The organism is Actinoplanes couchii (assembly GCF_016862075.1).
Lineage (GTDB): Bacteria > Actinomycetota > Actinomycetes > Mycobacteriales > Micromonosporaceae > Actinoplanes > Actinoplanes couchii.
In genome coordinates, this window is the sequence record NZ_BOMG01000084.1 from 1 (window position 1) to 56,541 (window position 56,541).

Consider the following 56,541-nt stretch of genomic DNA (forward strand, 5'->3'; position numbering starts at 1 on the left):
CCAAGCGTGCCGAGCCCCGCGACAAGAGCCAGAGCCGCCGAGGCCCCCCGACGAACGAGCGACTGACGCATGAGTCCCCTATCCCCCACATCTATCCAGATCTCTCCGCGAAGCCCTCCGCGACTCCTCGCGAAGCTCTCCACGAACGAACGGGTACGTTTCGTCGTCCCGGCTTAGAAGTGTGTCCCAGCCCGCCGGTCGTTTCCAGCCACAGTGCGAAGTTCCGCCCGCCCAGCCGCCCACCCCCACCCGAACGGCCACCGGGAAAGACCCGAACCGCTTTCACCACTTACACCGCATCCTCATGACCACCGCCACCACGCCGCGCCAGCCGACAGATCTCACCCAGATCTGGCCGAGCGCCACGGCGTGGCCCGCGAGACCATCAAGTTGCAGGTCAGAGATCCTGCGCGAGCACCGTCCTGGCAGCGTGGGGTCTACTTGGCAGTCGCCGCACGAACGCTTGGGGTCGCCGAATCGCTCTGTTCTGGATCAAGGCGACCCGCAGGCGGGCCGCGCCGGCATGGATCCGTCCTGCCGGCATCGGCCGGCCCAGCCGACTTCGCTTGTCCAGTAACGAAGGAGGAGTGGCTCCGCTCGCGACCACCGAACAGCCACGACGGCTCTCCGGAAGCATCGTCAACACCCTCAGCACGGGTGACGAGCGGATACAGCATCGTCGTCCGCGTAACCCCTCCGCCGCTTGTTCTCTGCCAAGCCTGATTGGCGTGGTCGATGAAACAGACGGCAACCGGAGCCTTCTCGGCGCGAAACTTCCAAGGGGGTGCAACACGCACGGCCGCCTTGAGTTTCTTCTGGACTTGCTGTTCTTCGCCTGGACCCATGACTTCGTAAGCTTGGATCACATAGTTCCCACTCGTGGGCAGGCTGACGACAGCGACCACGTTCCGGAGCGGGCTGGACCCATAGTTATGGATATCGTTGATGTGAGGTTCCTCGTCGCCTCCGTACCCGCCGAACCTGGCATCAGTCACGACCCCAGCGCGTGCGACGTTCAGCGCTGCTTCAGCACGCTCGTCCGCCAACTGACGCCCGGCTGTATCGGCTCGGTTGCGTTCAAACATAAGGAGAAGAGCGGCAGCGCTAGCTGCAGCTAGGCCGGCAAACACCCCACCCACGCCGCCCCAGGCCTGAATCCAATCAGTAACCTTAGGCAGCTCAGGGGCCGTGCCGACATTGTGGGTACCGCCCAGGCAACGATGGCCAGGATGATCGCGACAAGTGCGCACACCACGCAGCTAGATCAACGGTCGCTGTTGGTCTCGTAGTACGTAGGTCGACGGTTCGATTCCGTCAGGCGGCTCCAATCCAAAAGGGCTGGTCAGACCCGGCTTCCCGGTCGCTGAACAGCCCTTTTGCCGTTTCCGGAATCCTTCAGGGTGTACGACAGGGTGTAGACCCGATCTCGAACCGCGCCTTACCTGTACGTGCTGTAGCCGACCTTGCCATCTCGCTCGTCACGTGGGCATACCCGCGGGTGATCCGGGCATCCGAATGGCCGAGGATCTCCTGCACCACCTCGATCGACACATCCATCATGATCAGCGAGGGTGCAGGAGGTAGGCCGGCCGATGTGCACGCCATGCCGCGAGAGCCGCTCCTGCTTCACCTTCGCCAGGTCGAGCAGTGTCCGCCATTAGTGGTAATCGTGCTTCGGGCCGATCGGACGGTGTTTTGACGTGCTCCGAACGGCGCTCGGTTCAGGCCGCCTAGTCGCCATCGTCAGCAACAGCTCGAGTGCCGCGGTAGGCGCTCACCTCCGACGCCACGACTCGCTCCTCTACATCAACGGGGTAGTCGGTCGGTTCGACTGGATGGACCTCCACCTGCCTCGAATAGGTGACGGGCGATCTCTCCCTGGTAGCGGTGCTGGCAATCTTCACCGGGCGAGTCGTCCCCGACGATCCCGCGGTGCGCCGACTGCCTGCCGAGGCATCCTGTCCCTCGTGTGATCGACTGACACTGAGTGGAAAGTGGGTGCCAGTGGTTGAGGGGCGGCTTCTGGAGGCGGTTGATCGGCTCGGTGCTACGGGTCGGATCACTGCGGTGGCCGGGGGCGAGACGTTCGGCCTTGCCGTCGGTGACGACCTTCTGGTTGCGCTGACCGAGATACGGTCCGGATGGAAGTCTCTGAGCTGCGGCTGTGCTGCCAAGGGGCGCGGATGAACGTGGCAACTGAGGCAGTTCCCGGACGGTCGGCAGGGATACGTACTCACCGAGGGCCGCCGGACCGGAACCGGGGAATCTTTCGAGGTCGTCGATCTGCTCGATGCCGCCCCGGCGGATCAGGTCGTCTCGATGGACGAGCAGCAGCGGTTCGTCAGGGCGTATCTCGGTTTTCCGCCGCGACAGCCCGCGGAGCGCACACCGGCAGACCATTGACGGAACCGGGTCAGGCATCAGGGTTTTAATGGACGGCCAGAGTCTCGCGGAAGTCGGCTGCTACTGACATCAGGCGGTCCAGGGCGTCTCGAGTTCGCTGCAGTTCGGCGATGTGCTCGGTCAAGCGGTCTCGTTCGAGGCGCATGCGTTCCATTGCCGCGTCGGAGTTCTCCTCGCTCGGGGACTCCACGCACGGGAGCAGCTCGGCGATCGTCCGGCTGGAGATTCCCGCGGTGTACAGGCGCTGGATGAACGCGATCCTCTCCACCTGGTCGTCCGTGTAGTGGCGTTGGCCGCTGGGGCTTCGGACGCTCGTCAGCAGGCCCTGCTCCTCGTAGTAGCGGATGGCCCGGACACTGACGCCGGTCTTTGCGGCTAGATCTCCGATGCGCACGTGTGCCTCCCCTGTGTGACCCGGCCCTCAAGCCTTGCCTCTGACGTCGACGTCAGGTTTTAGCGTAGCCGCACCTGACCCGACGGATCGTGGAGGATCCTGATATGTCGCAGCTTTTCAGTGGCTTCCGGCTCGGCGAACTGGCGCTTCCCAACCGGATCGTGATGGCCCCGATGACCCGGGTCCGGGCCGGCGCCGGCGGAGTCGCGACCGCTTCGATGGCCGCCTACTACGCGCAGCGGGCCACCGCCGGCCTGATCGTCTCGGAGGGTGTTCAGCCGAGCCTTCTCGGACAGTCCAACCCGGGAACCCCGGGGCTGCACACCGATGAGCAGACCGCCTCGTGGCGGCAGGTGACCGATGCCGTTCACGTCAACGGCGGCCGGATCTTCGCCCAGCTGATGCACGGCGGCCGGGTCTCGCATCCGGAGACCACGGGGCTGGTCCCGGTCGGGCCGTCGGCGGTCGCCGCTACCGGGGACGTCTTCACCCCGTCCGGGCCGCAGCCGGCGCCGGTGCCCCGGGCGCTGGACACGGCCGAGATTCCGGAGCAGGCCCGGTCGTACGGTGACGCGGCCCGTCGTGCGGTCGACGCCGGGTTCGACGGGGTGGAGCTGCACGGCGCCAACGGATACCTGATCTCGCAGTTCCTCTCCAGCAACGCCAACCTGCGCACCGACGGCTACGGCGGTTCGGTGGCGAATCGGATCCGGTTCGCGGTCGAGGCCGTGGAAGCGACTGTCGACGCGGTCGGCGCCGCCCGTACCGGCATCCGGTTGTCCCCCGGAGGGGTGTTCTGGGGTGTCGAGGAGAGCGAGGTCCCGGCTCTGTACGAGGCGTTGCTGACCGAGCTGGCCCGGCTCGACATCGCCTACGTGCATGTGGAGGCGACCGCCGACGAGGACGTGCTGCTGGGTCTGCGCAAGAACTGGCCGGGCGTACTCATCATGAACCCGGTCCTGCCCATGGGACCGAAACAGGCCGGCCGTGTGGAGGCGGACCACTGGCTCGGGCTGGGCGCGGAGCTGATCAGTTTCGGGCGGGCGTTCATCGCGAACCCGGACCTGGTGGAGCGTCTGCGGACCGGGGTGCCGCTGGCGCCGGTGGACGCGGCGACCTTCTACCAGGGCGGCGACCAGGGGTATCTGACCTACCCGGCGCACCGGTACGCGGCCTGACACACGGAACCCCGGGTCGCCGTTGACCCGGGGTTCCGTGTGTCGGTGCGCCCGCGGAACTAGGCCAGCTGCTCCAGCAGGGCCTTGCAGAACGCGGGCAGGTCGTCCGGCTTGCGACTGGTGATCAGGTGGTCGTCCACGAAGACCTCCTCGTCCACCCATGTCGCGCCGGCGTTCGCCAGGTCGGTGCGCAGGCTGGGCCAGCTGGTCACGGTCCGGCCGTCGAGGACACCGGCCTCGACAAGCGTCCACGGGGCGTGGCAGATGGCCGCCACCGGTTTCCCGGCGGCGACGAAGTCCCGGACGAACCGGACCGCGTCCGCGTCGGCGCGCAGGAAGTCGGGATTGGCCACTCCGCCGGGCAGGACGAGGGCGTCGTACTCGGTGGCTTTCGCGGTCCGCACGGTCTTGTCCACCTGGTAGGTGCCGGCCTTGTCCAGGTGGTTCAGCGCCTGGATCTCGCCGGTGTCCAGGGAGACCAGTTCGGCCGTGCCGCCGGCCGCCTCGACGGCCTTGCGGGGCTCGGTGTACTCGATCTCCTCGACACCGTCGGCCGCCAGGAAGGCGACTCGCTTTCCGGTCAGCGACGCGGTCATGGCCGTCTCCTTCGGGGCTTGTCGGGGAATGTCCGTCAGTAGTTCCGGTTCCCGGCGACGGCGCGGGCAAACGCCGGAGCCCGCCCGTTGGCGACCTCGCCACCGAACCAGGCACCGAATCCGGCGACGGCCAGGGCCAGCAGCTCGATGAAGAACAGCCCCCCACTGACGACCCGGTCCGGCGCCTGGACGCGGAGCATCGCGATGACGGCGAAGATCACCAGCACACCCACGTTCAAGAGACTGCGGAGTACGCCGAGACGACGGTCCCGTGAGCCACGCGCGAACATCACGTCCACCGCGATCGCGACGGTGACCAGGGCACCGCAGACCAGTCCGGCCACCACGTTCCAGTAGGCCAGAGCTCCGAGGATGTTAGGCCCGCCCAGCAAGTCCGCCATGTCGAACAGGACGGCCATGGCGAAGAGCCCGAGAGGGAACATCACCAGGATGGGCTGCACCGCCTGTCCGGCGACGTTCAATCGGCTTTCCATCAGGTTTCGCCTTCCCACCTGCGCAAACGCAGATTCGAATCAGCTTGGCGACGTTGGCCTACCCGGTCCGTTCCGGGGACAAACACCACGGCGATCGCCGATGGACCACCATGCCAACGTCGCACAGCTTGTACGCAATCTGCAACATGGCAGTTTGAGTGGTGGCGAGCTGCTGGGTGGCGTGCTTCACTGCTTGTAGGGCAACAAAGGGCGGAGTCGGAGGGAGAGACAAACAACGGCACCCGGCGGCAAACGGGTGCCGTTGTCCGCCTCTGCGTCTTCGTTCGTTGTGGCTCGAGCGAGGCGGGGATGGGTCTCTCGCGCCAATGGTGGTCCCATTCCGTCCCTCCTCGCAAGAAACAGCGAAGAGGAGTTCGCCATGCGCACACGGATCTACTATCGCGGGCCGGACGCTCTGGTGTCCGACGATCAGTTCGTCTGGCATCCCCGCACCGCACCCCTGGTCTTCGCCATCACGGATCTGCACAACGTCGGTCTCGTCCAGGCTCCGGCTCGCATCCGTCCCTACGCTCCCGCCTTCGCGGTGGTCGCCCTCGCGGCCGCGGCCGCCGGCTGGGCCCTGCTGCCCGATCCGTTGGTCTACATCCTCGTCTTTCTCGGTCTCGCTATACCCGGCGTAGTCATGGTGTGGCGCGAGCCGGGCCGCTGGGAGCTCCACGCGCAGTACCGGGGAGCCGCCGTGGTGCTCTACTCGTCACCCGACGCGCGGGTCTTCAATCAGGTGAGCCGAGCGTTGCGCAGGGCCATGGAGGACACCCGGCGAACACCGTGGGGGTACGGCCTGGCTGCCGCCTGAGCTGCGGTCCTTCGCGCTTCACCAGGGTGAGATCGCGGCTTGCGTCAAAACCCCACCTCCGGCCCGTCGTTCTGATAGGACAGTAGCTAGGATGTCCGCGACCTCGCTGACTGCCAGCTGTCAGTCAGCGAGGTGGCAGAATGATGTTGAGTGATTACTGTACGTCACCATTACTTCGACGATGAAGGACTCATGACCGAGGGTGACTCGCCGACCATCGCGCGCCGGCGCGTGCGACTCGCGCTTCGTGAAGCGCGTGAGTCGGCCGGTCTCACCCAAAATCAGGTCGCCGAAGAGATGGAGTGGTCGACCAGCAAGGTGATCCGGATCGAGAACGGGGATGTCTCCATCTCCGCCAACGATCTGCGGTCCGTGCTGATCCTGCTCGGCATCCGGGACAAGAGCGTGGTCGCCGGTCTCCTCGCGGCCACCCGCATTGCCCGCTCCCGATCCCGGAAACCGTGGTATCAGGCCGCCGATTTCCACACCGCGCTCACTGATGACCTGCGTAAACTAATTGAGTACGAAGCCGAGGCCACACAAATTCGCTCGTACTCCGTCTACTACATACCGGGCCAGGTGCAGACGCACGATTACGCGACCGCGCTGATGTCCCGGTACGAGGAAGACCTGTCCGAGGAACAACGCACCAAGCGAGTCGACACGCGAATGCGTCGCCGGGAGGCACTGCTGGCCCGGACCGGCGACGTGCAGATGCTGCACCTGGTCGACGAGTCCGTGTTGCGCCGGACCGTCGGCGGCCCCTCGGTCTTCGCCGACCAACTGCGTGACCTCAAGACTCATGTCTCCTCCGGGATCGTCCGGATTCGGATGGTGCCCTTCACGCTCGACGTCTCGGTGACCAACAACGCCAGTTTCGACCTGCTGAAGATGAGCGGCGGCGAGGCGTTGTACCGGGAGACCGGTGTGGGCGACGAGATGATCGAAGACCAGCTCGTGACCGCGAAACACCACGCGCGCTACGACCGGGTCTGGAATGACGCCGCTGATGAGGAGGACACAATTCAATTCATCGACGCACAGATCAAAGAGCTGGAGCGAACGGTTACGGACCGGGCGCGCCGGAAGCATTGAATCGCTAATTACCTAACAATTGTCGAGAGGTTCCCGATGGAACAGATGAACGTGCCCGCGTGGCGTAAGAGCAGCCGCTGCGGAACGTCGACCTGTGTCGAGGTCGCGAAGGTCGAAGACCAGTACCTGATCCGCGACTCGAAGAACCCCGAGGTCGCCGCGCTCTCCTTCACCAAGGACGAGTGGGACGCCTTCGTGCAGGGCGTGGCCGCGGGCGAGTTCCGCTTCTAAAGACGTGGGCCCGCCCGCTCTGCGAGATCGCGAACGACCAGAGCGGGCCGGTCAAGAATACTCGCAAAACAGTTTTATAGTATTAAATTAACGCCGCATAACTCACAATGAGTGGGTTAAGCGGCATTTTCTCTTTTTCATTCATGTTTGCACCCGGTCGGTTCCGGCTCACTCGCATACCGTGGATTCGAACCGTCACGGAGGTGCACAAATGATCAAACCGACGGAAGAGACGCACTGGCGCCGGAGCAGACGTTGCTCCACGGGTACCTGCGTCGAGGTGGCCCGTGTCGCGGAACGGGTTCTGGTCCGTGACTCCAAGGTATCCGACGGCGCCATCCTCGCCTTCACCAGGAAGGAGTGGGACAGCTTCCTGGCCGGAGTCAAGGACGGCGAATTCCGGTCCGTATGAGTCTTCCCCCGGAGCAGCGTGATGTCGCGGGCCGAGCGCGGCATACTGCAAAGGTGGACGGCACATCCGACACCACCGGAAACGACCGCTTCGGCCTTCTGAACGAGGCGGCCGACACCCTGCTGGACGATCTCGCCGAGCGCTACCAGGTGGAGCGCCGGGAGAACAAGGAACCGTTCGGGCTCGACGAAGCGCTCGCACGAACCGTCCGGCTCATCCCCCGCATGCCCACCGCCGCACCGCTGGCGGTGCAGTTCACCGACTCCGGACTCCGGCTGCGCCTCGGCCGGTGGTGGGCGGAGTCGCTGCCGGCCTGCCCCTGTGACACCTGCGACGAGGACCCGAAGATCGCGGCCGAGCGGCTGCGGATCCACACCGACGCCCTGATCGAAGGCGGACTGTGGGAACGCGTACGCCGCGGGTTGAGTGGGTCCTGGTTCGAGACCAGGCTGATCGGGGCCGGCGTGAAGGTCGATCAGGAGGGGCCGCTCTCCGCAGCCGGGGCCAGAGACGCCCGGCGGGAGGGGTTCGCGGCCCCCGTGCAGTGGGCCCCCTGGCAGTACCGCTGCCGCTGATCGGACTCAACGACCCGGTGCGGACAACAGCGTCACCGCGGCACGGACGGCGCGGTGGCGCAGCACCCGGGCCAGCGAGACCTCGCCCCGGCAGAACGCCGCGAAGACCCGCCACCCCGGCGGGCTCGCCATCAGGGCATGCACCAGTCCGGGATGGCGGCCGAAGAGCCCGAGCAGACGCCGGCCGGCCGCCATCTCCGGAGACAGCCCGGTGGCGATCAACCGGTCGTACTCAGCGAGATCGTCGTGTCGGGCGGCAACCGTGCCGGCCCACTTCCCGGACCGCAGCGCGTAGCTGATGCCCTCCCGGGTCCACGGTTCCAGCAGGCCGGCGGCATCCCCGGCGACCAGCACCCGGCCGCGGCGCACCGGGGCGCCGAGGCTGCGGCAGCGGGTCAGATGGCCGGAGTCCCGCAGCACCCGGCGACCGGACAGGCCCAGCCGGGCGACGAAGTCCCGCAGGTAGCGCTTCGTCTCCGCGGCGCGGCCCCGCTCCATGATCACACCGACGGTGAGCTGGTCCTCCTTCGGGAACAGCCAGCCGTACGAACCGGGCACCCGACCCCAGTCGACAAGCAGCCGGCCCCGCCAGCGGGCCTGATCGGCGCTCGTCGCGGCCAGTTCCACCTCCAGCCCCAGATCCTGCTGGTCGAAGGTGACACCCACGTGCCGGGCGGTCACTCCGGCCGAACCGTCCGCCCCGATCACCACGCTTGCGGTGACCGAACTTCCACAGGCGAGAACCACCGTCGCCGTACGATCGTCCTGGTTCACCGCGCGGACGAGCGTGTTCTCGCGTACCGCCGCGCCGGCTTGAACCGCGGCCCGGCACCAAGCCTGATCGAAATCGGACCGCCGGACCATCGTCACCACCGGCTCGTCCGGCGACAGCCGGGTGAACGGCCGGCGGCCGTCGTGGGTGAACGTCACCGCGTGGATCCGGTCCCGCGCGGGCACCTCCACGGTCGGCACGCTCAACCGCATCGAGGTGCCGAGCAGACCACCACCGCACGTCTTGTACCGGGGATGCTCGGCCCGCTCCAGCACGATCACCCGGGCCCCGGCGGTAGCCGCCGCATGTGCCGCGGACAGCCCCGCGGGGCCCGCTCCGACCACCGCTACGTCGCAATCCAGGCTCTGGCGCACCTCCACATTTTAGGTACGGTGAGCAGAGAAAACGCTCTCACGATCACACGGGGTCACCCTTTGAGCACCATCCAGCAGGCCGGCGTCCGGGCCTCCACCCGGGCCGTCTACGTCACCTTCATCTTCCTCGGCATCGCCATGGCCAGCTTCGCGGCCCGCATCCCGCAGATCCGCGACCAACTCGGGCTCACCCCGGCCGAACTCGGCCTGGTGCTGCTCGCCATCGCCGCCGGATCGGTCACGTCGCTGCCGCTCGCCGGGCACCTGGTCGGGCGGTTCGGCTCCCGGCTGGTGGTCGCCACCGGCGCCGTCGTGCTCACCGCGGCGCTGTCCGGCGTCGCGATCGGCTACAACTACGGCGTCCTCCCGGTGGTGATCGCGCTGTACGTCTACGGCTTCGCCACCGGCGCCTGGGACGTAGCCATGAACGTGCAGGCAGCGGTGGTGGAACGCCGTCTCGGCCGGTCGATCATGTCCCGTTTCCACGCCGGGTACAGCGTCGGCACGGTCGCCGGCGCCCTGGCCGGCGCGGGCGCCGTCAAGCTCGGCGTCCCGGTCACCGTGCACGTGGTGGCCGCCTGCATCCTGGTGGCGGTCGCGGTCGTGCCCGCCGTCCGGTGGTTCATCACCGACGAGGCCACCGACAACGCCGCAGAATCCGACAAACCGCGCGCCCTGGCCGCCTGGACCGAGCCGCGCACCCTGCTCATCGGCCTGTTCGTGCTCTCCTTCGCGCTCACCGAAGGCGCCGGCATCGACTGGATCAGCATCGCCCTGATCGACGACCACGGCACCACGGCGTCCACCGGCACCCTCGGCTTCGCCCTGTTCCTGGCCGCCATGACGGTCGGCCGGTGGTACGGGCCCAACCTGCTCGACCGGTACGGCCGGGTCATGGTGCTCCGGATCCTCGCCGTCACCGGCCTGGCCGGGCTGCTCGTCTTCGTCTTCGGGCCGTCCGCGCCGATCGCCTTCGCCGGGGCGCTGCTGTGGGGGCTCGGCGCCTCACTCGGCTTCCCGGTCGGCATGAGCGCCGCCGCCGACGACCCGGTCAAGGCACCCGCCCGGGTCGGGGTGGTCGCGTCGATCGGATACTGCGCCTTCCTGGGCGGCCCACCCCTGATCGGCTTCCTCGGCGACCACTTCACGGTCTCGAAAGGCCTGCTGGCGGTGGCGATGCTGCTGGTGCTGTCGATCGCCCTGACCCCGGCACTGCGCGAGCCCGACCGGCGCGCCGGTCACGTATAGGGAAGTTACAGCGGAAGTTAAGGCAGGCCCGGCAGAGTACGACCCATCGATCCGGTGGGGTTGATCCGCTGGTTCGTCGGCGTTGTGGAAGGTCCGGCTTTCGGGGGGAGCCGGGCCTCCAGCTTTCCCGGGGTCTGCGCTCTGCCGGTCTGCGCTTTCCGAGACGCTTTCTCCGGCCCGCCCTCTCAGGGCCGCGCTCTCCGCCTCACGCTCTCCGCCTCGCCCTCTCCAGGCTGCGTTCTTCGGGCCGCGCTTGACTCTCGACCTTGTTGAGGCTTGAGGCTTGCAGGGTGACCACCCCGCTTCGTTACCGGCTCTGGTTGACCGGCATGACGCTGTCCTGCTTGGTTCCCGGACGCTGTCCTTCGGCACGGGCCTCGCCCCGGCAACCGTCCGATACGCGCACCGGGTCTTCTCGATGATCCTGGGTCACGCTCTTCGGGACGGCCGGATCCCCCGGAACCCGGCCGACGGTGTGCGGCTACCTCGGGTGCTGCGGGAGGAACCGGTTCCTCGACCACGCCCAAGTGTCGGCGCTGGCGGACGCGTGCGAACCCTATGGACTGCTGGTGCGGTTCCTGGCGTGCACCGGCCTGCGGTGGGGTGAGATGTCGGCACTACGGGTGAGTCGGCTCAACCTTGTGCGGCGCCGGGTCACCGTGGCAGTGGCGTTCAGCGAAGTGCGCGGCCAACTGATCGAGGGCACACCGAAGAATCACCAGCGGCGATCGGTGCCGATTCCGCGGTTTCTCGTCGACGCTCTGACCGCCCAAGTAGCCGGCAAGTCCAAAGACGCGCTCCTGTTCACCGCGCCGAACGGCGGGCCGCTGCGGAACACGAACTTCCGGTTCCGGACCTTCACACCGGCGGCGGAATCGCTGGGCTTGACCGGACTGACTCCGCACTATCTGCGGCACACAGCGGCGTTCCTCGCCGTGGCAGCCGGGGCCAACGTCAAAGCGGTCCAGCGGATGCTCGGGCACGCCTCAGCGGCCATGATGCTCGACGTGTACGCGGACCTCTTCGAGGAAGACCTGGACCAGGTCGCCGACAGGCTCGACCGGGCCGCTACGGGCCATGCGGACTATTTGCGGACCGAGGCCGCCCCGAGCAACGTCGTCGACCTATTCAAAAGAAGAAGCCCAGGTCATTGACCTGGGCTTTCTCAACGAGCCGCCTGACGGAATCGAACCGTCGACCTACGCATTACGAGTGCGTCGCTCTAGCCGACTGAGCTAAGGCGGCAGTGTCGCTGCGTACGCGGCGACCTGTCCAGTCTACGGCATCGACGGGTGCTTCATCATCCGGGTAGGTCTGGTGTCGTACCCCGTGGCTAGTGTGACGGGTGTGACGGAGGATGTGTCGATGGCCATCGTTCCCCCGCAACGATCCACACCGTCGGATGCCGTGCCTGGCGCGCCTCCGGAGGCCTCTCCGGGCAAGCCTGCCGAGTCGGGAGCCGGTGGGCGTAGCCGACCGCGCAGCCTCGATCCGCAGGAGCTGGGGTTCGAGCGGAAAGGGCCGATCGGCTGGCTCGCGCCGCTGCTGCTGCTCAGTACCGGGCTGCGGACTCTGCTGCACATCCTCTTCGGGGCCTACCTGGACAAACGTGAGCTGCAGAACGCGCTCGACGACGACGTCTTCGATCACTCGGCCACCGCTACCGGGGACATCTGGGTGGACTATGTGGCCGACCTGGGGGACGGGTTCGACGCCACCTACTCGGTGGCCTATCTGCTGTCCCAGGAGTCGCTGGAGGTTGACGGGGAGCTGCTGCCCCGGGGGCGGCTGCTGCTGATGGGCGGCGATCAGGTCTATCCGGTGGCGAGCGGCGACGACTACGAGAACCGGATGAAGGGGCCCTACCGCGCGGCGTTGCCGGAAGCTCCGGCGGGCACGCCCCGGCCCACGCTCTACGCGCTGCCCGGCAACCATGACTGGTACGACGGGCTGACCGCGTTCCTGCGGCTGTTCGCCCGGCGCAAGGACGGCCACATCGGCGGGTGGCGGACCGGGCAGCGGCGGTCGTATTTCGCGATCAAGCTGCCCGGGAACTGGTGGGTGTTCGCGGTGGACGAGCAGTTCGGGGCGTACATCGACGACCCGCAGTTGCTGTATTTCGAGAAGGCCGCCGAGAAGGTCGGGCCGGACGACCGGGTGATCCTGATGACGCCGTCGCCGACGTGGGTGAAGGCGCGGGAGAATCCGCACGCGTACGACGCGGTGGACTACTTCATCCGGACGATCCTCGGGCCCACCCAGGCCCGGGTGCGGGTTCTCGTCTCCGGCGACCTGCACCACTACGCGCGTTTCTCCGGCGACGACCGGGAGCTGATCACCTGTGGTGGCGGCGGGGCGTACACGCTGGGCACCCAGAACCTGCCCGATCACCTGACGGTTCCGCCGGAGGCGTCGCTGAGTCGCAGTTCCAGCCGCAGTCGGCGGTACGACCGGAAGGCCACCTATCCGGACACCGCCGAGTCGAACCGGATGGGGTGGGGGGTCTTCCGCCGGGTGCCGCGCCGCAACGCCGGGTTCGCCACCCTGCTCGGCATCATCCACACGCTGACCATGCTGGCGATGGCCGGCGCGGCCAGTCAGGGCGGCACCGTCCAGCGGCTGTTCAGCATCCCGCTGGTCCTGATGCTGGTGCTGATCATGGCGGGGACGGTTCTGTTCGCGAAGCCGGAGGGCAACGCCAGGCATCTGGTGTTCGGGGTGTCACACGGGTTCACCCAGATCGGGCTGGCTGTGCTCGGTACGTGGGCGTGGCTGCACCTGCCGTTCCGGGACTGGCCGTGGCCGGGGCCGCTGGCCGTGGCGGCGATCCTCTACGGTCCGCTGATCGCGGTCCTCGCTACCCAGTTGCTCTCGCTGTATCTGCTGGTCGCGGCCCGGTTCGACGTCAATCTGAACGAGTTGTACGCCGGGCAGGGCATCGAGGAGGCAAAGAGTTTCCTGCGTTTGCACATCGCCGCCGACGGCACCCTGACGATCCATCCGATCGGGATCGGCACGGTCTGTCACGAGTGGGCCGCCGACCCGGACGGTGATCCGCACTCGTCCTGGGTGCGGCCGGAGAAACCACTCGTCGTGCACCGGGTGGAGCCGGCTTTCGAAGTGCGGTGACCACCGCGTCCGGCCCGGCGGCCGCGAGTCGGTCCCGGGCCGCGCATCGCTCGCGGGGACCGGACGGGACTGTGATCGGCTCGTACTAGATATCGGTCTGGTAGTGGGCGTCGTGGGCCTGGCGGGGCGCGCAGACCGAGGCCCGGCTGCAGGAACACCGGGAGCCGTCGGCGTCGAGCCGGACCACCACCGAGTCCTTGGGAACACTGTGCGCGACCACGCGGCCGTCACCTTCCGGAGTCGTGACCCGGGAGCCGACGGCCGGCGCTGACGCCTGGAACGCCTGGTAGAGGGGGTGTTCATACTTCAGGCAGCACATCAGGCGGCCGCACGCCCCGGAGATACGCAGCGGGTTGAGCGGGAGGTCCTGGTCCTTCGCCATGCGGATGGTGACCGGCTCGAAGTCGGTCAGGAACGTGGCGCAGCACAGGTCGCGGCCGCACGAGCCGATGCCGCCCTGGACGCGGGCCGAGTCGCGGGCGGAGAGCTGGCGCAGCTCGACCCGGCAGTGCAGGGTCGCACCGAGGTCGCGGACCAGGGAGCGGAAGTCGACCCGGTTCGGTGCGGTGAAGTAGATCGTGGTGCGGGCGCTGTTGCCGCCGGTCGGGTCGAGCACGTGATCGACGGCGACGACCTTCATCGGCAGGTTGTGCGCCTTGATCAGCTTCTTGGCGGCGACCTTGGCCTCGGCCTTGCGTTTGCGCAGCGTCTCGTCACGGCGCAGATCGGTGTCGTCGGCCAGCCCGACGACCTTGGGGAAGCCGGAGGTGTCCTCCTCGACCCACTGCGGTGCCCAGACGCACTCCGCCACCTCGGGACCGTCGTCGGTCGGGACCAGCACGCGGTCGCCGACGGCCGGGGTGAATCCGGCGGGATCGAGGTAGTAGAGGCGGCCGTACCGGTTGAAACTGACCGCGCACAGCATGCCCATGCGATCAACAGTACGACGGCAGGCAAGCCGTACCAAATGCCGGTTTTGACCTACCCGCGAGGGTTGTCGCATAGATGCCGCGAAACCGTCTCTATCGACCCTCGTTGGCCAGTCCCGTAAGCACCCCCGGCTTGAGAGGACCTGCCATGGCATCCGCCCGGTCAATGGCCGCCAGTGTCGTAGCGCTCGGGTTCGCGGGCCCGCTGGCCGCTCCCCTGCCCGCCGTCGCCGCACCCGGATGCGCACGGCCGGAACGCTACGCCGCCCAATCCGGGTCGGAACTGCTCCGCATCGACAAGCTCGACCTGGCACCGTCCGGCCGCATCGCCGATTCAAGAACCAAAATTCCCTCCGCCGGTACGGGGGACCAGGGCCGACCTGACGAGGAGTCCGCCGGTGCGGCGTCCCGGGAACCGGTCGGGGACGTCGGGCTGGGCAACACCCGCAGTGTGCTCATCGCCGGAGCGCCGATCAGCTCCGCCGGGGCCGCCCGGGTACTCCAGGGCAAGGTCGCCGGAACCACGGCGCGTAACGAACTGGCCGTGCAGCAGGCCCCGCCCACCCAGTCCAAGGCGAGTGGGCGGCAGACCGGGGCCAAGGAGTACGGGCCGGTCAGCGTCGGCACCGGGGCACTGCACGCCCGCGCGGTGTGGAACGCGGCGATGAACTGTGGTGCCGGGGAGCGTGAGGTGTCCAGCTCCGCCGCGGAGATCAGCCAGTTCACGCTCACCGGTGGGGGAAGCGGGGCGATGGTCCGGGTGCCCGAGAAGATCTCCAGCCGGAGCGCCACCGCGCTGCGGCAACGGGCCGGGATCTCGCAGACCGTGGCCACGGCGACCATGAACGCCGGGCGAATCAATCTGGTCGACAACGAGGTGCGGATCCGGGTTCTAAGGGCGCCACTGCTCACGGTCAGTGCGGGTGGCAAGAGCCGGGTCGACTACCAGCCAGCGGTCGTGGAGGTCACCACCGGTGGTGGCAAGAAGGCCCAGTTGGATACTGCGGGTGAGCATGTTGACATCACTTTGAGTGACGAAATGCGGCCGTTGGAATCGGCTCCGGCACCGCTTGTTCCGATCGGCGGACTGCCGGTGCCGAGCGTTCCGGGACTGCCCGTGTTGAGCCGAACCGAGAACACTCCGATCCCCGATGGGAACAGTGGATCTCTGATGCGGATCTCTCTGGGCTCGGTACGTCAGGCCACCGACGGTGAGGCGATCGCGGCGGCGGTCACCGCGATTCGGGTGACGGTCCTCCGCAACGACGACAACCCGGACAGCAAACCGTCCGCAGTGGTCGCCGACCTGGGGATCGGGATGCTGCAGGCGGCGGCTGTCGCTCCGGCCCGCACCGCCGGTGCCGGAGCGGGCCGCCCCGGCACCGGCACGGATCGTCCTGGTCCTGGCGCCGATGGTCCCGGTGCCGGCGTGGACCGGCCCGGTGTCGGGGTGGACCGGCCCGGCATGGATGGCGGCCGCCCCGGCGGTGGTGGGGATCAGCTCGGCGACGACCTTCCCGGTGGTGGCACGGAGCGGCCGGGCTTCGGTTTGGGTTCCGGGACGGGTGCCGGTGCTGGTCCCGGGGTCGGCGCTGGCCCCGGGGCCGGAACTGACCTCGGCGCCGGTCCCGACTTCGTGTCCGGTCCGGACACCGCCGTCGATCCTGCTACCGGTCTTCCGCTCACCGGTCCGCGCGCGATCTCCCTGGTGATCGCCGGAGCTGCCTTGATCCTCGGCGGTGTCGGCGCTGTTGTCGTCACCTCCCGCCGCCGTCGGCGCCAGCAGTCCTGACGCCGACGCCAGGAGCGGGACGCACACCGGCGGCCGGCGGCCGGTCGCCGGTCGCCGGTCGCCGGTCGCCGGTCGCCGGCCTTGGCCGGGCTGTGGTCTTCGGAATTCTTCGCAGATTCACTCGTCCGGTGCCATGGCAACGAATACGTCATGCACCACTTCGGACATACCGGTCTACCTGAATGCCGCAACCCGGTGTGAATAGTGGCCCGGCAGCCAAGGGATCGCGCTTTCCACGATCCCTTGGCGGACAGTTCTGCGGGTCAGACCGGTAACGGGTTCTGCAGGAACGTGTAGTCGCCGAGCAGGTCCTCGGCACGGTCGTAGCTGTCGGCGACCGTACGCAGCAGAATCGCGCCGATGGCCGCGGCGGCGGTGGCCTCCTGGTCAGGCGGGCGCGCGCTGACCCCCGGGGACGGCGCCTGATCAGGCGGATGGGCACTGCCGATGAGGGTCAGGGCCTCGGTGGTCAGGCAGACCTCGGCCAGGGATTCCGCCAGGTCGGCGCGGGCACCGAGCATCCAGTCGGTGAGGGCGTCGGCCAGATCGGCGGTCGCCTCCATCCGTTGGCCGAGGCTGTCCGGGCCGCCGTGCAGCCGGGCAGCCGCGTTACGTCTCGCCTGCTCGTAGGCATCGGCAGCTTCACCGGACCACTCCCCCGGTGGTGGCAGCGCACCGGCCAGGTCGGCGTAGGCCTGGGCATCGGCCCGCAACTCGGGAACCGACTCCAGAATGGCCGTCGGCCGTAGCCCGGCAACCGCACGAGCGGCGTCACCGGGCAGTAGTCGCACCCGTCGTAGTTCGGTCCAGACGTCGTGCCCACCGGGCGCACCGATCGTCGAGAGCACATCGTCAACCCGGCTGAGCAGCGGGTTCGTCACGGTCAACAGCTGATCGAGCCGATCCATCACATTCCTCGCAGAAGGCAGCCCATCACCGATCCGCCGACCCCGAGCGGAAAACGCCTCGACACCCATCCACCGACCACGGCAGACGGCAACCTGATCATCCACACCCCGGCGGCCGGCGCACGACGGCCGAGCCACCGCTCGCCGACAGCGCGGGGGTTGCGACCAGGCGCTCGGCGACCGGACATCTGCCCGGCTGAAGCCCGCGGATGCCGATCAGGCACCCGCTCATCAACAGCCCTCGGGCGGCGACCGAACACTTGCCCGCCAACGGTACGCGGGTGGTCGCCCGTGACATCACCGCCCGACGGCTGCGGCAGAACGTTCCCCGGCAGCCCATCGACGATCTCTGGCGAATGCGTCGCCGCAGCGGACAGGCACGCTGCCGGGAGGCCCGAGGCGCCGGAAACGTGGCGAGGCCAGGGTCGGCGCCGAGGCGGCCGAGGTGGACACGGACGCTGCCGATCGACCAGATCCGGTGTGGCAGACCTCGTGGGTACGAGGCGAGGTCCAGGTGGTGGCCGGCGCCGGCCGGACAAAGGGCGCTCACCGGTGACGTCGCTGTGCATCGAGATGTCGCGACCGGCCGCGCTGTATGTGGCCTCGGTCCGGAAACCGTCGAGCACCGCCGGGGCCATGACGCAGCTCCGCGGGGTCTGCGACAGGGGGGCCACGCCGCAGCCCTGCGGGGTCTGCGACAGCGGGGCCACGCCGCAGCCCCGTGGGGTCTGTCGCACCGGAACCAGTAAGGCCGGACCGGCGTGGGGCATCAGAGGGTTCCCTGGAAGCGGCGGCGGACCAGGTCGTCGGTTTCGGCGTAGGTGTGGGCGCTGACCCGGACGGACCTCGCCATCTCGGCCAGGTGCGACGAGGCGTCGGCGGCCTCTCTGCCCCGGGCCGCCAGGACCGCGGACCAGCCGGCGAACAGGGCCCGCCCGATCCGCCCCGGGCGGCCGGCGTCGGCGGCGCCGAAGTCGGCCGCCATCGGGACCAGCTCTGGGACGCGGCGGTCCACCGTGGCCAGTGCCTTGGCGGCATGGTCGATCTGGTCGGCGAGTCGATCCACGTCAGTGTCCTTCCAGGGTGCGGAATGATCCGAACACCTCACCGTGCAGTTTCTCCCTGGCCCAGCGGGCGGCCTCGGCCGCGCTGGTCACCACGGCACGCATCTCCCGGGCGAACTCGGCCGACTCGCGATGGCGCAGGCCGCCGTGCATCTTGATGTCCACGATGTCTCCCGCGGCGGTCACGATCACCTCGATCGACTGGTCCGGCGAATGCACCGACACGGTGTGGACGGCCACCGCCGCACCGAAGTCGGCCTGCAACTCCTCGATGCGCCGATATCGGTCGATCGCCTCGTCGATCCACGCCTCGTCGATCTCGCGGGCCATTCAGGCTCCTCACCGCGCGTCATGCCACCGTCGCGTTCCGGGTTGAGACCGTACCCGCTCCGGTCACCGTCCCGCTACGGCCGTCAGTCCCCTGTGGATAACTTCGCCCACCAACACCCGCCGTCACATAGATCGCCATAAAAGGTGACCCGTAGTGATCAAAACAAACTTCGCGTGGCAAATCCGAACCGGAACCGCCCGAGCCGGCAACCCGGCGAGGACAAGGAACGGGCGAGGGACGAGGCAAAGAGCGAGGGCAAGGGCGAACGCCGAAGAAAAGACAGCGAGGCCGAGGCGACGGACAGACGGCGAGACGGAGACGAAGCAGCGCGGACAGGGGCTAAAAGTGACGGGAGCCAGGAGGGTGAGGGCAGGCAAGGACGAGTAGGCCCGATGAAAAGGCAGACGGGAACGGGCCGGGAGCACCAGCCAAGGCCGGACCGCGAGGTGGGCAACACCGCGGCTGGCTGAAACCGGGAGTTGGCGAGACCGCGGGCGGGTTGAGGCTGACCACCGACGGCCGGGAGTGGCCGTGACGCGGGGTCTGGGGTCTCGGACCCCAGGGAGATAATGGCTCGGTGAGTGTCCAGGGCGTGTTTTCGGAACTTGTGGGGCAGGACGAGCCGGTGCGGGTTCTGCGTCGGGCCGCTGCCTCGGCCGCTCGGGTCATGGCTGGGGAAGCCGATCCGGGGGGCGGGATGACGCACGCCTGGATCTTCACCGGGCCGCCGGGGGCACGGCGCACCGTGGCTGCCCGGGCGTTCGCCGCCGCCTTGCAGTGCGAGCGGGACGGTACCGGCTGCGGCGAGTGTCACGGGTGTCACACCGCGCTGGTCGGCACGCATGCGGACGTGCACGTGGTCGCCACCGAGGGGCTGAGCATCGGGGTCAAGGAGACCCGGCTGCTGGTGCTGCGGGCGGCCAGTGCCCCGTCCGGCAGCCGGTGGCAGGTGGTCATCGTGGAGGACGCCGACCGGCTCGGGGAGCGGGCCAGCAACGCGCTGCTGAAGGCGATCGAGGAGCCGTCGCCGCGGACCGTGTTCCTGCTGTGCACGCCGTCGGTGCATCCGGACGACATCATGGTGACGATCCGGTCGCGCTGCCGGGTGGTGTCGCTGATCCAGCCGTCGGCGGCGGCGCTCGGCGAGTTCCTGGTGCACCGGCACGGCATGGATCCGGAGCAGGCCGGCTGGGCGGCGGCGGCCGCGCAGGGTGACGTGGAGCGGGCCCGGCAGCTGGCGGCGGATCCGGAGTCCCGGTCGCGGCGTGACGACGTGCTGGGGGTGCCGCGCCGGCTGACCAACATCGGGGCGTGTTTCGAGGCGGCCGTGAAACTGGAGGCGGCCACCAAGCTGGAGGCGGCGAACGCGGTCGCCGAGCTGGATTCGACGGAGCGGGCCGCGCTGGAGCGGGCGCTGGGCGCGGGCGGCACCGGCCGGGGCGCGACGTCGGCGATGCGCGGGGCGGCCGGGCAGTTGAAGGAGCTGGAGCGGGCGCAGAAGGCGCGGGCCACCCGGGCGCAGCGGGACGCGATCGACCGGGCTCTGCAGGATCTGATCGGTTTCTACCGGGATGTGCTGGTCACCACGATGCGGGCGCCGGTGGCGATGGTGCACGGCGACCTGGCGCCGGTGACGACCGCGGCGGCTGAGAAGTGGACACCGGAGAGCACGCTGCGACGGCTGGAGGCGGTGCTGGCCTGCCGCGACTCGATCGACCGCAACGTGAAACCGCAGGTGGCGCTGGAAGCCATGATGGTCACCCTGTGGCGGGGCTGAAACCATATCGATAGACATGGATAAGCAGTAGCCTGAGGGCCATGTCGACAAGACGCGAGATCCTGGCCGTGGCGTCCGGCGCGGCGATCGCGGCAACGGGCCATCTGCCGAAAAAGGTCAAGAGCGATTGGTTCGGTACGTGGTCGGCCGCCCCCACCACCATCCCGCCGGGCGATCCGCTGATCCTGTCCGATCAGACCGTCCGCCAGGTGGCGCATCTCAGCCTCGGCGGTGACCAGGTCCGCCTGCGGTTGACCAACGAGTTCGGCGAGACCCCACTGCGGATCGGTGAGGTGCGAGCGGCGCTCCGGAAAGGCACCGGAACCAGCAACGACCGGCGGGTCACTTTCGGCGGACGGGGCTCGGTGACCGTACCGGCGGGAACTGCTCTGACCAGTGACCCGATCGCCTTGCCGGTGCCCGGCGGCGCCGACCTGGTGGTCAGCCTGCACCTGCCGGACCGCACGCCGGTGACCACCGTGGCCGCCTTCGCGTTCCAGGAGAACCTGATCGCGGCGGGCAACGTGACCGCGTCCCCGCACATCGAGCCGACCGCGACGATCACCCAGTACCTGTTCCTGAGTGGGGTCAGCGTCAGCACGAGGGGTAGCGGCACTGTCGTCACGCTCGGCGACTCGATCACCAACGGCGCGAACACCGAGACGAACGCCAATCATCGCTGGCCGGACCTGCTGGCGGCCCGGTTCCGGAAGGCCGGGATCGACCTGGGCGTGGCGAACGTCGGCATCTCCGGTAACCGGCTGTTGCACGACCCGAATCCGCCGGCGGGTGATCCGGCCGAGGAGTTCGCGGCGTGGTTCGGGCACAGCGCCCCGCGCCGTTTCGACCGGGACGTGCTGGCCCAACCCGGCGCCAGTCATCTGGTCGTCCTGCTCGGGGTGAACGATCTCGGTCATCCGGGCACGATCGCGCCGCTGGACGAGGTGGTCTCCGCCGAAGACCTGATCTGGGGCCACCGTCAGTTGATCACCAGGGCGCACCAGCAGGGCATCACCGCGATCGGCGCGACCATCCTGCCGTTCAAGGGCGACACGCTCGGCTTCTACACCCCGGAGAACGCCGCGAAGAGGCAGACGCTGAACCGGTGGATCCGGACGTCCGGCGAGTACGACGGGGTGATCGATTTCGACCGGGCGGTGCTCGATCCGGCCGATCCGGAACGCCTGGCCGCCGCTTTCGACAGCGGCGACCACCTGCACCCGAACGACGCCGGGATGGCCGCGATGGCGGCGGCCGTCCCGCTGAAGCTGTTCAAGAAGGCGGCATGACCGCCGTTCAGGGCACCGTGACCGGGTCGAGCAGGGTGGACAGCCGGCCGGTGACCGTCGACGCGATCTCGTCCAGTGGCCGGGACGCGTCCAGCACCAGGTAACGCTTGGGGTCGGAGGCGGCCAGGTCGAGGAAGGCGTAGCGGACCCGCTCGTGGAAGGCCCGCGACTCGCTCTCCAGCCGGTCGGCGCCCTCGCCCCGGGCGTCCACCCTGGTCAGGCCGACGGACGGGTCGACGTCGAGCAGGACCACCAGGTCGGGCTTGAGACCACCGGTGGCCCACGCGGACAGCCAGGAGATCTCCTGGACCGGCAGGGTCCGGCCGGCGCCCTGGTAGGCGAGTGACGAGTCGATGTAGCGGTCGCTGATCACGACCGCGCCCCGGCTGAGCGCGGGCCGGACCACGGTGGCCACGTGGTGGGCCCGGTCGGCGGCGTAGAGCAGCGCCTCGGCCCGGGCCGACGGGGCCTCGGCCTCGTTCAGCAGCAGCCCGCGGATCCGGGCGCCGACGTCGGTGGCGCCGGGTTCCCGGGTGACGACGACGTCGCGGCCCTCCGCCTTGAGTGCTTCGGCGAGCCGGGTGACCTGGGTCGACTTGCCCGCGCCCTCGCCACCTTCGAAGACCACGAAGACGCCGGAGCGGACGAACTCCTCGGGCGGCGACAGCGGGCGGCCGCGCAGCGAGCCGAGCAGGTCGGCGAGGACCGGCACACCCTTCTTGTCGTCCATCTGGCGGAAGCTGCCGATGCCGACCCAGATGCCGATCGCGCCGGCCACCAGCAGCAGCACCCGGGTGGACGAGACGTCGAAGGAGAGCGGGCCCAGCTCGACCCGGCGGGAGCTGCCGAGGCCGACCAGCACGCCGGCCACGGTGATCGCCAGCAGCAGCACGGTCCGGACGCCGATCTGCACGACCGCGAAGACCCGGCCGCGGACGGCGTCCTCGATCTCGCCGTACAGCAGGGTGGTGCCGGCCAGGAACGCCATGCCCGCGCCGGCGCCCACCAGCAGCGCGCCGACCAGGGCCATCGACAGGTGGAAGGCGAGGCCGAGGAACATCACCGAGCCGCTGGCCAGCACGATGCTCATGCCGAACCAGCGCCGCCGGGACAGGTCCTTGACGATCATCGGGCCGAGGCCGATGCCGAGGGCCAGGCCCATGAAGATGAAGCCGAAGAGCAAGGAGAACGCAGCTTCGCCGGCGCCCAGGGAGTAGGCGAAGGTACGGGCCGCGCCGATCACCACGCCACCGGCGGCGAACGCGCCGAAGATGCCGACGACCAGGCCGCGGACCAGCGGGGTGCTGCCGAGGTACTTCCACCCGTCCAGGAACTGCCGGGTCATGCTCTGCTCGGCGGCGTTCTTCAGCCGTTCCTCGCTCTTGCCGCCGATCTCCTTGATGCCGAAGAAGACGACGAGCGCGGTGGCCAGCCGGGACAGCGCGTTGATGTAGAGGGCGATCTGCACCGGCTGTGCCCAGTCTGGCAGGGCGACCCCGGACTGCTGCAGGCCGGCGGTCAGCGCGGAGAGCAGCAGCGCGGCCAGGATCGGGGTGATGCCGTACGTGGTGACCAGGGTGAGCTGGTTGGAGACCTCGATGTGCGACTTGGGGATCAGGTTCGGGACCGCGGCCTCCTTGGCCGGGATCCAGATCAGTGTGATCGCCTCGCCGATCAGGGTGGCGATGGTCGCCCAGGCCACCGTCTGGGCCGGGGAGGCGCCGAAGACCGGGGCGAGCGGGATCGAGCCGTAGATGACGAACCGCAGCAGGTCGACGATCACCATCGTGTAGCGACGGTCGAACCGGTCGGCGAGGACACCCGCGATCGGGCCGAGGACCAGGGCCGGGAGCAGGCGGACGGCGATGGTGCCACCGAACGCGGCGCCCTGGGCGGCGGTGTTCTCGAACTGGGCGGACGCGAAGAGCGCCGTGGCCAGGATGCCGATCCAGTCACCGAAGGAGGCGGCGGCGAGCACCAGCCAGAGCCGCCGGAAGCCACGCAGGCGCAGCACCGAGCGGAGCGCCGCCACACCGTTGAGGTCGACGGGCCCCGGGTCCTGTTGCTTGTCCGTACTGATGGCCCTACCTCCCGTGGTCACTGCTCGGAGCACTGTAACCGGCCGTCCCCCGAGGCGCGGGGCTGCCACGATCGGGCGGGGCAGAGATGAATGTCTTTCGTGTTACCCATCTCACGGGATACCGTGCTCGCGTGTTCCCCGACCGCAGCTCCCTGCGACAACGACTCGACAAGGCGACCGACCACCTGGAGACCCCGGTCGCGGTGGTCGACCTGGCCGCTTTCGACGACAACACGGCCCGGCTGACCACGCGTGCCGGCGGCAAGCCGCTGCGGGTGGCGAGCAAGTCGGTCCGCTGCCGGGCACTGCTGGAACGGGTCCTGAGCCGCCCCGGCTGGCACGGGGTGATGGCGTACACGCTGCCCGAGGCGATCTGGCTGGTCCGGTCCGGGGTGACCGACGACGTGCTGGTGGCGTACCCCACGGTGGACCGGGCCGCGCTCACCGAGCTGGCCGCCGACGAGGAACTCGCCGCGGCAATCACCCTGATGGTGGACGATCCGTCGCATCTCGACCTGATCGACCGGGTGGTGCCCCCGGCCGGCCGCCCGGCTCTCCGGCTGTGCGTCGATCTCGACGCCGCCTGGCGCCCGGCCGGCGCGCTGTACATCGGGGTGCGCCGGTCCCCCATCCACTCGGCCGCCCAGGCCGGTGAGCTGGCCCGGGCCATCGCCGCCCGGGACGGGTTCCGGCTGACCGGCGTGATGTGTTACGAGGCGCACATCGCCGGGGTCGGCGACGCCCCGCCCGGCCGGCCGGTGTGGGGCCGGGCGGTCCGCCTGATGCAGCGGCGGGCCATGCCCGAGTTGATGGAGCGCCGGGCGGCGGCGGTACGTGCCGTCCGGGAGCACGCCGATCTGGATTTCGTGAACGGCGGCGGGACCGGCAGTGTCGCCGCGACCAGCGCCGATCCGGCGGTCACCGAGGTGACCGCGGGTTCCGGCCTCTACGGCCCGACGCTGTTCGACGGTTATCGCGACTGGCGGCCCACGCCGGCGGCCTTCTTCGCGATGTCGGTGGTCCGCCGGCCGGCCCCGCGGATCGCCACGGTCCTGGGCGGCGGCTGGGTCGCGTCGGGCACCGGGGAGAAGTCCCGGCTGCCGACACCGTGGCTGCCCGAGGGGCTGAGTTTCAAGGCCGACGAGGGCGCCGGCGAGGTGCAGACGCCGCTGGTCGGCGCGGCCGCGGACCAGCTGGGGCCCGGCGACCGGGTGTGGTTCCGGCACGCCAAGGCCGGCGAGCTGTGCGAACACGTCAACGAGCTGCAGCTGGTCGACGGCGAGTCAGCCGCGCCGGCCCTCACGTACCGCGGAGAAGGCCGTGCCTTTCTGGGGTGACCCGGCCTCAGACCGTCACGTGACGGTGCAGGTACTCCCTTATCAGGGCTTTCGCCTCGCCGAGCACCATCTCGTCCCCGGTCGGGTCGCGACGGAACGCCAGCTTGATCAGCGCGTCCGCGGCCTCGACCGAGATCTGCAGCGCGAACCGCACGCCGCTGCGGTCACCCAGCTTGAACTGGTCGATCAGCAGATCGGCCAGGCGCTCGGCGATGACCGCGTTGTTGTCGCGGTCGGAGTCGAGCAGGTGCAGATCGACCACGTCACCGAAGTGCAGGGTCCGGAAACCCGGCACACTGCGGTGCATGTGGATGTAGGCGTCGATCGCGGCATCGACCGCGTCCCACCAATGGGTGAACGTCTCGCTGGCGAATCGGTCGGACAGGCTCTGCAGGTACGCGTCCATGTTGCGCAGTGCGAGCGCCTGGACGATGGCCCTTTTGTCCGGAAAGAACTGATAGACCGAGCCGATCGCGACCTCGGCGCGCTCAGCGAGCAGCGTGGTGGTCAGGCCCTCGTAACCGACCTCGTCGACCAGCTCAGCGCAGGCGTCGAGCATGCGCTGCACGCGGGCAACGCTTCTGCCCTGCACCGGGACCCGCCTCAGCGGTCCGGTGCTGACGGTTGGTGTCGACACGCGTCGCCACTCCCTCTCAGCAAAGAGATCCGTTCACGACCGGAGCTCGCAAGGAAACATGTTCACCGTCGTGAATAAATCTCATCGTTAAATCGAACGTTACTCGGATCAACGAGCGAGGGGCATCGACGGGACGCCGGGTCACGGTGTCCGCTCGGACGGAGGACAAAGGCCAGAATGACTACACCCGTTAATTCCCGTCGGTGGACCAACTGGGGCCGCAATCAGGAGTCGGTCGCCGAGGTGCTGACGCCTGGCGGTATCGACGAGGTCGTCACCGCCGTGAGCCGGGCCGCCGAGGACGGCCGCCGGGTCAAGGTGGTCGGCAGCGGTCACTCCTTCACCTCCATCGCGGTCGCCGACGATCAGCGGATGTACGTGAACCGGCTCACCCACCTGATCAGCGTCGACGGGCCGCTGGTGACCGTCCAGGCCGGAATGCCGCTGTCCACGCTGAACCGGGTGCTCGCCGAGAACGGCCTGGCCATGCCCAATCTGGGTGACATCGACGCGCAGACGGTGGCCGGCGCGATCTCCACCGGAACGCACGGCACCGGGCTCGGGCACGGCACGCTGGCGTCCTGTGTCGAGGCGGTGACCATGGTCACCGCGACCGGGACGATCGAGCGGTACACCACGGACTCCCCCGAGTTCGGTGCGATCCGGCTCGGGCTCGGGGCGCTCGGCGTGATCGTCGAGGTCACCCTCCGGTGTGTGCCGGGGTTCACACTGCTCGCCGACGAGCGGCCGATGGCGCTGCCGGACATGCTGGCCGGACTGGACGAGTGGCTGCCGGCCAACGACCACGTCGAGTTCTTCTGGTACCCGTACACCGACCGGGGTCAACTGAAGATCAACAAGCGGGTGGACGAGGACGACCGGCCGCTGTCGAGGTTCCGGGGCTGGCTCGACGACGACTTCCTGTCCAACACCGTCTGGAAGGGCGTCTGCGCGCTGGGGCGCCGGGTTCCCGGCACCGTCCCGCTGCTCAACGGCGTCTCGGCCCGGGCCCTCAGCGCACGCAGTTACACCGGCCGGTCGCACGAGGTGTTCTGCTCCCTGCGCAAGGTCAAATTCACTGAGATGGAGTACGAGGTACCGCGCGCCGCCCTCCCCGAAGTCCTCGGCGCGCTCACCCGGATCTTCGAACAACTGCCGTTCCGGGTGCAGTTCCCGGTCGAGGTCCGCTTCACCGGCCCGGACGACGTGTGGCTGTCGCACGGGTATGGCCGGGAGTCCGCCTACATCGCGGTGCACCAGTACTTCGGCGCGCCCTACGAGCCCTACTTCCGGGCCTTCGAAGCCGTCTGCGCCGGGCTGGGCGGGCGGCCGCACTGGGGCAAGCTGCACTATCGGGACGCCGAGTCGCTGCGACCGGCGTACCCCCGCTTCGACGACTTCCTGGCCGTCCGGGACCGCCTGGACCCGCAGCGGATGTTCACCAACGAATACCTGAAGCGGGTCCTGGGCAGCTGACGTCGTGGTGAGTCACGGATCGCTCCGCGACTCACCCGAACGTCACTCGGCCGCGGTGGTGGCCTTACGCGGCGCGGCCTTCTTGGCCGGCGCCTTCTTGGCCGCCGTGGTGGTCTTCGCCGCCGTGGTCTTCTTGGCGGCGGTCGTCGTCTTCTTCGCGGCGGTGGCCCGCTTCGCCGGCGCCTTCTTGGCCGGCGTGGCGCCGTCCTGTTTGGCGGCAGCTGCCTTGGCCGGAGCCTTCTTCGCGGCGGCCCGCTTCTTCGGAGCCGGGCCCTTCGCCCGCTTGTCCGCGATCATCTGGACCGCCTCCTCCAGAGTGATCTCCTCCGGAGTCTGGTCCCGCCGCAGCGTCGCGTTGAACTCGCCGTCGGTCACGTACGACCCGAACCGGCCGTCCTTGATCACCAGCGGCTTCTTGCTGACCGGGTCCTCGCCCAGCTCCCGCAGCGGCGGCTTGGCGGTCCGGGACTGACGGGTCTTCGGCTGCGCCAGCAGGGCCAGCGCCTCCTCCAGGGTGATCGTCAGCAGCTGGCTCTCGCTGGCCAGCGACCGCGAGTCCTTCTCCCGGGAGATGTACGGCCCGAACTTGCCGTTGCGGGCCACGATCTCGTTGCCGTCGGCGTCCTTGCCCACCACCCGCGGCAGTTTCAGCAGGTCGAGCGCCTGCTCCAGGGTGACCGTCTGCGGCGACTGGTCCTTGAACAGCGACGACTTGCGCTCACCGGCCGAGACGTACGGCCCGAAGCGGCCCGATTTCACGGTCACCTCGTCACCGGTCACCGGGTCCTCGCCGAGCACCCGGTCGCCGTTGCCGGCCAGGAACAGCTCCTCGACCTTCTCCGGGGTCAGCTCGTCGGGCGCGATCCCCTCCGGCAGCGAGGCCTTGTCCTCGGGCGCGTCCTCGCCCCCGTCGATGGCTTTACGCTGCAGGTACGGACCGAACTTGCCGACCCGGACCACGGTCCGGCGGTTCTCTTCGTCGACGAAGAGCGGGATCGAGTTGACCTCGCGGGCGTCGATCGCGCTGAGGTTCTCGGTGACCATCTTCTTCAGGCCGCCGGCCTTGGCGATGTCGTCGTCGGCGCCGGTCTCCTGGCTGCCGAAGTAGAACGACGACAGGAAGTTCAGCTGGGTGCCGTCACCGGCGGCGATGTCGTCGAGCTGGCCCTCCATCGCGGCGGTGAAGTTGTAGTCCACCAGTCGCGGGTAGTGCCCCTCGAGCAGGCCGATCACCGCGAACGCCAGGAACGACGGGATCATCGCCTGGCCGCGCTTCTCCACGTACCCGCGGTCCTGGATCGTCTGCATGATCGACGAGTACGTCGAGGGCCGGCCGATGCCCAGCTCCTCCAGCGCCTTGACCAGCGACGCCTCGGTGTACCGCGCCGGGGGCGAGGTGTGGTGGCCGGCCGCGTTCAGCGCGTCGGCGCTCAGCGGCTGGTCCTTCACCAGGTTCGGCAGGCGGCGCTCGGCATCGTCGGACTCGGCGTTCTCGTCGTCCGAGGACTCGACGTAGGCGCGCAGGAAGCCCGGGTCGGTGATGGTCTTGCCGGAGGCGGCGAAGTCGGCCTCCTCACCCGCGGCGGTGGTCGCCCGGATCCGGACGCTGATCGAGTTACCGACCGCGTCGGTCATCTGCGAGGCGATGGTGCGGCGCCAGATCAGCTCGTAGAGCCGGAACTCGTCGCTGCTCAGCTCGTTGGCGACCTCACCGGGGGTACGGAAGTTGTCCCCCGCCGGGCGGATCGCCTCGTGCGCCTCCTGGGCGCCCTTGGCCTTGGTGGTGTACTTCCGCGGCTGCGGCGGGACGTTGCCCGGCCCGTACAGCTCGGCGATCTGCCGGCGGGCGGCGGCCACCGCGGTCTCGGACAGGTTCACCGAGTCGGTACGCATGTAGGTGATGTAGCCCTTCTCGTACAGGCTCTGCGCGGTGCGCATCGTCTGCTGCGAGGAGGACCGCATCTTGCGCGCGGCTTCCTGCTGGAGCGTGGAGGTGATGAACGGCGCGTACGGCCGGCGGCGGTACGGCTTCTCCTCGGTCCGGGTGACCGTGAACGGCCGGTTCTCCAGACGGGCGGCCAGCCCGCGGGCGCCGTCACCGTCCAGCTGCACCGCGGTGGAGGCGGGCCTGAGCTGCCCGGTGGTCGGCTCGAAGTCCTTGCCGGTGGCGATCCGGTCGCCGTTCAGCGCGATCAGCGTGGCGTTGAACGTGCGCGGGCCCTCGACCTGACCCTGAACGGCCAGGTGGGCCAGGATGTCCCAGTACTCCGCGGAACGGAACGCCATCCGCTGCCGCTCGCGCTCGACGACGATGCGGGTGGCGACGGACTGCACACGGCCCGCCGACAGGCCGCGCATCACCTTCTTCCACAGGACCGGGCTGACCTCGTAGCCGTAGAGCCGGTCCAGGATGCGGCGGGCCTCCTGCGCGTCGACCAGCGAGCGGTCGATGTCACGCGGGTTCGCCACGGCCGCCTGGATGGCCGGCTTGGTGATCTCGTGGAAGACCATCCGCTTGAACGGGACCTTGGGCTTGATCGTCTCGATCAGGTGCCAGGCGATGGCCTCGCCCTCGCGGTCCTCATCGGTGGCGAGGAAGATCTCGTCGACCTCCTTGGCCAGCCGCTTCAGCTTGGCCACCTGCTGCTTGCGACTGTCGGAGATCACGTAGAGCGCGTGGAAGCCGTTGTCGACGTCGACCCCGAGCCGGGCCCACGGCTGGCCCTTGAACTCCTCCGGCACCTCGTCGGCGTTGCGCGGCAGGTCCCGGATATGCCCGACGGAGGCCTCGACCAGATAGTCGGGGCCCAGGTAACCGGCGATCGTCTTGGCCTTCGACGGGGACTCGACGATGACCAGACGGGTCGTCCTGGCGTTACTCGGCACGGCACTCCTTATTTGACCCTCAGCGCTCCCCGCTTCATCCGGTCTTGGCGTCCGGTTGGGGCACAGACGTTCAACGTAACGCGCCGGACAAGCTCCCATTCCCGGGGAAGCCCGCAGTCGGATGGTAACGGTACGGCCACCGCATGCGTCCGACCGCGACACCGTACACCGGGAAGACAGTGTTATGTCGGACACAATCCCGGAAGATCACGCGTCCGCACCGCCGGGCCAGAACTCCTCCGGGGCAGCGGACGGGCGTTCGCCCACCAACTCGGCCAGCCGGCGCAACCGCCGACGGCCGGTGATCAGATACCGCCGTCCGTCATCCGACACCCGGCCGGCCAGACCCGCCCGGACCAGCGCGGCCGCCACCTCGGGGCGGTCCTCCGCCGGGTCCAGGCCGAGCTGGTAGCCACCGGGGCGCGGGCTCCCGGCGGCGGCCACCCACAGACGCAGACGGGGGCCGGAGAGAAAGAGTTGCGCGGAGGCGTCCGGCCAGGCGAGAGCAAGACCGTTCAACCTCCGGGAGTACGCGGTACGAACCTCGAAGAGCGGCTGTTTCGGCTCCGGTGAAATCGGCGACGTGTCGTTCGCCTCGTTTTCCACGGGCGCCTCGTCGTTTTCCACGGGCGCCTCGTCCGGGCGTACCGCGGCAATCGGCTCTTGATCTTGAACTGGCTCGTCCTCGACCGGCTCCCAGCTGGCGGTCAGACCGCGCGCGACCAGCTCGGTGACCAGGACGTGCACCCGCCAGCCGGCGTCCACCCGGATCGACACCCGGGCCGTGCCACCCATCCGGTCCAGCCGGCCCGGACCGGTCAGCAGGCCGGCGACGTCGGTCGGTGACGGCTCGGTGGTCTCGGCGCCGAACATCGACAACTGACGGCCCGGCGGCGTCTCCGGATGACCGGCGGCACGCCGCTCGGTGCGCTTCGCCACCGGCACCGGCGGGGGAAGCACCTCCCGCGGGATCAATGGCCAGCCGGTCTCGGTCATCGGCACTCGGGCAGCGAGTCGAAGGCCTGTCTCAGCTCGACCGACTCCAGGCTCGTGGTGTCCAGGCTGCTCTTCTGATACTCCGTGCCGAGCTCCTCGACCACCTTGCCGACCTCCGAGTAGAAGCCCTTGACGTCACTGGTGGCCAGGCCCTGGATGCCGGAGCTGGCGTGCTCGTAGGCGGTCTTGATGCCGGACAGCGAGGTCTGGAACCCCTCGGCGATGGCCTCGCCGTTGGTCACGTCGGGCACCCCGGCCTTCGCCACACCGTCCCTCGCCTTCTCACTGGCGACGGCGGCCCCGTCGAAGAGCCGGGCCAGATTCTCCTTCGCCTGACCGGGAGTGGTCTCAGCGGTCATCTGCTGCTGGGTGCGGGCGGTCAGCGAGTCGATCTCGGCCCGCCAGGGACTCAGCGTGGTGCACACCAGCGCCGCCCAGGCGTGTGCCCCCGGATTGGCGGAGCAGGCCGCCAACGGTGCGGAGAGCGCGAGAAGAAGGGCGAGGGAGATCGGGCGGGCCGCACGCATGCAAGCAGGGTACGACTATGGTCGGACTCTTCACACGTCTCGATGGCGGTAATACGAAGGGCACCCGGTCGCGCCGGGCGCCCTTCGTGACCGTTTCGACCCTTTGTCAGACGTTGTCCTTGACCCGGGACGGCTCGGTGGTCCGGGCGTCCTGGACCGCCTTGGCCGTGTCCGCGGCACCGGCCGTGGCAGCGGCGGCGCTGTCGTCGCCGATCGCGATCGGCTTGCGCTTGCTCCACACCACCGCCGCGGTCACCACCGCCACCGCGACCAGCGCGATGCCGATCCGCAGCGCCGGGTTCGCGTCCGCGCCGTAGCTCCAGGTCACCACCGCCGGGGCGATCAGCAGCGAGACCAGGTTCATCACCTTGAGCAGCGGGTTGATGGCCGGGCCGGCGGTGTCCTTGAACGGGTCGCCGACGGTGTCGCCGATGACCGTGGCGGCGTGCGCCTCGGACCCCTTGCCACCGAACGCCCCGTCCTCCACCAGCTTCTTCGCGTTGTCCCACGCCCCACCGGAGTTGGACAGGAACACCGCCATCAGGGTGCCGGTGCCGATCGCGCCGGCCAGGTACGCGGCCAGCGCGCCCGGACCCAGGCCGAAGCCCACCGCGATCGGGGCCATGATCGCCAGCAGACCGGGGGTGAGCAGCTCACGCTGCGCGTCCCGGGTGCAGATGTCGACGACCCGGCCGTACTCCGGGCGCTGGGTGTAGTCCATGATCCCGGGGAACTCCCGGAACTGGCGCCGCACCTCCATCACGACCGCGCCGGCCGACCGGGACACCGCGTTGATCGCCAGGCCGGAGAAGAGGAACACCACCGCCGAACCGATCAGCAGACCCACCAGAGCGCGCGGGTTGGAGATGTTCAGCTGGTTCAGGATCTCCGTCGGAGCGTCCGCGATCCCCGCCCCCGTCAGCGAACTGAGCAGGCTGTTCGTGTACGACCCGAACAGCGCCGTGGCGGCGAGCACCGCGGTCGCGATCGCGATGCCCTTGGTGATCGCCTTGGTGGTGTTGCCGACCGCGTCGAGCTCGGTGAGGATCTGCGCGCCCCGCTCGTCGACGTCACCGGACATCTCGGCGATGCCCTGCGCGTTGTCCGAGATCGGGCCGAACGTGTCCATCGCCACGATCACGCCGACCGTGGTCAGCAGACCGGTGCCGGCCAGCGCCACCGCGAACAGCGACAGCGTCAGCGACGAGCCGCCGAGCAGGAACGCGCCGAAGACACCCGCGCCGAGCAGCAGCGCCGAGTAGACCGCCGACTCCAGGCCGACGCTGATGCCGGCCAGGACCACGGTGGCCGCGCCGGTCTGCGACGACTTGCCGATGTCCTGCACCGGGCGCCTGTTGGTCTCGGTGAAGTAGCCGGTCAGCGCCTGGATGGCGGCGGCCAGCAGAATGCCGATCACCACCGCGCCGACCGCGACGACCTGCGGGTTCTGACCGCTGTTCAGGATGTCCTCGGCGATGCCCGCATCCGCGCCGAAACCGGCGAAGGTGGTCGGCAGGTAGACGAAGCTGACCGCGGCCACCGCGATCGCCGAGATCGCCGCCGAGATGTAGAACGCCCGGTTGATCGCGGTGAGACCGTTGCGGTCACTGGCCCGCAGCCGGGTGATGAAGACACCGATGATCGCGATCAGCACACCGATCGTGGAGATGATCAGCGGGAAGATCAGGCCGTCCTGGCCGAACGCCGCCGAACCCAGGATCAGGGCCGCGACCAGGGTGACCGCATAGGACTCGAACAGGTCGGCGGCCATGCCGGCACAGTCACCGACGTTGTCGCCCACGTTGTCGGCGATGGTCGCCGCGTTGCGCGGGTCGTCCTCCGGGATGCCCTGCTCGACCTTGCCGACCAGGTCCGCGCCGACATCCGCGGCCTTGGTGAAGATGCCGCCGCCGACCCGCATGAACATGGCCAGCAGCGCGGCGCCGAAACCGAAGCCCTCCAGCACCGTCGGCGCGTCACCCTTGAAGATCAGCACGACCAGGGCGCCACCGAACAGTCCGAGACCGACGGTGAGGAAGCCGACCACGCCACCGGTACGGAACGCGATACCCATCGCCTTCTCCCGGCCGCCCTGCTCACCGGCGGCCGCCGCGACCCGCAGGTTCGCCCGCGTCGCCAGCGCCATGCCGGCGCCGCCGATGAACGAGCTGAAAACCGCGCCGACGATGAAGAACAACGAGCGGCCGATCTTGACCAGGGTCTCGTTGTCGGTCTCGTGCACCGGAAGGAGGAAGAGCAGAACGACGGCGATGACGACGAAGATGCCGAGGGTCTTGAACTGCCGGAAGAGGTACGCCGAAGCGCCCTCCTGCACGGCGCCCGCGATCTCCTGCATCTTCGGTGTGCCGCGGGCCGTCCGCAGCACCGATTGGACGAACGCGGCGGCGAACCCCAGTGCTACCAGGGAGAACACCAGCGCGACGACGACGAATGTGATGTTGGAACCGGTCAGGGATGCTCCGCCACCCTCGGCGGCGAGCTCTATTACCTCAGCATCGGACATCAATGTCCTCCTGTGCACCGATGGCGCCCGGCAGGGTGGACGAGACCCTTCGGGCGCATTCCCCGGGGAGCCGGGGAACGACCGACCAGACCTGCGGACGCGAGGCCGGTGAGTAGCTGACAACTCGCGTACTGTATAGGTCTTAAGTGTCGGTCGTCACAAGTAGCACCAGCCGTGTCGCGGTGATGATCACCGTTGTGTTAGCCGAGATTCGATCTCGGACACACGGGCGGCGCCCCAGGTTTCGGTGATGTCAGCCTGATGGCGATTGTCCGAAATGAACCTAAATTTTGGGAAAGATCCCTCGAAAAGGCGTACAGCCAACTGGTGTACGCCTTTATCGCGCCCAGCCCAGCCCACGGCTTCCACGCGGCCTTCGCACGGCTTCCGCGCGGCTTTTTCGCACTGCTTGCGTGCGCGGCATTCGCGTACGGCGGCGGGAAGGGTCTTGCTTTGGGGTTTGCCTTGCGGTTTTGCTCTGGGCGGGCCGGTCAGCGGCGGGTGACCGGCCAGACCATGCGGACCTCGGTGCCCGGGCCGTCGTCCACCGGGCGCACCTGTAGGTCGTCGACAAAACCGGCGAGCAGCGCGAAACCGACGCCGGTGGTCAGAGCGTCGTCGGTCAGCGACTCGTCGGCCAGCTCGTCCGGCGGCAGCTTCGTCAGGCCCACGCTCGCCTCGATCGGCGCATGGTCGATGACCCGCACCGTATACGAGTCCGAGTCGGACATCTCCACGGTGACGAGCTCGGAAAGGCCATACTGCCGGTGCAGGGTGACCGCCCGGGTGCAGGCCTCACCGATCGCGAGGCGAACCTCGTCGAGCAACTCCTCCGCCACCCCGGCGCGGCGCGCGACGGCGACACCGACGAGACGGGCGGTGCGCACATGCACCGGGGCCGGCGAGAAGGAGAGTCGAACGGTGGCCATCACGAAGCGGGACCGCTGCCGTCGCGCTCGGTGGCCGCCTCGACGGTCGGGAAGATCGGGAAGACCTGGTCCAGAGCGGTGATCCGGAAGATCTTGAGCAGCGGCTCCTTCGCGCACACCAGACCGAAGGTCCCCTGCGCGGTACGCAGCCGCTTCAGTGCGCCGACCAGCACGCCGAGCCCGGTGGAGTCGAGGAAGTCGACCCGCTCCAGATCCACCACCACGTCGCGCGCACCCGCATCCACCAGCTCGATGAGACGCTCGCGCAGACGGGGGGCGGTATAGACATCCACCTCTCCGCCGACCTCGAGCACGGTGTGCCCGGCGACGGTCCGGGTGGTGAGTGACAGCTCCATCGGTCCTCCTCCCTGATCTCTCCCCCCGCGAAATCTAACCACCGACGGTTCGCGGGCGACGCATGGCACCCACCGTCCTACCCGTTTGAGGTTCGGGCCATACGGGTGTCACAGTGCAATGCGTGACCTCCACCGCCTTCGGTCCCACCGAACTGTTGCACCGGTTGCGGGCCCGGACGACCGTTTCGGCAGTGTCTCCGGTCACACATATCGAGCGGGTGCCCGCCCGCGAAGGACGCCCGGCACCGTGGCCCACCTGGACCGATCCGGTCGTCCGCGACGCCTTCACCGCACAGGGGATCACCGCGCCCTGGGAGCATCAGGCGGCCGCGGCCACCCTCGCCCGGGAGGGCACACACGTCGTGCTGGCCACCGGGACGGCGTCCGGGAAATCCCTCGCCTACCAACTGCCGGCACTCAATGCGCTCGCCGAGGACCCTAGAGCGACAGTGCTCTATCTGTCACCCACCAAGGCGCTCGCCGCCGACCAGTTGCGCTCGCTGCGGAGGCTCGGACTGGACGGGATCCGGCCCGCCACCTTCGACGGCGACACCCCGCGCGAGGAGCGCGACTGGATCCGGCAGCACTCGAGGTTCCTGCTCACCAACCCGGACATGCTGCACCACAGCCTGCTGCCCGGGCACGGCCGGTGGGGCGTGTTCCTGCGGCGTTTACGCTATGTGGTGATCGACGAGTGCCACACGTACCGGGGCGTGTTCGGGTCACACGTCGCCCACGTCCTGCGCCGACTCCGGCGAGCCACTCTGCGGTACGGCTCCTCCCCCACCTTCATCCTGGCCTCCGCCACCTCGGGCGACCCGGCCGGCTCCGCCTCCCGCCTGACCGGCCTCCCGGTGACCGCCGTCACCGAAGACGGTTCACCGAGCGGGGCGATGACGTTCGCCCTGTGGGAGCCACCCCTCCTGCCACCGCCCCCCTCCTCGGCCGCATTCGCGACTCGCCCTTCGGCGTCGCCCGCACCTGCACCCCGGCCCTCGCCTTCGCCCTCCCCGTCCTCCTCGTCGGGCAATTCCGATATTTCGGAATTCTTGCTTGAGGAGGATGCTCCGCCGATTCGGCGGTCCGCCCTGCGCGAAACCGCTGACCTGCTCACCGACTCGGTGGTGGCCGGCACCCGGACGCTCGCCTTCATCCGGTCGCGGCGTGGGGCCGAGGTCGTCGCGTCACTCACCCGGCAGTCCCTGAACGAGGCGGTGCCCGGGCTCGGTGACCGGGTCGCCGCCTACCGGGGTGGTTACCTGCGCGAGGACCGGCGGGCCATCGAGCGCGCCCTGCTCTCCGGCGAACTCCTCGGGCTCGCCTCCACCAACGCGCTCGAACTCGGCGTCGACCTGACCGGGCTGGACGCCGTGCTGATCTGCGGGTACCCCGGCACCCGGGCGTCGCTGTGGCAGCAGGCCGGCCGGGCCGGGCGATCGGGGCAGGAGGCGCTCGCCGTCCTCATCGCCCGGGACGACCCGCTCGACACCTACCTGGTGCACCACCCCGAAGCGATCTTCGGCCCCGACGTCGAGGCAACGGTTCTCGACCCCGGGAACCCGTACGTGCTCGCCCCGCAACTGTGCTGCGCCGCCTCCGAAGCGCCGCTCACCCCCGCCGATCTCGAACTGTTCGGCGAACCGGCCGGCGCGATCGTGGGACAGCTCGTCACCGAAGGGGTGCTCCGGAAACGGCCGTCCGGCTTTTACTGGACCCATCGCGGGCGGCCCGAGGTCGACCTGCGCGGCACCGGCGGCGCACCGGTGTCGGTCGTCGAAGCGGCCACCGGGCGGCTCCTCGGCACCGTCGATCACGGATCGTCACACGTCATGCTTCATCCGGGGGCGGTTCACCTGCACCAAGGCGTGTCGTACGTGGTGGACGACCTCGATCTGGAGGACGCCATCGCCCTCGTGCACCAGGAGGAACCGGACTGGACGACCCACGCCCGGGACGTCACCAATCTGTCGGTGGTGAACGTCCGATCGTACGTGGATGCCGGTCCGGTCGGGCTTTTCCTGGGCGACGTGGACGTGACCAATCAGGTCGTCTCGTATCAGCGACGGCGCCTGCGCAGCGGCGAGATCATCGACACCCGGCCGCTCGATCTGCCGGTCCGTGAGCTGCGGACCGTCGCCGTCTGGTTCACCGTGTCACCGCAGGCGCTGGTCGCGGCCGGCGTCGAGCCCAGCGAGTTCCCCGGGGCGCTGCACGCGGCCGAACACGCCGGGATCGGGCTGCTGCCGCTGATCGCCACCTGCGACCGGTGGGACATCGGCGGGCTGTCCACCGCCAACCACGCCGACACCGAGGCGCCGACGGTATTCGTCTACGACGGCCATCCCGGTGGCGCCGGATTCGCCGAACGCGCCTACCGGACCGCCGCCGAATGGCTCGGCGCCACCCGGGAAGCGATCGCGTCATGCGTCTGCGAAAGCGGATGTCCCTCGTGCGTGCAGTCACCCAAATGCGGCAACGGAAACAACCCGCTCAACAAACCCGACGCGGTCAAGGTGCTCGACGTCGTGCTGAACAATTTGCCGATACCGGGTAGCCTGCCTCCCCGATGACTCACCCGATGACCTCCCCGACGAAAGCGCAGGCCGCGACGGCCGGCCGGGCTCCTCGCCTGGCCGCCCTGGACGGTCTGCGCCTGATCGCCGCGCTGGCCGTCGCGGTGTACCACCTGAGCGTCTCGTGGCGCATCGACGGGCACAACCCACCCAGCTACTTCCTGCCGAACTTCTCCCACCTGGCCATCTACGGCTTCCTCGGTGTGGAGCTGTTCTTCCTGATCAGCGGGTTCGTCATCTGCATGAGCAGCTGGCAGCGCGGGCTCGGGGAGTTCTTCGTCTCCCGGGTCGGGCGGCTCTACCCCGCCTACTGGGTCTGCATACTGATCACCGCGTTCGTGGTCGGCCTGTTCCCGGTGGTCGGCGGCGTGCCCGTCTCCGGCACCCCCGATCTGGCCGAGATCGCGGTCAACATGACCATGTTGCAGGAGCCCCTGGGTGTCGCCATGGTCGACACCGTTTACTGGACACTCTTCATCGAACTTCGTTTCTATCTGTTGTTCGCCGCACTCGTCGCATTCGGTCTGACCTATCGTCGAACAGTGATCTTCTGCGCGGCCTGGATGGCCGTCGCCGTGATCGGCCCGACCGTCGACAGCCGCATCGTGAACGTCGTCGCCATTCCGGAATACGCGCCCTATTTCATCGCCGGGATCGCCTCTTTCCTGATCTACAAGTTCGGCCGCTCCCCGCTGCTCTTCGCGATCGTCGGCTTCGCCTGGCTGGTCAGCCTCAAACGGGTCGAGGACCGGGTGGCCGACGTCAACCCCGGCTTCGAGGTACCGACCTGGCCCGGCATCGTCATCGTCACCCTGTCCTTCGCGGTGGTCCTGGTGATCGCCCTGGGCTGGACCGACCGGATCCGCTGGGGCTGGCTCACCACCGCCGGGGCCCTCACCTACCCGTTCTATCTGCTGCATCAGCGCATCGGGTACAGCTTCGTGCGCTACACCCATGAACACACCGGCCTGCCCGCCTGGCTCCTGATCGCCGGTGCGATCCTGCTGGTCCTGGGCTTGGCCTGGCTGGTGCACCGCTACGCGGAACGTTCGCTGGGCCGCTGGCTGCGCCGAGTCATGCGCCAGGCCGTCCACGACATCCGCCGCACCTCGGCCACCGACGCCGCCACCCCGGCCACCCACCCCACCGCCTCGGCGGCTTCGACCAGCACGATCGATGGACGCGGCGAGGTCGGCACCGGGACTACGGCGGCGGCTCCGTCGTCAGGGTCTTCGCCGGCGGCTGACGTTGTCGAACCTGCCGATGACGCTCCGCAGCAGCGGCGGCTACCGCCCGATGGGCGACTCCAGGACGCCTCCCACCACTGAGGACACCGGTCCGGCTCGTGCCGCTCCCTCGGCGCCGGCCGGGAAGGCGCCGAAACGGACTGATGTCCGGACCACGATCTCCAGCCCGGTGACCTCGCAGCCGGTCATCCGGGCGCCGTTCGCCCGGACGTAGCGGTCCGCCACAGCGCACGCCGCCGCCTGCCCTTCGATGGTGTGGGCGGCACCGGCCAGGGCTCCGAAGTCGGCGGCGTTGCCCGCCTGGTGCCGGGCGACCCGGGCAGCCCCGACGGCCGTTCCCGCCAGGCCGACGAGAACCACCACCAGCCCCACCGCGAGCACGAAAACCGAAGCCGCCCCACGGTCATCTCGTAACGAAAGACCCATTTACCATCCTTCCATCTGTCGCCCCGTCACGCCGTTCGACAGGCAGGGGCAGGTTGCTCAGAAGCCGATCTGTTCGGGCTCGCGGGCCGCTACCGAGCGACCGCTGACGGTCAGGCCGGGTAGGTCCCAGCCGAGCATGCGAACCGGTGCCGACACTTCGGCGGTGACGCTGTCGCCGCCGCCCACCCGGATCGAGGCGCCGTCCGGAGCGATCCGGGCCGCGACGCCCAGAGGTGGATCGCCACGGGATTCGGCCAGGGCGGCCTCCCGTGCGGCGTCCTGGCACTGCATCTTGAGTGAGATCGCCGACACCCCCGTCAATCCGAAGCTGAGCAGCAGCATGAGCGCCGGCAGCCCAGCCGCAAGTTCAGCCGTGAAGGCACCCCGGTCCGGGTCACCGACCCCCGAGAGGGGATCGATCTCCCCGACCCCCGCAGGGAAATCGGGCACCGCGAAGGAACAGGTCGCCGCGCGGGAACCGGTCCCCGCGAAAGAGGGGGTTCCCGCGTGGGAGGCGGGTTCCGGGAGGGTGTTCGCCTCCCGGGTGGGGGTGGGCTGAGTGCGGCTGGGCTGCCGGCTTCGTCTCACTTCAGGGCCCGCCCGATCACTGCGGTGAGGGCCGACTGCACGGAGCCGCTCGTCACTACCTTGAGCAGCACACCGGCGAAGGCCACCGCGGCGACCGTGCCGATGGCGTACTCGGCGGTGTTCATCCCGGCGTCCGCGGCCTCGGTCTGGAGCCGCCGATACCGGACGATGATGTTGTGCACTGGACCTCCTCGTAACGTGGTGCGGCGCCGGTGACGCCGAACCGGGTGTTTCACGAACGCGGCGCCGATCAGCGCCGCGGGTCTATCGAGCACCTACCGGTCACATCACCTCCCGGATGATCGCGACCAGTACGGGAACCAAACCGGCCAGCAGGAACGCCGGGAGGAAGCACAGTCCGAGCGGCAGCACGATCAGCACTCCGGCCCGCTGGGCGGCTGCCTCGGCGGCCACCGCGCGGTCCGAACGCAGGTCACCGGCCAGGCGTTCCAGAGCGCCGGACAACGCTCCGCCGCTCGCGCTGGACCGGACGGCCGCCGTGATCAACCGGTCGGCCTGCGGGACTCCGGCCAGATGCGCCCAGGCCTCCGCCGGGGTCGCACCGAGCCGCAACGACCGGGCGGTCCGCTGCAGCCGGGCCCCCAACGGACCGCCGACGGCTTCGGCTACCGCGGCTATCGAGCTGTCCACCGCGGTACCGCCCTTCAGCGCGGCAGCCAGCAGATCGGCACCGAGCGGCAGGTCGGCGAGGACCTCCACACGTTCCTGGCGGACCTCGGCCGGTTCGAGCCGCCGCAGGAAGCGGTCCACGCCGACCGCGACCGCCATCCCGGCCGGCACTCCCCACACGGTTCCGATCAGCCCGGCCACCGCCAGGCCGGTCACGATCGACAGCAGCAGCCGGGTCCGGGCCGGCGACTCCTTCCGGGGCCGGGCCGGCGACTCCTTGGTCGGTGGCCGGGATCGCCGGGCCGGTATCAGCAGCAGAACAGCGGCCGTCACCGTGCACCCGGCCACGACCAGGCCGGTCACCGCGACACCTCACGCAACGGAACCGGAGCGACCAGAACGGGGACGGCATCGACCTCAACAGGCGAGGAAACACCCGGCGCGGAAACACCGGCCGCGGGAGAACCAGGCACGGAAGAACCAGGCGCGGAGGGCTCGACGGCTGTCGCGAGGCATGTGGACGTGGTGGTCACCCCGTCGACGCCGAGCAGCGCCGCCACACAGCAGTCCCGCAGCGGCACCCGGACCGGCCCACCGGGGCGCAGCAGAGCCGCCACTCCGCAGCTCACGCCGTCACCTTCCCGGTCAGTCGCTGGGCCCATTTCAGGCCGGCGACCTGGAGGATCAGCGCCCCGACCGCGCACCCGGAACCCCAGGGCGTGTGCAGCAGCACGTCGAGCGGGTCACCCCCGATGGCGTAGCCCATCCCGATCCCGGCCACCGGCAGCACGGCGAGCATCACCGCCGTGGTCTGCGATCCGGCGGCCTGCGCCCCGGCGGCCCGCGCCGAACGATCAGCCGTCCGCCCGTCCCGCTCGATCCGTTCGAGCAGGTCGGCGGCGGGCGCTCCGGTGCACTCGGCGAGATGCCAGACAGCCGAGGTGAGCCGCGCGAGCCGGGCATCGGCTGAGAGGGCCGGATCAGAGTCCGGCCGAGACGCGCCGAGGTCGGAAGGCCGGGATGCGGCAAGGTTTGCAGGCTGGGACGCGCCGAGGTCTGAAGGCTGGGATACGGCGAGGTCTGAGACCCGGGACGCGGCGACGATCACCGGCGGGACTCCGGCCCGGAGTTCGGCCACCAGGTGGGCGATCTCGTCCAGGTCGGCGGCCCGCCGCGTCTCGACCCGCCGGCGCTTCACCCGGCGGTCCCACTCGTGCGCGCCGAGCCCGGCGTAGGCGGCCGCGATCAGCGCCCCCACCGGCCCACCGAGCACCCCGGCGGCCACGGTGACCACGCCGACCGCCGCCACCGCCAGCCGCGGCCCGCCGGACACGGCAAGCCGGCGCAGCCGGCCCGGGTCGATCCGGGTACGCGGCCCGAGCAGCCGTTCCCGAGCCGCCGACCCGGGACGGGCCGCGACCACGGCGGCAGCGATCAGCAGTACCGCGAGCAGCCAGTTCACCGCGACCACTCCTCGATCACCGGCGGCACCGGGCAGCCCCGGTCCCGGAACAGCCGGGCCAGATGTTCGGCGCCCGGCCCCGCACCCCGGTCCCGGTGCCACGCCGGGACCACGGTCGCCAGCCGGTCACTGCCGGCGGGCCGGACCACACCGATGGAGTCCAGGTGCCGGCCCGCCCCGGTACGCCGGACGTGCAGGACGACCTGCAGAGCCGCCACCACCTGGGCGTGCAGGGCAGCCCGGGGCAGTCCACCGAGCAGCCCGAGCGCCTCCAGCCGGGCCGGAACGTCACCGGGCGCGTTGGCGTGCAGCGTCCCCGCCCCGCCTTCGTGACCGGTGTTGAGCGCACCTAGGAGGTCCACGATTTCGGGCCCTCGGCACTCGCCGACGACGACTCGGTCCGGGCGCATCCGCAGCGCCTGCCGGACCAGGTCGGTCAGCCCGATGGCGCCCGCGCCCTCGACGTTGGCGGTACGCGCCTGCAGGGTGATCACGTGCGGATGGACCGGCTGCAGTTCGGCGGCGTCCTCGACCAGCACGATCCGTTCGGTGGCCGGGACGATGCCGAGCAGCGTGGCCAGCAGGGTGGTCTTGCCGCTGCCGGTGCCGCCGGTGACGAGGTACGCCAACCGGGCCCGCACCACCGCCGCGAGCAGGGTGGCCGCGTCGGGGGTGACGGTGCCGTGCCGGACCAGGTCGTCGAGGGTGAACGGCCGCTGCCGGAACGTCCGCAGCGACAGGTAGGGCCCGCTGGTGGCGACCGGTGGCAGGACCGCGTGCAGACGGGTGCCACCGGGCAGGCGGGCGTCCGCGTACGGCTGGCCGTCGTCGAGCCGCCGCCCGCAGGCCGCGACGAGACGCTGGGCGAGCCGGCGCACCTCCGCGGTGTCGGTGAAGGTGACGGCGGCCCGTTCCAGCCCGGCGCCCCGGTCGATCCAGACGTCACAGTTGTTGACGAGCACGTCGGTGACGGCCGGGTCGGCCAGCAGCGGCGCGAGTGGCCCGGCGCCGACGAGCTCGTCACGCACCTGGCCGGCGATCCGCAGCACGGCCGTGTCGCCGAGGACCGCTTTGTCGCGGCGGACCGCGGTGACGACGGCGGCCGGCGTGGCTTCGGTCCCCTCGTACGCGAATCGTCGGCGCACCTCGTCGGCGATCGTCATGCCGCGTCCGCTTTCAGGGCGGTGCCGGTCAGGTCGCCGATCAGGCGCAGGCAGAGGGCGGCCAGCGGTCCCCGCCCGGTGGCCGTGGGGGCCTGACCCTCCTCGATGCCCTGGCAGACGGTCTTCTCCGGGCGGATGGTGCCGGCCAGCGGCAGCTGCAGGGCGGTGGAGATGTCGCGGGGCCGCAGTTTGCCCGGTGCCGGTCCCCGTACGACGACGGCAAGGTCTTCGCAGTGTTCCCGGACCGCGTCGGCGGTGCGCCGAGCGGAGGCGGCGGCCCGCAACTCGGCCGGCACGACCAGCAGGGTGCGCTGGGCGGCCTGGAGCGCGAGCACGGCCGCGTCGTCGAGTTGCCGGGGCAGGTCGGCGACGATCACGTCCCGGGCGCGCTGGGCGGCGTGCAGGGTGGCGGCCATCGCCTCGCTCGGCACTCCGGGCAGCTCGGCCCGGTCGAAGGAGAGCAGCACCAGGTCACCGCGGTGCGGCAGAGCGTTCAGCAGGGCCGGTGGATCGACCCGCCCGTCGGCCTCGGTGAGGGCCGGCCAGCGGAGGCCGCCGACGTCCTCCCAGCCGAGGACCAGGTCGAGGCCGCCACCGAGCGGGTCGGCGTCGATCAGCAGGGTCCGGAAGCCGTTGCGGACGGCGGTGGTGGCGAGCCCGGCGGCGAGGGTGCTCGCGCCGGCGCCGCCCCGGCCGCCGATCACCGCGATGGTGCGGGCGGTGACCCGCCGGGCGGGGCCGTCGGCGAACTGGTCGACGATCCAGGGCGCGGCCTCGGGCAGGATCGCCACGTTCTCGACGCCGAGCAGCTCGGCGATGTGCCACGACGGGGTGACGGTGCCGGACTGCCCGACCAGGACGACCCGGCCGCGGCGGGGCAGCCGGGCGCGCAGGCAGGCGACCGCCTGGTCGACGCCGACCAGCACGAACAGGGCGGCGGACCAGCGGGGGCGGGCTCCGGCCGGGTCGGGCGCCACCTCCGGCTCGGCTCCGCCGGCGGCGGCGAGCCGGAGCAGTTCATCGAGCAGTTCGGGGTCGGCGGTCACGATCAGAGCGCGGCGCGGGACGGGCATTCGCTGACCTCCAGCGGGGACGGGCGGTGGGTGGGCGACCACCTTCGCCGCGCCCCGGAGGCCCCGGCAACCACGCGCTGTGGACGGCACGCCACTGTGGACGAGCCGCCCGCTCGCCGGGTGATCTGATAAGCGGCGCGTGTGCCCGAGCGGCGGTTGGGTATTTTGGGAGGCTCAGACGAACCGTTGGGGTGGGCATGGAGACTTCGATCCGGACGACCTCCGGCGACGACGGCATGGTCACCGTCACCGTTCTCGGCGAGGTCGACTTCTCGAACGCCGACGAGGTGGCGCAGGCCCTGCACGACGCGATCACCGACTGGTCGCCGCAGGTGCTCCTGATCGACCTGGCCGATGCCACGTTCATCGATTCGACGGGTCTCGGCGCCCTGATCGAGGGCTATCGCACGGCGTCGGCGCAGGGCGCCGATTTCCGGGTGGTCAATCCGAGCGACACGTTCCGCCGGGTGCTGACGGTGACCGGTCTCTCCGATTTCTTCGGATTGATCGAGACGGAAATCGACACCGAACGGACCCAGGCGACCGGCGCCTGAAAAGGAACGACCCCCGTCGGGGGAGACGGCAACAACTCAATCTTGAACAGCGCCGGCGGTTGAAACCCGCAGCCAGCCTCACGCCTGACAACATCGACTGCCATCCGTTGTCGTCGGTTGTCGGTCCGGCCGCTGACTTTCTGCTGACTGGCTTCTACTTGTTGCGCAAGAACTTGATGCAGCCCGCAACACACCTGCCCTGGCTTGTCCCCGCATGCCGTTGATCTGCGAGTAAGACGTCACATCTGGCATCGCCTGCCAGTATCGAACGGCCTCGGACGGCCCACAGACGGCCCAGAGAAGAGTCGTCAGGACTTAGGAACAGCGAACCGCCGACCTTCCAATTTTCGTACCAAGAGTCATCTTATCGACTGGCATCAGACAGGGGCACGCAACAATGCTGGTCCGAGATGAGACCGGGTTGTCGCCCGTAGCTGTCTGGTTCCATATGCGACTCACGCGTCTATGAGCAATCCGTAAGCAGCGCACGATCGCGAGCAGTGCACATAGGGGTGGACCGAGCGCCAGACGGGGATGACTTCCTCATGAAGCGCCACCACCAGCAACAAAGCGCATACCAAAGATGCCATGTACACTTTGCCCGCAATGAACATCTTGTCATAAAATTCACTTACAATGCCCGTATTCCCATAAATACATTAATAAATGTAACTAGGCGTCGTCTATTCACGTTCCGATAGTAATTACTCTAAGCAGTGGGACCGCGTCATCCAGTCGGTAGGTTTTGACTCCCGATAACAAAATCCCAGCGAGGCCGCTAGGGGATGCAGGAGTCTTCAAATATTTGGTACAGACTAGGGTGGGGAACCTACACTGAGCGCGGTTCATAGTCCGATCCCATAGATCTGCCGTTGAGGAGTGACACGTGAGGCTGATGAGGATTGACTTCGGCGGCTACCGGCGGCTACACGACACTGGGTGCAATGTTGACAGCAAACTTATCGCTTTCATTGGCCCGAATGAAGCAGGTAAAAGTAGCGTTCTTCAAGGCCTGGCGGAGTTGAACCGTCTAAAGCCTTTCACAAGTTCGCAGATCGCAAGGCGAGGCGCTAAAAAGGGTGGTCAGATCGTTTCGGCAACCTTCATCCTTGGCGATAATGACATTACTGAGCTTGCCAAACGCGGAGTAATAGCCGAAGCCGGCACCCGAGAATCCCTACGGAAAATGATTGATGGCAGGCGAACCGTACTTTACGATCCGCCCATTTCGCGAAATTGGGACCACTTGAATGGGCTGTATGAAAAATATCTGCTCATGATTAAAGAGGTAATGAAATTAGATCCGTCCCTGCCCAAGAAGTTGGAAAGAAAATTTTCGGATCTTATCGTTATCCTAAAAAATCAGCAGGAAGCTTCCGATGAAAAGCTGGATTCAATCGAACTAGCTGAGGAGGAGTTGAGCCGCGCATCCGTAAAGTCCGCCAAAATTGGACCAGTAATTGAAGAGATTTTGGAAGAGCTAAGGTCATCTCCATTTTCGCGAGTTCAGGAATATATGAAGACGGGCCGCCCAGGCTTTATCCTGTATGACGCGAATCAGCGTCTACTGGAGACACGCTACGATCTCTCCGATGCAGAGGTAGCATTGGGTCCACCTCAGCCTCTTGTAGATGTTCTAGCATTGGCGAATTTGGACCTAGATGAGCTTGCAGCGGTGCTTGAATCCGGAAATCTTGCAAAAACAAAAACTTTACTGAAGGCCGGAAATAAAAAGCTACGTGAGCTAATTACTCCGGCTTGGCAGCAATCAGAGATTACTCTGCATTTAGAGAACGAGGGGAGTCATCTACTCGTTCTAGTGGACGAGCTTGACGAAAATGGTGCTGTCACCACACTTGACGAACGTAGTGACGGATTGCGGGCCTTCTTGGCAATGTTCTGTTTTGTTCTTGCTAGAACTCTGCGAAATCCAGCACCGTCCAACCCTGTAATCTTGTTGCTGGACGAAGCGGATCGGCACCTACATTATGATGCTCAAGCCGATCTAGTAAACGTTTTGATGGAGCAATCTGAAGTCAGTCAGGTCTTATATACAACGCATTCACCCGGATGCCTTCCCCCTGATCTGGGTACCTCCGTTCGCCTCGTTGAGCCAGACGCCGCTAGTCCAGATATCAGCCACCTGAGGAATGGTTTCTGGAGTTCGAGTGCAATCGGATTTAGCCCTCTTCTGGTCGCCATGGGAGCAGGCGCTGCCGCTTTTTCGGCATGCAGGAAGGCGGTGCTTGCCGAAGGAGCCACCGAAATGATCCTGCTCCCAACCCTAATCCGCTTAGCCACAAATCTGGCCTCGCTTGATTACCAAGTGGCGCCAGGTCTTTCAGGGCTGAAGAAAAATGGTCTTGGAGTGGATGAGATTGCGGCAAGGGTTGCATATCTTCTCGATGGCGATGCAGGTGGAATCGCTATAAAGAAGCTTCTTGAAGCGACCGGGGTACCGGAAGAAGTAGTTGTTTCACTTCCTCGAAATAAGGCTATTGAGGATCTCGTTTCAAGATCCTGCTATCTCGCAGCTTTCGAGCATATTCGCCAAGAGGGCTCCACGTCTGTCGTGCCGCTAGAAATCTCCGATAAGACGAGTTCTACACTTGGAAAACAGATCGAAGAGGCGGCCAAGTTGGGCGGCATCAAGGTTCCTGGCAAAATTGCCGTAGCAAATTACCTAGTACAAAATCCGCAAAAAATTGTTTTAACGGAGGCAAATCGTAGAACGCTTGTCGCTTTGCATGAAAGCTTCTGTAAGATTTTTTCCATTTAATTCTTATGGCAGGGCAAACTTCGTCGCCTAGTTTCTGGCAGCCGCAATGATGGCTGCCCTGCTTCTGGCAGCCATCATCAGGTCGTGCCGTCAAGGATGCCGTCGTGCTCATAGCGCATCTGCGTCAGCAGTAGGCTGCCGAGCCCCAACACACCGAGCGCGTATCGTTTAGCATCGTCGCGCTTTTGGATTCGATGCCGGTCTACATTACTCAGCGCCTGCGCGAACCCCATGCCGAGGAATCGCCAGCCCTCGAACTCGCCTGCCTGTTTACCGAGGCGATAGGCGCTGCTGTCGCCGAACACCTCTAGGTAGAGCTGCTTACCGACGAGGTTGTTGCCGTTCCTATCTTTCGGCTCGCCCGCCCAATTCCGGATATGGTTTTCCACGAAGATGGCGGTCTGGCTGGCCACCTTGCCCCACTCGCCGTCTTCAACCTCCGTTTTGATGTGAGCCCATAACTCTGGGTCAAATGCATGCTCGTCAATGGGCTCATCCCCACCCATGAGCTGCAACTCGTACAAAGCAGCATCGATCAGTCCAATGGCTTGGCTCACGCCGCCCTTACGGGCGTCGGCATACACCGAACCGGGCATTCCCGAATACGCCACCATTGGCGAGTAGTGGATCTTGTCGAACCTGGCGACAAGGTTATTTTCTTCCCCAAGCGAGCGAACGATGAGCATGCGAACGCGTGGACGCCATGAGTCGATGCCCTCCACGCGATGAAACAGGCCACGAGCTTCCGCCTCGGCCTTCAACTTGTTGAGTTCCTCGATAGCCACTGCGGGACGCATGCGGTGACCCTACTGCCTGCCCGGTGTACGGGCACCTGGGTTCCATCGCCCAAGCTCACCGTGTCCACTTCAAGAACCGCTCGAATAGTACGGCCGACGGAGTGGGGGGAAGGTCGAAAACTGCTTCGTCGAGACGACTCCACATGTAGGTGGCCAACTCGGGGAGAGGCATCTCGCCTCGGAGTGATTCACGGGCCGGATCGCAGGGCCACGTCTGGTCGCACACCACGCAGTCCCAGGAAGGACGCACGGCAGCGTGGTCGATGGTCATGGGGCCTTCGGTCCCTCGTAGACCCCAGGGGCAAGGCGCGAGAACCCGTTTCGGGGATCTTCCGCCAGCAGGGCCAGCAAAGGGATGGTCTGTCCAGAGAAGCGCTCAGTTTCCGTAGCACCCCATTCGTCGATCTGGGGCGAGCCATTCTCGGTTACCAGTTTCCACTTGGCCCGTGACATTAGTTCCCGCTTTCCACGTTGGCGCGTTCCAACAAGTCGGATTCATATGTTCATGCTCGTACAAGCTTGTTCTAGGACGTACAAAGACGTAGTTAGTGTTATTTGGTCGATGGCGGTCATTTACCTTCGGGATGTGATCGAGCCAGATGGACCTGTGCCGCCCTATCTCCAGCTCGCCGACATCCTTGCCGGGCGGATTGCTCGCGAGGATTGGCAGCCCAACCGGCCGATTCCGAGCGAGTTTCAGCTTGTCCAGGAGTTCGGGGTGGCGCGCGGAACCGCGCGCCGTGCCGTGGCGGTACTTCGTGAGCGCGGTCTGGTTTTCACTGTGCCGCACCGAGGAACGTACGTTGCGAAGGCTGCACCCGGACCTGCTGACGAGGGCTGATCACCGCCCTGACTCCCGAACTGTGGGTCACGGTTCGATCGTCTCGTCGATGATCCACTGCACGTAGGCGGGATTGCCGAAGAACGTCATTGCGACGACGGATGGAACCTCGTAAGGGTGCTCGCGGTTCGCTCGGTCGATGATGTGGGGGACGAGGCTGCTCCGAGTGTGCAGCACGACCCGTGCCTCCGGCTTGTCGTAAATCTCGCCCTGCCAGCGATAGATGGACCGGATGGGCTCGATGACGTTACCCGATGCAACGAGCCGGTCATTCACCAAGCGTCGAGTGAATTCGATGAGCCAATCGACCTCAGGCGCGTTGATGAAGACTTCGCACACTTCGTCGCTCATGCTGCTTCTTTCTCATCGCGGAGCTTGGTGATCGTGTCGCGGGCCTCGTCTTCGGTGCGCGCCATGCCGCCGTAGCCGGTGACGATTTTCCCGTCATGGCTTACGCCTACCCATCGCCCTTCGAGGCGCTGCCCGTGCGGGTGGAGCACGAAGTACAGCGTGCCCTTGGACCGGATGGAGCCGTCATCGGCTGCGTACCACCCCATGAGGACTTCGTTGTCCCAGACGCGCAGCTCGCCGCGCCAGTGGTAGCCGCCGTCCTCGACCGGCCTTCCCCGGGCGATGGTCTGAAGGCTGATCAGGTCGCCCTGCTGGCGAAGCTGCACCGGCTGTACGGCGATTACCTCCTTTGAGTCCTTGAAGCTCTGCCAGGACGTCCACCAGTCGCCCGACAGGTTCACCTTGTGGCTCGGGATGCCGGCTAGCTCGCCGACCGAGATTTTGAGTGCGTTCGCGATCGCCACCGCGACCGACAGCACGGGTTGCTGTTCGCCTGCCTCGTAGCGCCTGATCTGCCGCTTGTCCACTCCGGCAGCGGTAGCTAGGTCGACCTGGGACATACCCAGCTCGGCCCGCCGCTGGCGGAGGACGTCTGCCATCTCCATGCCCCCATCTTCCGGGGACGGATGAGTCCCTGCAAGGAGACCCCTCGGTCCCTGATGGGACGGATTGGTCCTTGAAATAGGGACGGATGAGTCTTCATGATCTGGGGGACGGATAAGTCCCCTCCTTGGGGACCTGCAAGTCACAACATGCCTGTGCTCCCTGCTCAGCATGGCTTTGGCAAGTGAGTTCCACGGCGGTTCCGGTGCGCCTGCTCCTCAGGCAGGAAGGCCGGTACGTGCCTTGTTCTCTGACAACTGCTCCACCAGGGCTCGTGGCTTCCCTCCGAATAAGGCCACCGCGCGCCGGGCTCAGGTGCGGCGCACCCCTCAACCCTTTCGCTGGTCGGCGCGGCATCCGCCGTGTCGGCCCTGCTCCTGGAGGACTTCCCGTGAGGGATTTCGACTTCATCACCGAGCCGACCGCCGCCGACCTGGCCGCGATCGAGTCGGAAGAACCGCTGCTCAACGCCGAGTTCGAGTGGCTGCTCGCTGAGATGAACCTGCTGACCGCGATCGAGCGTGGCCGGGTGGACGAGCTGGACACGCGCCGGGTGCGCCGCGCCGAGCGTGCGGTGATCCGCGAGACGTTCGCTCACGTGGCCCGGCTGACCCGGTCGACGTCCACGCCCCACGCCGCCTGATGGCCCGCAACCGCATCCCGCGCTCGCTCGGCGAGTGCCTGACTTGCTGGGAGAACCGATGACCACCACCACAACCGGTAGCGCCTACCCGCGCACCGTCGACGAGCTGATCCCGCACGCCCGCGACTTGGCCGACCGGCTCGGCACGCTGCCGAGCCGCAACACGTTGATGAAGACCTTCCGCGTCGGCTCCCACAAGGCCAACGCGCTGCTCACCGCACTTGCCCCCGCCCCGGCCGTGCCCGTGCCGGCCGATCCCGAGCCGGTCGAACCGCCCCCGGCCGCCGACCCGGTGCCGCTGGTGGTGCCGGACGAGATGCCCCCGCTGCTCGATGCGCCCCGCCCGGTCGCCGAGCCGGTCACCGTCGCTCCGGACGCACCTGAGAAGGAGCCGGAGCCGAAGCGGCGCCGCCCGGTCGTATGGCCGGTCCTGATTCTGTGTCTGCCCGCGTTCGTCGCGATCTGGGGCGGCTGGGTGGAAATGGGCAAGCTGACCGGCTTCGGCATGGTCACCCTGCTACCCGGCATCGCCGACTTCCAGATCAACACGGCGATCACGCTGCCGATCGGCGTCGAGACGTACGCCGCGTACGCGCTCTACGCGTGGCTATCGGGTCTGGCTACCGGCGAGGCTCGGGCGTTCGCGAAGTGGTCGGCGCTCGCGTCGCTGCTGCTCGGCGGACTCGGTCAGGTCGCCTATCACCTGATGGCCGCCGCCGGGTGGACCACTGCCCCGTGGCAGATCACCGCGGCTGTCTCCTGCATCCCGGTCGCCGTGCTCGGCATGGGCGCGGCCCTGGCTCACCTGATGCACAAGAGCAAGTAGCTCCGCCCGACGGCACGGCCCAAGGCCTGCAAGCAACGCGCCGTGCCGTCGGTCACCCCTTCAGTCACCAGGACCTTCAGGAGGTCACCAGTATGGCAAGCAACGGCATGGCCGCGACATTCGCCGCTGTGTTCATCGCCCTGTGGGTAGCCCATCAGGTCGCCGATCACTGGATCCAGACGCAATACCAGGCCGACCGCAAGGGGCATCCCGGTTGGTCCGGCCGTATCGCCTGCGCCGCTCACGTGACCAGCTACACCGCCACGGCGGCCGTCGCCGTCGTCGCCCTGGCCGTCGCGCTCGACCTGCACCTGAGCCCGTGGCGTGTCGTGGCCGGGCTGACGGTCTCTGCGGTCACGCACTACATCGCCGACCGGCGTACGCCGTTGAAGCGGCTCGCCGTGCTGCTCGGCGCTGACCGGTTCTACGCCCTCGGCGTTCCCCGGCCCGGCCGCGACGACAACCCGTCGCTCGGGACCGGCGCGTACGCCCTGGATCAGTCCTTCCACTACGCGTGGCTGTTCGTCGCTGCGCTGATCATCGCCTGAGCGGAAGCCTGCTGATGACCACACAGGATCTGATCACCGGTCCGGCGACCCGGACCGAGTCCGCCGTCTACCCGATGCCCGCGCCCGACGATGACGCCCGGTTCACCCTCGGGCTGACCCTCGACATCGGCAAGGTGCTCGCCGCGCACGGCTACCCGCCGATCCGGTCCGGCACGGACCACGTGCGCTTGCAGTCGGCCCTTTTCGGCTTTCTCTACACCCTCACCCCGGCGGCATCGCCGCTGCTCTACCCCCTCGCAGACCCGGGCACGAGCGACGCAACGGAGGACCGTCCGTGAGCGACAACCCGACTCCCAACCCTGACGGATTCGACTGGCACGCTGCCGAAGCGGACGTGTCGGACCGGCCCGCCGCCGACGTGGTGGACCTGGACTCGGCCCGCGCCCGAAAGGCCGGTACCGGGTCCGGCGACACGCACTACACGGTCGCCCTGGACGATGAGCCGACGCCCGGCGGGGCACCGGTGGACCCGCCGCCGACCGGGTCCGCTGGACGGATCCCGATCGTGCCGGTGGGCTGGAACACCTGGCCGAACATCAAGCACAGCACGCGGCAGGCTACCGCGATCGGTCTCTACCGGCTCGGTTTCCACACGCTGCGCTCGCCCTGGTACGCGCTGCTAGCCGCGTTCTGGTCGATCGTCGGCCTGTTCCGAATGCTCGGCCGCCAGATCAAGTGGTGGTGGGTCACGGAACAGTACGGGCTGCGGCAAGCCGCCGCTGACACCAACGATCCGGCGATGTGGCTCAAGCTGCACCGGGAGGTCAAAGCCACCCGCCTGTGGCGCGGCCTCGTGCTGCTGGCCGGGCTTCTGATCCTGCTGATCGGCGGACCGATCCTGTACGTGAACGCGCCGACGTGGGCGCTGCTGCTGACCGGTGCTGGCGTGGTGGCGTTCCTGGCCCACATCGGCCGCCCCGACGACCGGCCGATCATCACCCCGGCCACCGTCGCCGGCCGATTCCGCCGGATCGACCCGGACATCATCTTGCGGGCGCACTACGCTGCCGGGCTCGGCCACCCGGACCGGCCGCGCCAGCAAATCGCGTTCGGCTCGACGATGGCCCGCGACTCGGCCAACACCGGCTCTCAGGTCACCATCGACCTGCCGTACGGCAAGACGTTCGACGACGTCATCAAGGCCAGGGGTGCGATCGCGTCCGGCCTCGACGTCTCGATCAACCAGGTGTACATCAGCCGCGACCCCAGCTCGCACCGGCGGCACGTGCTGTTCGTCGCCGACCGTGACCCCCTGGCCATCCCGGCGGGGCGTACGCCGCTGCTGGACTGCAAGCCGCGTGACATCTGGCAGCCTGCCCCGTTCGGCAAGGACGAGCGGGACCGCAACGTCGGCCTGCTGATGATGTGGATCAGCGTCCTGGTCGGCGCTCAGCCACGTAAGGGCAAGACGTTCGCCACGCGGCTGCTGGCGCTTTACGCCGCGCTCGATCCGTACACGGTGCTGCTGCTGGCCGACGGCAAGATGTCGGCGGACTGGGACAAGTTCCGGCTGATCGCGCACCGGTTCGTCTGCGGCGTAGTGCCGAACTCCCGCGACAACGACCCGATCGAGCATCTGCTGGAGATGCTGCGGGAGGTCAAGAAGCACATCGAGGACGTGAACGACTTCCTCGCTTCACTTCCGACCTCGGAGTGCCCGGAGGGCAAGCTCACCCGTGACCTGTCGCGTAAGTACCCGCTGCTGCGGGTGTGGGTGCTGGTCATGGAGGAGTTCCAGACCTACTTCGAGACCGATGACCAGGATCTCAACAAGGAGATTGCGGCGCTGCTGTCGTTCATCATGGCCGTCGGTCCGTCGGCGGGGGTGATCATCCTGTCGTCGTCGCAGAAGCCGTCCGGCGTCGGCGCTGGCGACGTGGGCCGGTTGTTCAACCGCTACCGCGACAACCACGGCGTACGGTTCGCGCTGCGCTGCGGTAACCGCATCGTCAGTGAGGCCGTGCTCGGTGGTGACGCCTACGCTGAAGGCTTCGACGCGTCCGCGCTGCCCAACGGCAAGCAGTACGCGGGGGTGGGCATCCTCTACGGCCACAGCGACGACACCGCCACCGTGCGGACCTACCTCGCTGATCACACCGACGCCGAGCGGATTCTGACCGCCGCCCGCAAGCACCGCGAAGCGGCCGGCACTCTCACCGGCGACGCTGCCGGAGAGAAGGTCGCTCGGGAACTGCGTGACAGCCTCGCCGATGTCCGGTCGGTGTTCCTGCCCGGTGAGCCGGGCCTGCACTGGGGCACTGTCGCCGAGCGCCTGGCCGACCGGTTGCCGGAGCACTACGCCGACGCCACCGCCGACGCCGTCTCGGCACTGCTCCGCGAGCATGTACCGAGCGTGAGCGTCAAGGTCAAAGGAACCGTGTCGCGTGGCTGCCGGTTGGCCGACATCGACACCGCGATCGGCCGTCGCAAGAGCGCTTGATCGGTAGCGGATCTCCCGCTACCGGTAGCGCGACCGCTACCCCTACCCGCTACCGGCCTGGTCAGCACAGACATAGGCCGGTAGCGGGTAGCGCGAGCGCCCCTCTCACCAGCGAGAACCGCTCTGGAGGCATCTCCGTGTCCTTCCACGCCGCTACCGCTACCCCCGCCGATGGCCCGTCCGGCATCCTGTTCGGACTGTTTTTCATCACTGCTGTGCTGGTAACGCTCGGTTATGGTCTGGGCTGCTGGCTCTGGCCGTTCGGGGCCTGCCGCCGATGCCACGGCACCGGCAAACGCCGCTCCCCGTTCGGTAAGGCATTCGCCCTGTGCCGACGCTGCCACGGCGACGGCCGCCGCCTGAGGATCGGCCGCCGGATCATCAACAGCCTGCGCGAGGTACACGACAAGGGCACCCGATGACCGCGCGCACGATGGCCCGCCTTCAGCGACGCGCCATCGATCACACCGACTGGTGCGCCCGTGATCACCGGTGCGGCATCGACACACACCGGTCGCCGGACGTCATCGCCGACGCCACCGGCGGACGAGGCGTCATCACCCGTGTCCGGGCCGTTGACCGCGACTACGCCGAGATCACCATCCGCGTACGCCTCGACCACCGCGACCCGATCGCCGTCCGACAGGTCGGCCTCACCCTGCACCTGATCCGCCGCCTCATCCAGGGCGTCAACGCCATGCGTCCGAACAGCCTGACCAGCGGCACCCCGCGACCGGCGATCGGCCGCAAGGCCGCCTGATGATCCGGCCTGCCGTGTGCGGCCACTGGATCGGCGGCGACAGCCGGTACTGCCTCGCCACCGACCACGTCCGCCGCTACCTGCCCGGACCGCGCTGTCCCGAGCACACCCCGGCCGCCCTGCTCGGCCACCCGGAAGCGCCGTCCGACGTCAACCTGTGGGAGTCGTCCATGTCCGACCACGCCCCGACGCTGCCCGCCGCCCTGGCGCTGGCCGCTGAGGGCTACCCCGTTTTCCTGCTCGGCCGCCGCAAACGGCCGGTTGCCAACTGCCCTGCCTGCCCGAAAGCCGAAGCCGACAACGCCCACGACCCGGAAGCCTGCGACCACCTGACCTGCCACGGCTTCTACGCCGCCACCCGCGACCCGAAGCAGATCGCTGCCATGCACCATCGGGTGCCGGGTGGCCTGCTGGCGATCCGGACCGGTCGCGTCTGTGACCTGGCGGTGGTCGACATCGACCCGCGCAACGGCGGCACCATCGACCACCAGGTCATGCCGCCCACCCGCGCCGTGCGGACCGGCTCCGGCGGTTGGCACCTGTACTACCGGCATCCCGGTGGCGCCCTGGCCGCGAAGCTGGCCGGACACCCCGGCGTCGATCTCAAAGCCGACGGCGGCTACATCGTGGCTCCGCCGTCGACCCACCCCGACACCCGGC

54 protein-coding genes and 1 tRNA gene (1 of these 55 only partly in view) are annotated in these 56,541 nt (G+C 68.2%); 27 read left to right on the forward strand and 28 right to left on the reverse strand.

Annotated features, from left to right (window positions below; translation table 11 throughout):
• Window positions 1–2,428 precede the first annotated feature (2,428 nt).
• Window positions 2,429–2,797, reverse strand: a complete 369-nt coding sequence (locus Aco03nite_RS33395) for a MerR family transcriptional regulator (protein WP_203802274.1) — start codon at window positions 2,795–2,797, stop codon at window positions 2,429–2,431.
• 104 nt (window positions 2,798–2,901) lie between these two features.
• Here Aco03nite_RS33395 and Aco03nite_RS33400 point away from each other — a divergent pair, with 104 nt between their 5' ends.
• Window positions 2,902–3,975, forward strand: a complete 1,074-nt coding sequence (locus Aco03nite_RS33400; RefSeq protein ID WP_203802275.1) for an alkene reductase — start codon at window positions 2,902–2,904, stop codon at window positions 3,973–3,975.
• A gap of 59 nt (window positions 3,976–4,034) precedes the next feature.
• Here the strand turns inward: Aco03nite_RS33400 and Aco03nite_RS33405 are convergent, their stop codons facing one another.
• On the reverse strand, window positions 4,035–4,571 hold the full coding sequence (locus Aco03nite_RS33405; protein WP_203802276.1) for a type 1 glutamine amidotransferase domain-containing protein: 537 nt from the start codon (window positions 4,569–4,571) through the stop codon (window positions 4,035–4,037).
• 35 nt (window positions 4,572–4,606) lie between these two features.
• A complete protein-coding gene (locus tag Aco03nite_RS33410; protein ID WP_203802277.1) occupies window positions 4,607–5,065 on the reverse strand; it encodes a DUF2231 domain-containing protein in 459 nt (152 codons plus the stop codon).
• Window positions 5,066–5,444: 379 nt separating this feature from the next.
• On the opposite strand from Aco03nite_RS33410, the gene Aco03nite_RS33415 reads away from it, so the two are divergent.
• From Aco03nite_RS33415 to Aco03nite_RS33435, 5 genes are all read left to right on the forward strand, one after another.
• Window positions 5,445–5,882, forward strand: coding sequence for a DUF6232 family protein (locus tag Aco03nite_RS33415; RefSeq protein WP_203802278.1), 438 nt, complete (start codon window positions 5,445–5,447; stop codon window positions 5,880–5,882).
• Between the two features lie 192 nt (window positions 5,883–6,074).
• Window positions 6,075–6,977: a helix-turn-helix domain-containing protein gene (locus tag Aco03nite_RS33420; protein WP_203802281.1), complete on the forward strand. Its 903-nt coding sequence runs from the start codon at window positions 6,075–6,077 to the stop codon at window positions 6,975–6,977.
• A gap of 36 nt (window positions 6,978–7,013) precedes the next feature.
• Window positions 7,014–7,208, forward strand: coding sequence for a DUF397 domain-containing protein (locus Aco03nite_RS33425; protein WP_203802284.1), 195 nt, complete (start codon window positions 7,014–7,016; stop codon window positions 7,206–7,208).
• 211 nt (window positions 7,209–7,419) lie between these two features.
• The gene (locus Aco03nite_RS33430; protein WP_203802287.1) at window positions 7,420–7,620 is read left to right on the forward strand and encodes a DUF397 domain-containing protein; all 201 of its coding nucleotides are present in this window, start codon (window positions 7,420–7,422) and stop codon (window positions 7,618–7,620) included.
• Window positions 7,621–7,673: 53 nt separating this feature from the next.
• Window positions 7,674–8,195 carry a DUF6226 family protein gene (locus Aco03nite_RS33435; RefSeq protein WP_203802289.1) on the forward strand — a complete coding sequence of 174 codons (522 nt, stop codon included), beginning with the start codon at window positions 7,674–7,676 and terminating at the stop codon, window positions 8,193–8,195.
• Window positions 8,196–8,201: 6 nt separating this feature from the next.
• Here the strand turns inward: Aco03nite_RS33435 and Aco03nite_RS33440 are convergent, their stop codons facing one another.
• Window positions 8,202–9,341: a geranylgeranyl reductase family protein gene (locus Aco03nite_RS33440; protein WP_239145656.1), complete on the reverse strand. Its 1,140-nt coding sequence runs from the start codon at window positions 9,339–9,341 to the stop codon at window positions 8,202–8,204.
• Between the two features lie 60 nt (window positions 9,342–9,401).
• Between Aco03nite_RS33440 and Aco03nite_RS33445 the strand changes: the two genes are divergently transcribed.
• Window positions 9,402–10,589, forward strand: coding sequence for an MFS transporter (locus tag Aco03nite_RS33445; RefSeq protein WP_239145657.1), 1,188 nt, complete (start codon window positions 9,402–9,404; stop codon window positions 10,587–10,589).
• 473 nt (window positions 10,590–11,062) lie between these two features.
• Window positions 11,063–11,743, forward strand: a complete 681-nt coding sequence (locus Aco03nite_RS33450; protein ID WP_275415928.1) for a tyrosine-type recombinase/integrase — start codon at window positions 11,063–11,065, stop codon at window positions 11,741–11,743.
• 17 nt (window positions 11,744–11,760) lie between these two features.
• Here the strand turns inward: Aco03nite_RS33450 and Aco03nite_RS33455 are convergent.
• A tRNA-Thr gene (locus Aco03nite_RS33455) sits at window positions 11,761–11,834 on the reverse strand.
• Between the two features lie 120 nt (window positions 11,835–11,954).
• On the opposite strand from Aco03nite_RS33455, the gene Aco03nite_RS33460 reads away from it, so the two are divergent.
• Window positions 11,955–13,718, forward strand: a complete 1,764-nt coding sequence (locus tag Aco03nite_RS33460) for a metallophosphoesterase family protein (protein ID WP_203802295.1) — start codon at window positions 11,955–11,957, stop codon at window positions 13,716–13,718.
• Window positions 13,719–13,803: 85 nt separating this feature from the next.
• Here Aco03nite_RS33460 and Aco03nite_RS33465 read toward each other — a convergent pair whose 3' ends face one another.
• A complete protein-coding gene (locus Aco03nite_RS33465) occupies window positions 13,804–14,649 on the reverse strand; it encodes a PSP1 domain-containing protein (RefSeq protein ID WP_203802297.1) in 846 nt (281 codons plus the stop codon).
• A 146-nt stretch (window positions 14,650–14,795) separates the two neighbouring features.
• On the opposite strand from Aco03nite_RS33465, the gene Aco03nite_RS33470 reads away from it, so the two are divergent.
• Complete coding sequence (locus Aco03nite_RS33470; protein WP_203802299.1) at window positions 14,796–16,439, forward strand: hypothetical protein; 1,644 nt, start codon at window positions 14,796–14,798, stop codon at window positions 16,437–16,439.
• Between the two features lie 263 nt (window positions 16,440–16,702).
• On the opposite strand, the gene Aco03nite_RS33475 is transcribed toward Aco03nite_RS33470, so the two are convergent.
• From Aco03nite_RS33475 to Aco03nite_RS33485, 3 genes are all read right to left on the reverse strand, one after another.
• Complete coding sequence (locus Aco03nite_RS33475; protein ID WP_203802302.1) at window positions 16,703–17,347, reverse strand: hypothetical protein; 645 nt, start codon at window positions 17,345–17,347, stop codon at window positions 16,703–16,705.
• 769 nt (window positions 17,348–18,116) lie between these two features.
• Window positions 18,117–18,413 (reverse strand): hypothetical protein, encoded by a 297-nt coding sequence (locus tag Aco03nite_RS33480; protein ID WP_203802305.1) that lies wholly within the window; start codon window positions 18,411–18,413, stop codon window positions 18,117–18,119.
• Between the two features lies 1 nt (window position 18,414).
• Window positions 18,415–18,741: a YbaB/EbfC family DNA-binding protein gene (locus tag Aco03nite_RS33485; protein ID WP_203802308.1), complete on the reverse strand. Its 327-nt coding sequence runs from the start codon at window positions 18,739–18,741 to the stop codon at window positions 18,415–18,417.
• Between the two features lie 578 nt (window positions 18,742–19,319).
• Here Aco03nite_RS33485 and Aco03nite_RS33490 point away from each other — a divergent pair.
• Window positions 19,320–20,519 carry a DNA polymerase III subunit delta' gene (locus Aco03nite_RS33490; RefSeq protein ID WP_239145658.1) on the forward strand — a complete coding sequence of 400 codons (1,200 nt, stop codon included), beginning with the start codon at window positions 19,320–19,322 and terminating at the stop codon, window positions 20,517–20,519.
• Between the two features lie 41 nt (window positions 20,520–20,560).
• Window positions 20,561–21,808 carry an SGNH/GDSL hydrolase family protein gene (locus tag Aco03nite_RS33495; RefSeq protein WP_203802314.1) on the forward strand — a complete coding sequence of 416 codons (1,248 nt, stop codon included), beginning with the start codon at window positions 20,561–20,563 and terminating at the stop codon, window positions 21,806–21,808.
• A 7-nt stretch (window positions 21,809–21,815) separates the two neighbouring features.
• Here the strand turns inward: Aco03nite_RS33495 and tmk are convergent, their stop codons facing one another.
• Entirely contained in the window at window positions 21,816–23,909 is a 2,094-nt protein-coding gene (gene tmk / locus Aco03nite_RS33500) for a dTMP kinase (protein WP_203802315.1), read from the reverse strand.
• A gap of 65 nt (window positions 23,910–23,974) precedes the next feature.
• On the opposite strand from tmk, the gene Aco03nite_RS33505 reads away from it, so the two are divergent.
• Entirely contained in the window at window positions 23,975–25,225 is a 1,251-nt protein-coding gene (locus tag Aco03nite_RS33505) for an amino acid deaminase/aldolase (protein ID WP_373872651.1), read from the forward strand.
• A gap of 7 nt (window positions 25,226–25,232) precedes the next feature.
• Here Aco03nite_RS33505 and Aco03nite_RS33510 read toward each other — a convergent pair whose 3' ends face one another.
• Window positions 25,233–25,862, reverse strand: a complete 630-nt coding sequence (locus tag Aco03nite_RS33510; protein WP_203802317.1) for a TetR/AcrR family transcriptional regulator — start codon at window positions 25,860–25,862, stop codon at window positions 25,233–25,235.
• 177 nt (window positions 25,863–26,039) lie between these two features.
• Here Aco03nite_RS33510 and Aco03nite_RS33515 point away from each other — a divergent pair, with 177 nt between their 5' ends.
• Entirely contained in the window at window positions 26,040–27,338 is a 1,299-nt protein-coding gene (locus tag Aco03nite_RS33515) for a D-arabinono-1,4-lactone oxidase (RefSeq protein WP_203802318.1), read from the forward strand.
• 42 nt (window positions 27,339–27,380) lie between these two features.
• Here Aco03nite_RS33515 and topA read toward each other — a convergent pair whose 3' ends face one another.
• From topA to Aco03nite_RS33545, 6 genes are all read right to left on the reverse strand, one after another.
• A complete protein-coding gene (topA, locus tag Aco03nite_RS33520) occupies window positions 27,381–30,224 on the reverse strand; it encodes a type I DNA topoisomerase (protein WP_203802319.1) in 2,844 nt (947 codons plus the stop codon).
• A 207-nt stretch (window positions 30,225–30,431) separates the two neighbouring features.
• Window positions 30,432–31,220: a hypothetical protein gene (locus tag Aco03nite_RS33525; protein ID WP_203802321.1), complete on the reverse strand. Its 789-nt coding sequence runs from the start codon at window positions 31,218–31,220 to the stop codon at window positions 30,432–30,434.
• Window positions 31,217–31,747 (reverse strand): hypothetical protein, encoded by a 531-nt coding sequence (locus tag Aco03nite_RS33530; protein WP_203802324.1) that lies wholly within the window; start codon window positions 31,745–31,747, stop codon window positions 31,217–31,219. The genes Aco03nite_RS33525 and Aco03nite_RS33530 overlap by 4 nt, the downstream gene beginning before the upstream one ends.
• 106 nt (window positions 31,748–31,853) lie before the next feature.
• Complete coding sequence (locus tag Aco03nite_RS33535; protein WP_203802325.1) at window positions 31,854–34,271, reverse strand: sodium-translocating pyrophosphatase; 2,418 nt, start codon at window positions 34,269–34,271, stop codon at window positions 31,854–31,856.
• A 491-nt stretch (window positions 34,272–34,762) separates the two neighbouring features.
• Complete coding sequence (locus Aco03nite_RS33540; RefSeq protein ID WP_203802326.1) at window positions 34,763–35,203, reverse strand: ATP-binding protein; 441 nt, start codon at window positions 35,201–35,203, stop codon at window positions 34,763–34,765.
• Complete coding sequence (locus Aco03nite_RS33545) at window positions 35,200–35,556, reverse strand: STAS domain-containing protein (protein WP_203802327.1); 357 nt, start codon at window positions 35,554–35,556, stop codon at window positions 35,200–35,202. Before Aco03nite_RS33545 ends, Aco03nite_RS33540 begins: the two co-directional genes overlap by 4 nt.
• 113 nt (window positions 35,557–35,669) lie before the next feature.
• On the opposite strand from Aco03nite_RS33545, the gene sftH reads away from it, so the two are divergent.
• Window positions 35,670–38,126 (forward strand): DEAD/DEAH box helicase, encoded by a 2,457-nt coding sequence (gene sftH / locus Aco03nite_RS33550; protein WP_203802328.1) that lies wholly within the window; start codon window positions 35,670–35,672, stop codon window positions 38,124–38,126.
• 8 nt (window positions 38,127–38,134) lie between these two features.
• Entirely contained in the window at window positions 38,135–39,457 is a 1,323-nt protein-coding gene (locus Aco03nite_RS33555; protein WP_203802329.1) for an acyltransferase family protein, read from the forward strand.
• Here the strand turns inward: Aco03nite_RS33555 and Aco03nite_RS33560 are convergent.
• The 8 genes from Aco03nite_RS33560 to ssd form a co-directional block, all read right to left on the reverse strand.
• Entirely contained in the window at window positions 39,416–39,802 is a 387-nt protein-coding gene (locus tag Aco03nite_RS33560; RefSeq protein WP_203802330.1) for an Rv3654c family TadE-like protein, read from the reverse strand. The two genes, Aco03nite_RS33555 and Aco03nite_RS33560, sit on opposite strands and share 42 nt — an antisense overlap.
• Window positions 39,803–39,859: 57 nt before the next feature.
• On the reverse strand, window positions 39,860–40,144 hold the full coding sequence (locus Aco03nite_RS33565; protein WP_239145659.1) for a TadE family type IV pilus minor pilin: 285 nt from the start codon (window positions 40,142–40,144) through the stop codon (window positions 39,860–39,862).
• Window positions 40,145–40,386: 242 nt separating this feature from the next.
• Window positions 40,387–40,560, reverse strand: coding sequence for a DUF4244 domain-containing protein (locus Aco03nite_RS33570; protein ID WP_275415930.1), 174 nt, complete (start codon window positions 40,558–40,560; stop codon window positions 40,387–40,389).
• Between the two features lie 112 nt (window positions 40,561–40,672).
• Entirely contained in the window at window positions 40,673–41,383 is a 711-nt protein-coding gene (locus Aco03nite_RS33575; protein WP_203802333.1) for a type II secretion system F family protein, read from the reverse strand.
• Complete coding sequence (locus tag Aco03nite_RS33580; RefSeq protein WP_203802335.1) at window positions 41,380–41,649, reverse strand: hypothetical protein; 270 nt, start codon at window positions 41,647–41,649, stop codon at window positions 41,380–41,382. Before Aco03nite_RS33580 ends, Aco03nite_RS33575 begins: the two co-directional genes overlap by 4 nt.
• On the reverse strand, window positions 41,646–42,482 hold the full coding sequence (locus Aco03nite_RS33585) for a type II secretion system F family protein (protein WP_239145660.1): 837 nt from the start codon (window positions 42,480–42,482) through the stop codon (window positions 41,646–41,648). Before Aco03nite_RS33585 ends, Aco03nite_RS33580 begins: the two co-directional genes overlap by 4 nt.
• On the reverse strand, window positions 42,479–43,645 hold the full coding sequence (locus tag Aco03nite_RS33590) for a TadA family conjugal transfer-associated ATPase (RefSeq protein ID WP_203802346.1): 1,167 nt from the start codon (window positions 43,643–43,645) through the stop codon (window positions 42,479–42,481). Before Aco03nite_RS33590 ends, Aco03nite_RS33585 begins: the two co-directional genes overlap by 4 nt.
• Entirely contained in the window at window positions 43,642–44,691 is a 1,050-nt protein-coding gene (ssd, locus tag Aco03nite_RS33595; protein WP_203802523.1) for a septum site-determining protein Ssd, read from the reverse strand. The genes Aco03nite_RS33590 and ssd overlap by 4 nt, the downstream gene beginning before the upstream one ends.
• Before the next feature lie 224 nt (window positions 44,692–44,915).
• Here ssd and Aco03nite_RS33600 point away from each other — a divergent pair, with 224 nt between their 5' ends.
• Together Aco03nite_RS33600 and Aco03nite_RS33605 are read left to right on the forward strand one after the other, a co-directional pair.
• Window positions 44,916–45,272, forward strand: coding sequence for an STAS domain-containing protein (locus Aco03nite_RS33600; RefSeq protein ID WP_203802349.1), 357 nt, complete (start codon window positions 44,916–44,918; stop codon window positions 45,270–45,272).
• 895 nt (window positions 45,273–46,167) lie between these two features.
• Window positions 46,168–48,051, forward strand: a complete 1,884-nt coding sequence (locus Aco03nite_RS33605; RefSeq protein ID WP_239145669.1) for an AAA family ATPase — start codon at window positions 46,168–46,170, stop codon at window positions 48,049–48,051.
• Window positions 48,052–48,128: 77 nt separating this feature from the next.
• Here Aco03nite_RS33605 and Aco03nite_RS33610 read toward each other — a convergent pair whose 3' ends face one another.
• Window positions 48,129–48,848, reverse strand: a complete 720-nt coding sequence (locus tag Aco03nite_RS33610) for a TIGR02391 family protein (RefSeq protein ID WP_203802354.1) — start codon at window positions 48,846–48,848, stop codon at window positions 48,129–48,131.
• Window positions 48,849–49,410: 562 nt separating this feature from the next.
• Here Aco03nite_RS33610 and Aco03nite_RS33615 point away from each other — a divergent pair.
• Window positions 49,411–49,689 (forward strand): GntR family transcriptional regulator, encoded by a 279-nt coding sequence (locus tag Aco03nite_RS33615; RefSeq protein ID WP_203802355.1) that lies wholly within the window; start codon window positions 49,411–49,413, stop codon window positions 49,687–49,689.
• A gap of 27 nt (window positions 49,690–49,716) precedes the next feature.
• On the opposite strand, the gene cutA is transcribed toward Aco03nite_RS33615, so the two are convergent.
• Window positions 49,717–50,040: a divalent-cation tolerance protein CutA gene (gene cutA / locus Aco03nite_RS33620; RefSeq protein WP_203802361.1), complete on the reverse strand. Its 324-nt coding sequence runs from the start codon at window positions 50,038–50,040 to the stop codon at window positions 49,717–49,719.
• Entirely contained in the window at window positions 50,037–50,645 is a 609-nt protein-coding gene (locus Aco03nite_RS33625; protein WP_203802363.1) for a helix-turn-helix transcriptional regulator, read from the reverse strand. Before Aco03nite_RS33625 ends, cutA begins: the two co-directional genes overlap by 4 nt.
• Before the next feature lie 389 nt (window positions 50,646–51,034).
• Between Aco03nite_RS33625 and Aco03nite_RS33630 the strand changes: the two genes are divergently transcribed.
• The 8 genes from Aco03nite_RS33630 to Aco03nite_RS33665 form a co-directional block, all read left to right on the forward strand.
• Entirely contained in the window at window positions 51,035–51,286 is a 252-nt protein-coding gene (locus Aco03nite_RS33630; RefSeq protein ID WP_203802365.1) for a DUF6284 family protein, read from the forward strand.
• A gap of 58 nt (window positions 51,287–51,344) precedes the next feature.
• A complete protein-coding gene (locus tag Aco03nite_RS33635) occupies window positions 51,345–52,112 on the forward strand; it encodes an ABC transporter permease (RefSeq protein ID WP_203802368.1) in 768 nt (255 codons plus the stop codon).
• Between the two features lie 92 nt (window positions 52,113–52,204).
• Window positions 52,205–52,660 (forward strand): DUF3307 domain-containing protein, encoded by a 456-nt coding sequence (locus Aco03nite_RS33640; protein WP_239145661.1) that lies wholly within the window; start codon window positions 52,205–52,207, stop codon window positions 52,658–52,660.
• Window positions 52,661–52,674: 14 nt separating this feature from the next.
• Window positions 52,675–52,959 carry a hypothetical protein gene (locus Aco03nite_RS33645; protein WP_203802371.1) on the forward strand — a complete coding sequence of 95 codons (285 nt, stop codon included), beginning with the start codon at window positions 52,675–52,677 and terminating at the stop codon, window positions 52,957–52,959.
• Window positions 52,956–55,121: a cell division protein FtsK gene (locus tag Aco03nite_RS33650; RefSeq protein WP_203802373.1), complete on the forward strand. Its 2,166-nt coding sequence runs from the start codon at window positions 52,956–52,958 to the stop codon at window positions 55,119–55,121. Before Aco03nite_RS33645 ends, Aco03nite_RS33650 begins: the two co-directional genes overlap by 4 nt.
• A gap of 137 nt (window positions 55,122–55,258) precedes the next feature.
• Window positions 55,259–55,543: a hypothetical protein gene (locus Aco03nite_RS33655; protein ID WP_239145662.1), complete on the forward strand. Its 285-nt coding sequence runs from the start codon at window positions 55,259–55,261 to the stop codon at window positions 55,541–55,543.
• Window positions 55,540–55,881, forward strand: a complete 342-nt coding sequence (locus tag Aco03nite_RS33660) for a hypothetical protein (RefSeq protein WP_203802375.1) — start codon at window positions 55,540–55,542, stop codon at window positions 55,879–55,881. Before Aco03nite_RS33655 ends, Aco03nite_RS33660 begins: the two co-directional genes overlap by 4 nt.
• On the forward strand, window positions 55,881–56,541 hold the 5' portion of the coding sequence (locus Aco03nite_RS33665; protein WP_203802377.1) for a bifunctional DNA primase/polymerase. Its footprint extends 392 nt past the window's final position; the window shows 661 of its 1,053 coding nt (coding positions 1–661); the start codon lies at window positions 55,881–55,883; its stop codon lies beyond the right edge, outside the window. The genes Aco03nite_RS33660 and Aco03nite_RS33665 overlap by 1 nt, the downstream gene beginning before the upstream one ends.

Coding starts and splice junctions, on each gene's coding strand:
- Aco03nite_RS33505 (WP_373872651.1), top strand. CDS start 23,975: ATGAATGTCTTTCGTGTTACCCATCTCACGGGATACCGTGCTCGCGTG.
- Aco03nite_RS33400 (WP_203802275.1), top strand. CDS start 2,902: ATGTCGCAGCTTTTCAGTGGCTTCCGGCTCGGCGAACTGGCGCTTCCC.
- Aco03nite_RS33605 (WP_239145669.1), top strand. CDS start 46,168: ATGAGGATTGACTTCGGCGGCTACCGGCGGCTACACGACACTGGGTGC.
- Aco03nite_RS33555 (WP_203802329.1), top strand. CDS start 38,135: ATGACCTCCCCGACGAAAGCGCAGGCCGCGACGGCCGGCCGGGCTCCT.
- Aco03nite_RS33470 (WP_203802299.1), top strand. CDS start 14,796: ATGGCATCCGCCCGGTCAATGGCCGCCAGTGTCGTAGCGCTCGGGTTC.
- Aco03nite_RS33425 (WP_203802284.1), top strand. CDS start 7,014: ATGGAACAGATGAACGTGCCCGCGTGGCGTAAGAGCAGCCGCTGCGGA.
- Aco03nite_RS33660 (WP_203802375.1), top strand. CDS start 55,540: ATGACCGCGCGCACGATGGCCCGCCTTCAGCGACGCGCCATCGATCAC.
- Aco03nite_RS33635 (WP_203802368.1), top strand. CDS start 51,345: ATGACCACCACCACAACCGGTAGCGCCTACCCGCGCACCGTCGACGAG.
- Aco03nite_RS33460 (WP_203802295.1), top strand. CDS start 11,955: ATGGCCATCGTTCCCCCGCAACGATCCACACCGTCGGATGCCGTGCCT.
- Aco03nite_RS33405 (WP_203802276.1), bottom strand. CDS start 4,571: ATGACCGCGTCGCTGACCGGAAAGCGAGTCGCCTTCCTGGCGGCCGAC.
- Aco03nite_RS33625 (WP_203802363.1), bottom strand. CDS start 50,645: ATGGAGATGGCAGACGTCCTCCGCCAGCGGCGGGCCGAGCTGGGTATG.
- cutA (WP_203802361.1), bottom strand. CDS start 50,040: ATGAGCGACGAAGTGTGCGAAGTCTTCATCAACGCGCCTGAGGTCGAT.
- Aco03nite_RS33530 (WP_203802324.1), bottom strand. CDS start 31,747: ATGCGTGCGGCCCGCCCGATCTCCCTCGCCCTTCTTCTCGCGCTCTCC.
- Aco03nite_RS33525 (WP_203802321.1), bottom strand. CDS start 31,220: ATGACCGAGACCGGCTGGCCATTGATCCCGCGGGAGGTGCTTCCCCCG.
- Aco03nite_RS33640 (WP_239145661.1), top strand. CDS start 52,205: ATGGCAAGCAACGGCATGGCCGCGACATTCGCCGCTGTGTTCATCGCC.
- Aco03nite_RS33560 (WP_203802330.1), bottom strand. CDS start 39,802: ATGGGTCTTTCGTTACGAGATGACCGTGGGGCGGCTTCGGTTTTCGTG.
- Aco03nite_RS33590 (WP_203802346.1), bottom strand. CDS start 43,645: ATGACGATCGCCGACGAGGTGCGCCGACGATTCGCGTACGAGGGGACC.
- Aco03nite_RS33545 (WP_203802327.1), bottom strand. CDS start 35,556: ATGGAGCTGTCACTCACCACCCGGACCGTCGCCGGGCACACCGTGCTC.
- Aco03nite_RS33600 (WP_203802349.1), top strand. CDS start 44,916: ATGGAGACTTCGATCCGGACGACCTCCGGCGACGACGGCATGGTCACC.
- Aco03nite_RS33465 (WP_203802297.1), bottom strand. CDS start 14,649: ATGGGCATGCTGTGCGCGGTCAGTTTCAACCGGTACGGCCGCCTCTAC.
- Aco03nite_RS33495 (WP_203802314.1), top strand. CDS start 20,561: ATGTCGACAAGACGCGAGATCCTGGCCGTGGCGTCCGGCGCGGCGATC.
- Aco03nite_RS33565 (WP_239145659.1), bottom strand. CDS start 40,144: ATGCTGCTGCTCAGCTTCGGATTGACGGGGGTGTCGGCGATCTCACTC.
- Aco03nite_RS33645 (WP_203802371.1), top strand. CDS start 52,675: ATGACCACACAGGATCTGATCACCGGTCCGGCGACCCGGACCGAGTCC.
- Aco03nite_RS33615 (WP_203802355.1), top strand. CDS start 49,411: ATGGCGGTCATTTACCTTCGGGATGTGATCGAGCCAGATGGACCTGTG.
- Aco03nite_RS33475 (WP_203802302.1), bottom strand. CDS start 17,347: ATGGATCGGCTCGATCAGCTGTTGACCGTGACGAACCCGCTGCTCAGC.
- Aco03nite_RS33430 (WP_203802287.1), top strand. CDS start 7,420: ATGATCAAACCGACGGAAGAGACGCACTGGCGCCGGAGCAGACGTTGC.
- Aco03nite_RS33515 (WP_203802318.1), top strand. CDS start 26,040: ATGACTACACCCGTTAATTCCCGTCGGTGGACCAACTGGGGCCGCAAT.
- Aco03nite_RS33610 (WP_203802354.1), bottom strand. CDS start 48,848: ATGCGTCCCGCAGTGGCTATCGAGGAACTCAACAAGTTGAAGGCCGAG.
- Aco03nite_RS33420 (WP_203802281.1), top strand. CDS start 6,075: ATGACCGAGGGTGACTCGCCGACCATCGCGCGCCGGCGCGTGCGACTC.
- Aco03nite_RS33415 (WP_203802278.1), top strand. CDS start 5,445: ATGCGCACACGGATCTACTATCGCGGGCCGGACGCTCTGGTGTCCGAC.
- Aco03nite_RS33485 (WP_203802308.1), bottom strand. CDS start 18,741: ATGGCCCGCGAGATCGACGAGGCGTGGATCGACGAGGCGATCGACCGA.
- Aco03nite_RS33535 (WP_203802325.1), bottom strand. CDS start 34,271: ATGTCCGATGCTGAGGTAATAGAGCTCGCCGCCGAGGGTGGCGGAGCA.
- Aco03nite_RS33410 (WP_203802277.1), bottom strand. CDS start 5,065: ATGGAAAGCCGATTGAACGTCGCCGGACAGGCGGTGCAGCCCATCCTG.